Below are 49,833 nucleotides of genomic sequence, written 5' to 3' on the forward strand. Positions count from 1 at the left end.
CATCTCGCAAAAATGGGCTTTTTAAGGGACGACTAAATTAGCCCCAATTATTAGGCAAAACACCATAAAAGTAGGCAAATTGACATATAAAAGACCACCTTTCAGGCTCTAAAAGACGGCAAAACGCAACGTGAAAGGTATGCTTCTGCAAAATCGTCAATATGCAAAGACATCCTGATTAAGCTTTTTCAAGCTGAAACAGGAATAACACAGCCTCAGGTAAACCGAAATCAGGATTAAATCAAAGAATATAAAGAAAAAGTTTTCTGAATAAACTCATCACTCATCACAAGCAGACATAACTTGCTGATTTTCAACGACATTGAATGTGATGAGTTGAAAAACAGACTCATCACGCCTAGCATAAAGCCTATGCCGTGATGAGTCTGCCTTCAAAGTCGTCACATCATAAGTGATTAAATTACAGCACTTTACATATCATTGTGACGAGTGACGAGTTTATTCAGAAAACTTTTTTATAAAAATCTCGTAAAAAGCAGAAATATCAGCAGTCTTCCAACGTGCCGATAATCTCCTTAACCGACTTGCAGCCGTGGTTGTCGAGCCATTCATTAATGCCGTCGCGTACTTTTATCGTAACCTGAGGATCGATAAAGTTGGCTGTACCAATCTCTATTGCCGTAGCACCGGCCATAAGGAATTCGATGGCATCATGGGCATTACAGATACCTCCAAGACCGACAACAGGGATTTTCACAGCCTTGGCCACCTGCCATACCATACGCAGGGCAACAGGCTTCACGGCAGGACCGCTAAGTCCGCCCGTATTGATGCTAAGCAATGGCTTGCGCTTCTCTATATCAATAGCCATGCCCATAAGAGTGTTGATAAGCGATACGCTGTCGGCGCCCTCAGCCTCAACGGCACGCGCTATCTCGGCTATGTCGGTAACATTGGGAGAGAGCTTTACTATCATGGTCTTGTCGTATCTGGCACGCACAGCCTTTACTACGCTTGCCGCACCGGCACACGTAACGCCGAAGGCCATGCCTCCCTGCCTTACGTTTGGACATGAAATATTCAGCTCTATGGCCGGAATATTGTCCAGCTCGTTGATACGGGCGGCACATTCAGCATAATCTTCAGGAGACGAGCCGCTGACGTTTACAATCATATTTGTATCAATGTCCTTTATCTCAGGATATATATGCTCACAGAAATAGTCTACGCCCTTATTCTGCAGTCCCACGCAGTTGAGCATACCCGAAGCCGTCTCTACCATACGGGGATAATCATTGCCCTCACGCGGTTTTAGAGTGGTTCCTTTCACAATAATACCGCCAAGACCTTCCAACGGTATGAAATCAGCAAATTCGGGGCCATAGCCAAATGTTCCCGAAGCCGTCATTACAGGGTTCTTCAACTGCAATTTGTTGATATTTACGCTTAAATCTGCCATAACAATTTCTTTATGTTTACAACCGGTCCTTCCTTACATACACACACGTTGCCTTCTGTGGTCTTTTCAACGCAGCAGAGACATGCTCCCAGTCCGCAGGCCATCTTATTTTCCAAAGACACCTCACATTCTATGCCTTTTGCCTTGGCATATCTTGCCACGGCAGCCATCATTGGCTTCGGACCGCAAGTGGCGATACGGCCGAAAGCCACCTCATTGAGCACAGAATGGTTTGTAACAAAGCCTTTCTCGCCCATTGAGCCGTCTTCTGTCGTTACGCATACGCGCCCGTACTTTTTAAACTCATCCAGCAGAAGCAAATCTTTTCCGGAACGTGCCCCGAGAAGAAATACAGGGGTTATACCGGCATCGCAGAGTTTCTTGCCGAAATACAGCAGCGGAGCCACACCTACGCCGCCGCCAACAAGCAAAATCTTCTCTGAGGCGCCTTCAGGCATTGTAAAGCAGTTACCCAAAGGGAACATGCAGTTAAGCACGTCTCCGGCCTTTAATTGAGCCATACGGCGTGTTCCGTCGCCTATAGCAGCAACGAGAAGCCACAGCTGATTTGTGTCATAATCAACGAAATTAATTGAAATGGGACGCCTAAGGAATGTAGAAGGCGATCCGTCTACTCTTATCTCAACAAACTGTCCCGGGAGCATTTCCGGAAGTCGTTCGTCCTGAGTAAGCTTTATCAGAACATATTTGTCGTTTATATGTTCTACAGAAACGACCTTGAGGTCTGAAACATATTTTTTCATAAGAAACGAATTTATCTTATTAAACCAGGCGCAAGAAAGACTTTATCGCCTTACTTACAGAATACAAAGGTACAAAATAAGCCTGCGCTTTCCAAAAAAACGAAAGTCACAGGCTGTTAAATATATGTTAAACGGCATATATGATGCCATAAAAGGCTATTTAACGTCAAGAAAAACGCTCAACAATGAAAAACTGACACATGACAGAGCCAATAAATGCCTCAAAAAACGTATGTACATGCCATAAGCCTACAAAAAAGGGCATACCAGCAAAGCTAAATCAACATATTGTCGGTTTTTACACGGCAATTCTATTTCTTTGGGACGAAAGTCTCATAGGTAAGGTCGTCAAAATAAACTCTTATCTCAGTAATCTGTCTTTGCGGACGCTCAACATATTTCACTTCAGGCCGAATAACGCTCTCAACATGTCTGTGCACAGGCTGTTGAACAGATGCTCCGGTCTGGTTGCCTCCGAAAAGATCCGGCACGCCGCCTCCAAAGTCAGCAACATGCTCACTGCCCATATCTGTATCCTCAGCAGGAGATGGGTCGGTAGTCGGAGTGTCGTCGATAAACATCGAGCCTCTTCCGAACATGAGCCAGTCGGTACTCAGGCGAGGCATTTTGCTCTTAATCGCTTCAACGGTGTTGAGCGTCGGTTTTGTACGGTTGTTAAAAATGCTGCTTAATGATGCAGCAGACATTCCGATGAAGTTAGCGAAGGTCTGTTGACTCATATGTTGAGACTCCATTATCTGCCTGATTCGGTCTTTCATTTCTTCCATTTTCTTACCTTGATGTTGTTTTTTGCTATTTTTCTTAGACTTTACAAAGGTAAATCATTTTTTTGACATACGCAACAAACCTAAATATTATTTTAAAATTTAAATATTGAATTTATAAATTTATATTTGTAAATGTAAATATCTAAATCTTATAATTTGGTATTTAAAAATACAAATGTAAATTTAGACTATTAAAACGCCCGATAAGCCTTTATTTAAAGGATTTTGCTAACTAATTCATTAGGCGAGCGTTATTTGCGCTGATAAAAAGCGTAAATCTGGCTTTATGCAGTATTTTAAGGCGAAAATAAGTAAAATTGCATAAATTTACTTCATAAAATATCGTATTTAGGCTGATAATCAGGCATTTAAACAATAAATCCGAAAATGCATAAATATAACTTGTAATTTGCAAATTTAAAGATTTAAATATTAAAATATAAATTCGGCTGTCAATATATTTATATTTAAATATAAATTTATGCTTTACATTTGCATTTTATATAAACAAATATAAACATTCAGATAGCTAAATTTCGGTGTTGTAAATCATAATAAATGCAAACGCTAAATTTTAACGCCTGTTTTTCGGTCGAAAAACAGAAAAATTAAGTATTTCGAAACGAGGTAAAGAAAGCTCAAAAATACACGATTCTGAGAGCGTCAAAAATCATAAAAGGCTCTGATTTTTACGACTTTAACCCTATTTTTTTTGTTCAGGAAAAAATGCGAAAGAGAAAAAAATAGCCCCAAAATGGGGCTATTTTTAGTGTAAAATGAAGAAAATTAGCTCTCTTAACAGCTCCCCGACAGGGGTATTTGGGTTGTCTAAACCCTTACTTTTGGCATCTGTCTCTCTAATTTTAGAAATTATCTGCATAACTTTCACACCAGTATAATTTCTCATACCCGTGATGTAGTCCTTTGCAGCCCACCCTGCCCTGAGGTCCAACCAGCGTGCAACACTCTCGTCAGTTTTAGGTTGAGGAGCATAAAATGCTATAAGTAAATTTTGAAAATAAGAGAACAACATCGGTATAAGCATGTATGCATTTCCGGTCTTCGGGTTGTCATTAAAATAATACAAAATCCGTGTCGCCTTCAACACATCACGGTTAACTATCGCGCTGCGTAATTCGTAAGCATTAAAATCCTTGCTCACTCCTATCCTCTCCTCTACAACCTCAGGAGTAACACGTCGGTCATTCTCTGGCAAAGAAAGAATCAGCTTATCGAGTTCACTCGTCAACCTGCTAAGATCTGCACCGATATGGTCGGCTATCATCTGGGATGACTTATGGTCTATTGCAGCGCGTCCATAATTTTTAAGATAACTCTCTATGAAAGCCGGCAATTCATAATCACGCTTCTTCTTGCTCTCAAACACCACACCCGTGGCGGCAGCCTTGGCCAATATTTTCTTTCGGCCGTCAATACTGCCGTTTTTGTGACACAAAACCAAAACTGTTGATTTCACAGGTTTTTCAACATACTTTTCCAGTTGTTCCCAGTTTTTTATGTTCTGAGCCTCTTTCACTATCACAACCTGCCGCTCGGCCATCATCGGGAAACGCCTTGCCATGTCAACAATCTGACTTGAAGAAACGTCAGAGCCAAAGACAACAGACTGATTGAAGTCGCGTTCTTCAGGAGTAAGAGCATTCGTCGAGATAAAATCTGTTATCTTATCAATATAATAAGACTCCTCGCCCATAAGAATATATACGGGCGCATAATTACCTGCACGCAAGTCGCGCATTATGCTCTCAAAAGTAACGATCTTTTTCTCTGCCATATCTTTATGCTTTATCTGAAAGCCATTGCTGCCAAAAAAGGACGCTGACGTTCACCGTTTAAAATAATAATGGCTAACTTTGCAAAAATTACTGAGTCAGCGGCCTGAAGACATAAACTATCTGTCTGCGGCAATAAACTCATACGCCCTAATACATGGCAACTTAAAGCCATTCAGAATGCAAATTTAATAAAATGTATCGATTAAACCTACCTCAATACGAAATAAAAATAAAACAGCAGAACGGCAAGACACAGATTCTTGACACGCTGAGACGCAAGTTTGTAAGTCTTACACCGGAAGAATGGGTGCGCCAGCATTTTGTTCATTTCCTGACAGAGCACAAAGGTTATCCGGCATCACTCATTGCCAACGAGACAGAACTGACATGCGGTCAGAAAAAACTGCGCTGCGACAGCGTTCTATACGACTCACAGGCGCGTCCGCGCATGATTATGGAGTATAAAGCTCCAACAATAGCCATCACACAGAAGGTGTTCAACCAGATTTCGGTTTATAACATGCTGCTGAAAGTGGATTATCTCGTAGTAAGCAACGGCCTGCAACACTATTGCTGCCGAATGGACTACGCAAATAACAGCTATTGTTTTCTGAAAGAAATACCTGATTTCAGCGAACTTTAACGCCAAACTGCATTAGTTTTTTGGGCAAAGATTTATAAAGAATAAAACATTACCCCCAAAAAGTCTGATTTTTAATCATAAAAAGAGAGCGGACAAACACCTAATTCATTTTTTAATGGTATTTGTCCGCTCTTTATTATATATCTAAACTGCACAAATAAAAGTTGTGCATATTAGCCGTTCTGTGTAAACATGAGAATATTTAACGGGCTAAAACTTCTACATACCCCTTGCCTTAAATATCTTTTCTTTTGCCTCATTGATTTCCTGGAATTTCTTCTCAGCCGCACGCCTGATATCCTCGCCAAGCGCAGCCACACGGTCAGGGTGATGCTTCAAGGCAAGATTACGATATGCCTTGCGCACTTCATCGTCTGTCGCATCAGGCGATACGCCCAACACAGCGTAAGCATCTTCCAGTGTGTCTTTTTGCAGATTCAACATTGAGTCAAGATCTTCCATATCCATGCGCATATAGCGAACGCACTCTCTCAAAGCCGAAATTTCCTCATTTGGCATAGAACCATCTGCCCTTGCTATCATTACGAGGAAGTTTAGCAGCTGCAGACGCTGACCATAGTCGAGATTCATAGCTATCTGCTCACAGCTCTGACGTATAACATCCCTGAAAGCATAAGGATTTGTGGCATTCAGCCTCTTCTGCTCGTCAAATAGGCGCAAAAGTATGCTGTTGCCCTGCTCCACAGCCACTTCACCGAAGTTTGCACGCAAGAACTTCCGCACAAACTCCATCTCGCTGTGCATCACCTTGCCGTCTGCCTTAATAATATACGACGCCAGAACAAGCAGAGAGAACAAAAAACTGTTGCGCTGCCCCTCATAATATTGCTGTTCGCGCGTCGCGCTGCCGAAGCCTTGACGGCCAGAAGAAGTACTTCCGTATCCGTTTTTGGGCTCTCCGTCTTTGTTTACCGCATTAATTCCATAATCAAACAAGGCTCCCAGTGCCACTCCGGCCAAAGCTCCGAGCGCACCGCCGGACATAAAGCCCAATATGCCGCCTATCCATTTTCCTGCTGCCATAAATTTCTGTTTTTTACGTTTAAAGCGCCATTCGAGTCTAATATACAAGACAAGATGTCTGACATATAGTCACAAAAGCGCCATTATAATTTCATTTTTAGTATATTTTCCCTTATGCAAATATAATGCAAACGGAGGGCTGAACAAAATAAATTTATTTAATTAAACCCAAATCAGGCCGTATATCACAGATGTATCGCCATAAACGCTCATGTTTACAAACTTTTTGGATGCTACATGCCTGAACCTTAGAAAATTCTGACGAGTATTACCAACACCCAGCTATCGCCTAAATATGGATTTTTTTGCCTCTTTATCAACTTATTATGCACCAATGGCGGGCTGCATCAATCACTACGTCAAAAAAAGCCGACAATTCCGTGACGCAAAATCCTATCGTCTGACGCCTGTGTCCCATTGTCAGCAGCTCTTTTTCCTGAGTCATCATACACATTTTCATGCCTTCTGACATGACCATATTCAGACTTATGTCGCCGCTTGCCGAGCTTACCACGATGTTTCTGTCTAATTTTTCATCACGCTCCACAGCCCTTGTCACATAGCCTATTGTATCATAAAACGCCCTGAATTCGGTGCGGTCCATGAATATTTTGTTGCGCTCATACTTTCCGTCTGCCGATTTTGTACTTTGAGTAAGTTTGATATAAACATCCTTTCCGGCCTCATTAAAATCGAAAAATATCGTGCTGTAACCCAAATCGAGCCTGCGGCTCCACTGTCCGACGCCATTATCAGCCTGTCCTGCCAAAGCCCTGCCACCTTGACTGAATCCATTGGAAGCATTCTGATTTGCAGAAAAACTACGTCCGTTATACGAACGTCCGCCCTGCAAATTGCTTTTTTCGCGCTGAAAATCATCGGGAAAACGGCGTCCGGCATACGAACGTCCACCCTGTTGCGGTAACGGTTCCTTAGTTTTCGCCCTATTGTCTTGATTGCCTACAAGGTATCTCACGTTGCTGTATCCGGCCAAACCACGCTCCAGATTGCCGCCTTTTGAGCAATATCCGACTACAATTTCATCAGCAAGAGCCATCATAAGTGCGTTGCGGTCGAATGCCGAGCGGGCGCATACCGTATGCACCTCAGGCCCGCAATGGGTTATTATCAGCAATAGGCCGCTGCCTAAAGCCTCGCTCACCGGCTCGCTCCATTGCTCATGCATGGCTTCTGCCAGCACCAATATTGCCGGAATTTTTCTTTCAAGCAATGATGAAAACACATGTTTTTCCATTGGCGACTGGTCGCCGCACATTACGCAAACCTTATCCGGTTGCAGGGTTGCTATCCATCTGTCCACAGCAGCCTGAAGTCCAGACGGCTCCTTTCTCGAGCAGAAAAATGCCATTTTTCGCAGCTGCATGATATTTTCGTTGCCCAGTTTACTTCTTATTTCCATGTTTTTCGTTTTGTTATCAAATTCAAGGTTATAATATAAATCCAAGCAGTAAGCCTAAAATTAGTCAAGGTTTTATGCCGAAATGCAGATTATCTTATACTAAGATTTATGCAAATATACAAAAAAACGGCATGCCGCGTATAAAAACTGATGCCTATTAATGCCTTCAGGCAATAAAAACATCATAATCTTCATACGCAGCATGCCGTAAAGTCAACACACACTTGCCGTCTACATACGGCTTTTCTGGCTCTGTCCTGCTCCCGTGCCCTTATATTTGCTCTTGTCAACATTAAACTTATAGCGCACCGTAAGGCTAACTCTGCGCTGAGCCGGAGCGCCCCAAAGCGTCTCGCGCATAGAGCCATAAAACATGGTCAAGCGCTGGCGTGAGGTCTTGAATAAGTCCTTTACTTGCAGCTGCACCGTAAACCGGTCTTGCATAAATGCCTTATATAAAGACATATCTGCCCTGAAAGACGGCTTCCTCATGTACACATTCTCATCGCCTCCACGTGTAGTATAGCGCATATTTAGCGAAATACGGCATATTTTAGTGTCTAATGTGTTGTCAAAACGGAATGTTCCAACGGGATTGTCGAGCGGATTATGCCCGTGAACCTGCATGGCGAACCATTGCTTCTGCACGCCGAGCATGAGCGACGGATGCCACATTCCAAAAGTCGGACTTATATTAAGCGAGGCGTACATCTTGTCGTACGACTCACCGTTTACCTGCCTGAAAAGCACCACCGACGGGTCGTCTCCGTAGGGTTCGCTGTGCTGTATTATCGGATCAATTACATGCGACCATCCTGCATTCAACATTATCCACTTATATGTAAGCGCCAAGTTGACGTTGTTTGACCTTGACGGCAGCAAAAACGGATTACCGCCCTCATAAGTGTAGCGATTATCGTAGGTTATGTTGCTGCGAAGCTGGTTATAAGACGGCCGGGATATGTCTGACGCATAGCCCAACTGAACGCCAAAATCGCCAAACATGCCCGAAAGCGACAACGAAGGAAAGACATTGTTAAACACACGGCTCTGCTCACCTACATACACTCCGTCGTCATAATAGTCGAAATCTACATTCTCATACCTCACTCCGGCCAGCATGTTCAACGGCCCAAAATGGCGGACATATTCAACAAAGGCCGAAGCCATACCCTCTTCTATACGGCTCTTGTCGTCTTCGAGGACATCTGCCGGAAGCACGCCATAAAGAGTCTTGCGCACCGAATAAGAATACTCTCCGCCAAAAGACAAGGTGCCGCCAAACAGCGGAGACGTCAGCACCAGCTTTGACGCCACAAGATTGTTACGGCCGTCTGACGAAGTACTGACCTGCTGGTTTACAGGTTCCTGTCCTGTTTCCTGATAGTCCTCAACTGTCGTCATGCCTCTTCCCGTCTTGCTCCAATACCAGTCAGCATTAAAGTCAACACCCAACTGACCTATCTTTCCGACATAATATAAATTTCCCTGCAGCGTTGTGCCTTGTCCTGACGCGACATAAGAGCTTAAAAGCTTTTCTGTGAGCAGATCGTCCTTAACGACACTCGATTTCATATATCCCGAAGCGTTGTCCCACGGCATGCGATACCAGCTAAGGCTTGCCCCCAGCGAATGATTCTCGTTGAACATATAGCTCAGCGCCAGTCGTCCATATATATTCCTTTTTTTATATACCTGGTCAAGCGAACTTGGCTGCCGCCATGTCTTGTCAAGATATGTTATCTGCTCCAGCTGCTTCGGGTCAAGTGTGTTAGTTCTTGATATGTTGAACGTTCCACCTATGTCGAGGCCTCCGCTGCGCCAGTTCATGTTTATGCGCTCCTGCCCCGAGGCATAGCCTCGCTCTTTAAGTTCACCCGACAGTCTGTTGTCAAAGCCAAAGCCCTCGCCAACGGCCTTCTTGGTGGTTATACGTATAACCGACTTGACACTTGCGCCATATCTTGCACCGGGATTTGTTACAACCTCAACCGACTTTATGTTGTCCGAACTAAGGCGTTCTAGCTCCACTTTGTCGAGCATCTTGCGCCCGTTTATATAAATTTCGGGCTCTCCGCGCCCAAAAACCTCTATTTTCTCGCTGTTTGCCGACACATTTGGTATGCGGTCGAGCAGATCTTCCATACTTCCTGCCGTCTCCAGCACCGTCCCCACCACGTTTGTTACCATGGCATCGCCCTTCAGCCTCGTCTTCGGTATGCGGCTCCTGACCACCACCTCGCCAAGCATCTGCGTGTCTTCTTGCAGACAGATGCGGCCCTCATCGTCAGTTCTGTCGGCATAAACAGTCTTATATCCCACGCCCGAAACGCGCAGAAGGCGTCCTTCTGGCGGAACATCGAAACCGAAACGACCAATGCTGTCGGTCATAACGCCCGTAACATAAGACGAATCAGGCAGCGACAAGGCCACCACATTTATATATGGTATGCCATTACCATGCGCATCCACCACCTGTCCGCTTACGTTCTGTCCTGCTGCCGTCAGTGTCATCAACGTTGCCGGAAACAGCATCATCCGCTTTATATCAACACGTATCTTTGTCATATGTTATGCTTTTTTTACTGAAAATCTTTAACCTCAAACAGCATTTCTGACTTTTTAAGGCTGCAATGCTTTTGATTTTTTCACTTTTAAGACGGATAAGCCATAACAAACGTTGCACGGGTAAGCTTATATTTACTTTTTTTAACAAATACAGTTAAAAACTATATAAAACAACTGAACGTCTGCCGATGAATTACGGCAGACGTTCAGAAAGACTATTATGTATAACAATGACGGTAACTTATTCAACTATCACCTTTCCGTAGTAGCTTTTGTTACCTCTTATGGCCTTAACAATATACAGGCCGCTGCCCATTGCATTAGTGGCAATTGTTGTTCCAATATAGCGTCCGGCCAATGCACCGTTAGAAGAATATACCTCAACGCTCTCAGGCTCAACACCTTTAATAACAATCTGCTTGTTGTCAGAGTCGTTATAAATCCTTACGGGAGATGTCTCTGCCTTAGAAACGCCCGTAGAGCTGCCTTCTTCCTTGATAATCTTGAACGAATCAAACAGTGTTGCGCTGCCTGCGTCGTTAACGGTGTATGTGCTTACAAATATCGTGTCGGCCGTTACTGTAACGTCGCTGAATGTAGGTTCGCCTGTCTGACCGAACTTTCCAGAGAAGAGTCCCCAGTAATTGTCAACTCCATGAGCCGAATATGCGTCAATCATGGCCTGCTCGTCGCGCGGCTCATACTTCTTCTTGCCGGCAGAATTGTTCAGGAAGTACAGAGTGCCTTCGTTTACGTTGAACACACCGCCCTGCTTTCCTGTCATATTCTCACGCACTCCGCCGGGAACAACGGTCTCAACCTCTTCTACGGCACCGTCTACAAGAGTCTTTGTCAGGTTGTTAACCGGGCCGATAACTTCGTAGATATGGTCGTGGCCCTGCAAGGCAACGTCTATATGAAGCTCGTTGAACACGGGGAGCATGTTTTCACGTACAAGACGTCCGTCGCTGTCGCTCTGGTGCGACTGGCTGCCTGTAAACATGTTCTTATGGAATGTGGCAATGCGCCATTTAACGTCTTTATGCTCCTCAACCTGCTTTCTCATCCAGTCAGCAAGAGCGTCAAAGTAGCCTTCTTTCTTGTAGTCCTCGTAGTTTATCACCATGAACAAGGCGTCGCCCTGAACAAACGAATAGACTGTTCCTTCCATTGTAGTGGGCACGGCCGAAGTTGTGTTGAACGTGTTGTCTGTGTTAAAGTGCCATGCAAAGTTGCTGTTTGAGCTTGTATCGTGGTTACCCTGCGCAACAACCAGCGGATAGTTCATCCAGATATCCTGCATTGTGCTGAACCACTGCTCATATTCCCATTCAGAGTTGTTGGCTCCTGAAGTTTCAACCAAGTCGCCGTTCACCAGCACAAACTTGGCATCGGGCACCATCTTCTGTGCTGCATGGGCTGTTTTCTGAGAAACATCAAACATGCCGTCATTCTGTGCCTGGGTGTCTGTTATATAGATGAACGAGAATCCTTCTTTCTTGTCGTATGACTCGGCGGCTGTGGTAAAGTGGCCAATCTCGCTCCAACCCTCCTCGTTACCAACACGGAACGAATAGGTTGTGCCCGGTTTCAGGTCTTTTGCCAGAGCCTTATGGCTTGTGTATGAGCGCTTTGTGTTGGCCTCAATACCTTCCACTCCGTTTTTGCTCGTCACGTAGTTAAGGTCTTTTACATCAGCAGAAACAGCATCTATTGTGATGTCGGGCTTGCTGAAATCTTCTACACTTGCGTCTGCCTTCAAGACAATCTGCACCTTGCCTGTCTTCACAGAACTGTTGGTAAACCAGGCAAAAGCCATACGCGTAGTAGGATCTCCGTTAAGTGTCATGTTGATGCTGTAAGGCTGACTTGCCGACTGCATTTCTGCCATGAGGCGTGTCAGACGTGTCCATGACGGAACGGTGTAGTTGTCCTGGTTCAAACTGATTTCCTGTGCTGATGCTGACAGCATACCGGCTGAAAGGAATGCCACAACTACGCCAGACTTGATTGTGTTAGAAATTTTCATAAATAATTTTGTTTTAATGAAACATAATTAAATTTTCGTATGCAAAATTATCAGTATGGTGTTTCATCTTTCTTACAGCATAACTACGAGTTTGCAGCAAAATAATTACGAAAATAATACACCTAAAAAGCCCATATTTTAATGTACACGTAAGAGATTTTTATTAAAATGAAATAAAATCAAGGTTAAGTTACGGTTAATATAACAGGACGGACAACAACACCAGCAAATAATCTTCGGAATATGTCTTTCCGCAGAATTTTTATGACTATATTTTTACTCAAAGCGAAAAGACGCTCAAAAATCGAAAGTTTTTACCATAGAAACACTTTCGATTAAATATCAACTCAATATAATTTACATGGTTTGTTAAGCAAACGACAGCTATTTACTTTCAAACTGTTAGTGATAGAGTTACGGGTCATAACTCTATCACTTTTGATGCAAAAGTGGCCGCTTTTCAGGTCGTAAGTCATAGGATTTTTTCTGATAAAACGGCTTGATTTAAACCTAAACCTGTGATTAGGGTACGAAAAGATGCAGACAAGCTAAAGAAAACAGCTATATATACAACAAAGAAAATGGCGCAAAAACTTTTGCCAACAGCAAAGAAACGACAAAAAAACAAAAGCCATAACTACACGCAACAGCCTGTAGCCATGGCTTTTATCGGCAAAACAACATCAATGCTGTCTAAAACATTCTCTTATGCTGTGTAAACGTGCGCAAAGTTGCGCTTCGCTCAGTCCGGCCATACTGTTGATACAGCCCAGCATTGCAGCGCCGCCGAAATTTAGAGACTTCAGATAGTGTATCTTATCCGGCGTAACACCGCCAAGAGCCACAACCTTATTGTCCAGAATGCCCTGTTCTGACGCCTGACGGAGCATTGCATCAGTGAAGGCAGAGGCATATCCCTGCTTTGACACGCTGTCGAATATCGGGCTGAGAAATACATAATTGCAGTTATCTTTGTGCTGTTTTACCTCTTCAAGAGAATGACACGAACGGCTGACATGACCGCTGTAACCTTCGGGCACAATGTTTCGGTGCGCGTTAAGGTGTATTCCGCGCAAACCATAAGGCTCCGCCAGTTCAAAGAAGTCGTGAACTACAATATGCGAACGGTCTTCTGCCGACAGCTCTTCAAGCAGGCGCGCACAGTCAGCAGCCGATGCTCCGGGCTTACGCAGATGTATTATGTCAACGCCGTTGGCCAACAGGCGATGAAGAAACGTGGCTTCATCTGATAAAAAAACGGGAGAAGTAACTACAATCCAAAGCATTGTTTAAGTAAAAATGAAAAGCAAAAAGTAAACAAAACGAATTTAGGCGTCTGTCTGCACTGGCAAAATGCCTTACGAATACACCTTATTATATATAAGGGGCTATAAAGTCCGGACAAAAAGCCGCTACTTCATAGCCCCACACCAAAACTATTTAAGTTTCTTGATAATCAGTTCGGCAACCTTCTTGCCCGACATGAGCATACCACCGAAGATTGGTCCCATACGGGGAGTTCCGCTTACGGCAGAAGCAGCCATACCGCAGACATAAAGTCCGGGATAAATCTCCTTTGTGCCGTTAACCACCTCATTCTCGCCTGAAACCACGTCGAGCGAGCGTTCGCCGATAACATCACCCGTATCAGTTGCAAGGCGGATGCCGTTCTTGCGCGCTACAGTCTTGCACATCTCGCTGTCATGGCCAGTTCCGTCGATAACACACTTTGCCATAATGTTAATCGGGTCTACATGCATACCTTCACGCAAAACCGGAGTCCAGTTGACAACAACACCGCTGACAACATTGTCCTTAAACACAACATCCTCAACAGAATAGCAGTTGAATATTGTTGCTCCGGCATGAACGGCCTTATATAGCAGTGCAGAGGTACTCTCAACAGAATCCATCACAAACAGGTCTTCGTCGTAGCTCTCAAAGTTGATGTCAAAGTCTTTCACGATTTCGATGGCTTCTTTCTGCACGACAATCTGATTGAACATCATTGCGCCGCCCCACATACCGCCGCCGGGAGACAACTTGCGGTCGAACTGGGCAACTTTAAGTCCGGCCTTTGCCAGATAATATGCGGCAACAATGCCTGACGGACCTCCGCCTACAATGGCAACATCGAGATCAAGATTACGTTCCAACTTGCTGAAATAGGTACTGATAATACCCTGTGATACTTTCTTTTCTATCATTTTGTTTTTATTTTTTATATAGTAAATTTCTTATTTTCAATGAGTTAAGCGTTTCCTTTCTTCATGCTTCATTGCGCTCATGCAAGCAAGGCACAACGGCATGACAGGCACATATACAGCCTGTCATACTGCTGCGCAGACAGCTTAACGCCGAGGTATTAAAGCCCACATGCATTAAACATCGCACTCGCCTTCTTTTATCGTCTGGCTTATACGCATGGCGCAGAAGTTAGGACCGCACATAGTGCAGTATTTTCCGCCCACATGGTTGGCCGTCTTGTAGTATTCAAGCGCACGTTCAGGGTCAAGACTCAGATTAAACTGGTCTTTCCAGCGGAACTCATAGCGTGCCTTGCTCAGCGCATTGTCGCGCACAATGGCACCGGGATGATGCTTTGCCAGATCGGCTGCATGTGCAGCAAGCTTGTATGTCACCACGCCCACGCGTACATCGTCACGGTCGGGCAAGGCTAGATGCTCTTTCGGCGTTACATAGCACAGCATGGCAGTGCCGAGCCACCCTATCTGAGCCGCACCGATGGCACTTGTTATATGGTCGTAGCCGGGTGCAATGTCGGTTACCAACGGGCCGAGCGTATAGAACGGCGCGTTGTGGCACTTCTCTATCTGACGCTGCATATTCTCAGGAATCTTATCCATAGGCACATGGCCAGGACCTTCGATAAATGCCTGAACATTCTTTGCCCAAGCACGCTCCACAAGCTCTCCCATAGTGTCGAGCTCAGCAAACTGGGCGCGGTCGTTGGCATCATAGACACTGCCCGGACGCAATCCGTCGCCAAGCGAAACGGCTACGTCATATTTAGCCAGAATGTCGCATATATCATCAAAATGCTCATAGAGGAAACTCTCTTTCTGATGCATCTGGCACCACTTTGATATAATGCTTCCTCCACGGCTAACCATGCCTGTCATGCGGTTGTCGGCAAGATGTATGTTCTGCAGACGTATGCCGCAATGGATGGTGAAATAGTCAACTCCCTGCTCACACTGCTCGATAAGTGTGTCGCGGAACAGCTCCCAAGTAAGGTTTTCAGCATGGCCGTTAACCTTCTCCATGGCCTGATACATAGGCACGGTGCCTACGGGCACAGGACAGTTGCGCACAATCCACTCTCTAGTCTCGTGAATATTTGCTCCTGTAGACAAGTCCATCAGCGTGTCGCCACCCCACTTGCAGCTCCACACAGCCTTCTCAACCTCCTCGTCTATGCTCGAAGTTGTGGCAGAATTGCCTATGTTTGTGTTGATTTTCACAAGAAAATTGCGGCCTATAATCATAGGTTCTGCCTCGGGATGGTTGATGTTTGCAGGAATTACAGCGCGTCCGGCGGCAATCTCGCTGCGCACAAACTCAGGAGTGATGTGCGTTTCGATGCCAAGTTCCTTGCAATTCATGTTCTCACGTATGGCGACATACTCCATTTCAGGGGTTATTATGCCCTGCTTTGCATAGTAAAGCTGGCTCACCTGGCAGCCTTCCTTAGCCCTGAGAGGCAGGGCTATATGCTCAAAGCGGAGAGAATCGAGCGAGTGGTCATCACGCCTCATGCGTCCGTATTCAGACGAAATCTCCTTAAGGCGCTCCACTCCTCCACGCTTCAGTATCCACGGTTCGCGCAATCGCGGCAGACCTTTGCGTACATCAGTAGCAACATCAGGGTCGCTGTAAGGACCGGAAGTATCATAAATATACACAGGAGGATTAGGACGCTCCGTGCGTTTGTCACCATCAACGGTAACTGTGGGAGTCTGCTTTACGACACGCATGCCCACACGAATGTCGGGAAAGAGTTCACCCTTGAGGTAAACTTTCTCTGAACCCGGATAAGTTATTCTTACATTATTTTCCATAAATATATTATAAGGTTTGTTCTTTTTGATTTATCAAATCTGCTATACGGCGCATCTCGCTGACCGGATCAGCGGCACGCAGGATGCTTCCGCTAAGGGCAATGCCCGTAACACCTGCACTGAAAAGGTCAGAAATGTCGTCGTAACCAATGCCGCCAATGGCTATAAGCGGCAGGTTTATTCCTCTGTCGTGCATCTGCTTAAGCAGACGTTTGTATCCGTCGAGCCCGAGAATGGCAGCAAGATTCTTCTTTGTAGTAGTGAAACGGAACGGGCCGCAGCCGATATAGTCGGCACCTTGGGCGGCAAGACGGCAAATATCGTCGAATGTGTTGGCCGTTCCACCTATTATATAATCAGGACCTAGAATCTTTCGCGCCTCGTCCACCGGCATGTCATTTTTGCCAAGATGAACGCCATCGGCACCAACACGCTGCGCCATCATCACATTATCGTCAATGACGAACGTGGCACCATAGCCGGCGCAAAGACTCTTCACCTGCAATGCTGCCGCTTCGAGCTCTGCCTCTGTGGCATCCTTCATGCGCAGCTGAATCCAGCGGCATCCGCCTTCAAGAGCCATTCTGGCAGAGTCGACGTAGGTATATTTGTCAGTAAAATGTGTAATAAACTGAAGTCTGTTCATATCTTTTTGTCTTTATTCTTTATCAATTACGATTGCCGGCACAGGACTGAAAAAATGGTTCAAGGGGCCTGTCCCATCACCTATTGTTATATCTGCTCCTGCCGCAAGCGCAGAAGTAAGATAGCGTTTAGCCTCGCCTACTGCCTCAACAAGACTATCACCGCGGGCAACAAAAGCGGCAATGGCAGACGAAAGTGTACAGCCCGTGCCGTGAGTGTTGCGGCTCGCTACAGAAGGAGCCGAATATTCATTTAAGGAGATGTTGCCGTCAAGGATGCTGAAAAGCACATCTGTCTTTACACAGCCCGATGCATGACCGCCCTTTATCAATACGGAACGAGTGCCATAATCAAGGATGGCGCGTGCTGCAGCCTCTAAATCATTAGCAGATACAGACGGCATGCCGGTCAGCACTAAAGTTTCAGGAATATTAGGAGTGAGCAGGTCTGTAATGGGCAACAGCTTTTTTTCAAGCAAAGTGAGTGCATCTGAACTCATGAGCATCTTTCCGCTGCTCGAAACCATGACAGGATCGACAACAAGAAAATGCGGACGGCAGTCTGTCAAGGCATTTATTATGGCATCCAATGTTGCTGCATCGTTAACCATACCTATTTTAACTGCATCGGGATGCAGGTCTTCCATGACTGCCACAATCTGGTCGTAGACTACCTGTGCGGGCACTGAATGAACATACTTAACGCCCTTGGTGTTCTGCACGGTTATGGCTGTAACGGCAGCCGCGCCGTAAACTCCAAGCGCAGAAAAGGTCTTCAAGTCAGCCTGAATGCCTGCACCGCCGGATGGATCTGAGCCAGCCACAGAAAAAGCAACGGGATAACGCTTCATAAAGCAGCCCTCCGCAGCATACAGCAGTCAGCACCCGACTTTACGGGCATAACGCACAAAAAAGAAATAAAAGTCATACTTAAATCTCCTCTTTTAAGATCAGTCAACACTCTCAAAAGCAGGTGACGCGGAATAACCGCCATAAAAGAATTGCATCAAAATCCCAGCGTCGGCATTATCCGTACTGGTTCAATGTGTATAATCTCAGACACGGCAGCCATAAGGCATGCCGGACACCACCTTTTGAGTACATTGCAAAGATAAGACAAAATAACGGCACAGCCAAACTTTTGCTGTCTTTTTTGTGTGCATTGATATCGTTCACGACACAGAAAACAAAATTATCACTACTGAATCCCGGGACAAGCCGCAAAACAAAAGCCGCAAGACTGATAACAATCTTGCGGCCTACAGACTTAAAAAGTCTCAATTTATTACTATGAAAAACGATTTTCACATTTAATCTACAGGGATGTCCTTGTTGACATTCTTACATCCGAGCAGAGCATAATAAAGAAGGTATGCCAAAGCAACAAGCGGCACGATATAAGAAATCATGTAGCCGGCCTTGTCGGCAATGAAGTTCTGCAACAGCGGCAGTACACCTCCACCGACAACCATCATCATGAATATGCCTGAAGCGGCAGCAGTGTATTTGCCAAGTCCTTCAGTAGCAAGATTGAAAATACTTGCCCACATGACAGACGTACACAATCCGCAGAGCACAAGCAGCAGAGCGCTGACAGGCACTGTTACCATTGTGAACGAAGAACCCGTAAACACAGGCATAGACGTTGTTGAAGTCTTAGACGAGAACATTGCCACCAACATGAGCACGATAGCCACGAGCGATACAGTGATCATCATGGCGCGGCTTGAAACCTTGTCGGCAATGAAACCGGCAACGAAACGTCCTACAAGCATCAGCAGCCAGTAAGTTCCGGCAACAAAACCGCCTATGGCAGCAGCATCGCCTACAACTCCTGCACCCTTCGACGTCGTGTCAGAGATATAGAAGTTGAGAGTGCCGGGGATACCAATCTCTATTCCAACATAAACAAAGATACCGATTACGCCCAATACGCAATGACGGAAAGCCCACGGACTATGTTCAAATACGGTGTCTTGTGTAGCCTTACCCATCTCCGGATCAGCTATCGGTATGAACGAAAGCACGATAAACGCACCGGCAAACACAGTCATGGCAATGTAGAGCACGAGGTTTACATCGCTTATGGCAGTGTCTTTAGTAACTGTACCTACCAAGGCGCCCACCAGCATAGGTGTCAGCGTTCCGGCAAGCGAGTTGAGCGTTCCTCCGATAAGGTTGAGCTGGTTGCCACGGTTGCCGCCTCCGCCAAGGAGGTTGAGCATGGGGTTAACCACTGTGTTGAGCATACATACAGAGAAACCGCATACGAATGCACCCAAAAGATACACCCAGAATCCGGTAAGACCTGTAGGGAAGCCCGACAGATACTGCACGAGCACACCCACAAAACCAACTGCAATGGCCACCATTGCAGTCTTTTTATAACCTATCTTGATAAGCAGCTTGCCGGCAGGTATACCCATAAACAGGTATGCAAGGAAGTTCATCATGTTTCCCATCATGCCTAATGTGTTGCTGCCCATCAGTTCGGGCTGATTCTTCCATATTACGCCAATCGGTGCCGCCAGGTTAGTGACGAACGAAATCATGGCGTAGATAAACATCATAGCTATGATGGCTATGATACGTCCACTTTGTTTATTTGTCTGTTCCATGGTTCTTATTTAATAAGGTATTGCTTTTTATGACAATCTTTCCTCTGGAACAAAATCGTCATCATCCTCTTTCTTCGTAGTACGCTTACGAATTACGCGCTTACGCTTCGGCTTCTCCTCTACAGGCTTTTCGCTCTTAACACCTGCCAGTTCAGGATCAATCATGATGCGTCCGCAATACTCACACACAATAATCTTCTTGTGCATTCTGATGTCGAGCTGACGCTGAGGCGGTATCTTGTTGAAGCATCCGCCACATGCATCACGCTGCACGTAAACGATACCCAGACCATTGCGCGCATTCTTGCGTATACGCTTGAAACTTGTAAGCAGACGCGGCTCAATCTTCAGTTCGAGTTCCTTTGCCTTCTCCTTAAGCTTCTCTTCCTCAGCTCTTGTCTCGTCCATAATCTCGTCGAGCTCGTTTTTCTTTTCTTCAAGAGCTACACGGCGGTCCTTAATAAGCTCCTCGTTGTTCTGGAGATCTTTGTTTTTCTCCTCAATCTTAACGTTAGCCTCTCTTATCTTCTTGTTGCAAAGCTCTATTTCGAGCGACTGGAACTCAATTTCCTTGCTCAGTGTGTCATACTCGCGGTTGTTCTTAACGTCGTTGAGCTGCTCTTTATAGCGCTCCACGCTGGCCTGAGCCTCGTTAATTTCAGCCTTCTTCTGTACAACGGCATTCTGAAACTCCTTGATGTCGTTCTTTATTTTCTCAATACGTATTGTAAGACCGGCAATCTCGTCTTCGAGGTCCTGAACTTCAAGAGGCAACTCACCTCTCAGGGCTCTCTTTTCATCGATAGCCGACAATGTGGTTTGCAACTGGTAGAGAGTTTTCAGTTTCTCTTCTACAGACAAATCTGTTGGATCTTTTTTAGCCATATTTTATAAGTAGATTATAGGATTAGTGTTGGTCTTTGTGAGATAAGTCACAACTCCCGGACACGCTTCCTCGATTATTGATTTAAATATTTCGTTAGTATACTGTTCGCTCTGATAGTGGCCAATGACGGCAATCTGTATTTCCTGCTCATGGCCGAAATACTCATGATAGTGCATCTCACCTGTGATAAAGGCGTCTGCTCCCTGTGCAATTGCCTCAGGCAGGAGGAACGAGCCTGCGCCTCCGCAGATGGCAACGGTCTTGATGGGACGGCGCAAAAGCTGATTGCACTGCACACACTCAACATCGAACGTGCGCTTCAGCATCAGCACAAAGTCGTCGGCGGCAAGCGCCTCGGGCAACTCTCCTATAACTCCGCTGCCGCACTCGATGCCCATAACCGTCTTTTCTGCAAAGAAACGGCAGTCATGAAGCTCCATTTTTTCAGCTATCTTGAAGTTAACACCGCCACGGGCATTGTCCATGTTAGTGTGCATGGAAACCACCGTGATATCATTCTTTAAAGCCTTGGCAACGGCACGCTGCACGTCGTCGGCATAGGTGATGCGCTTCAGTGCATGAAAAATCAACGGATGATGACTCACGATGAGATTACAGCCTAAAGCCACAGCCTCGTCGACCACTTTTTCGGTAACGTCAAGGCACAATAAAGCCCCTGATACTTCCGCCTCTGTCAGTCCTGCCTGCAGGCCGGCATTATCAAAGCTCTCCTGCAGGGGCAGAGGCGCGAAACGTTCAAGGGCGTCAACCACTTCTCTTATTTTCACGCTTTTCAGCCTTTTAAATAATAATAATGTGCAAAGATAGCTATTTTCAGCGGCTTGTCAAAGAGCGGCGCAATTTATTTACATTCTTTAACCACTATTATTCATGATGCGCTTCTGCCCAAATCGTCAACAATGCAGCCTGACCATCTGTTGCTTGTCGTACAACAGTAAAAATTCATGACACACGACATGCGTAACATGCCGATTTTTCACACATTTATGTAATTATTTTGCATGTTTATTCTTAAATGAGACAAAATGCATCTTTTTGTTGAAAAACAGAAGTTTTTTGCAGACTTATAGCAGCAGAATTATTACTTTTGCAGCCAAAATTTTCAATAGGTTAGTTATGAACAAAAAGACAAGGATACCAAATCCAATCGTAGCCCTGACTCCTTTAGCCGTTCTCGTGGCCCTGCTGGCCATGGTCATCCCTACCTTCGGGGGCGACGCCCTGCTTGGCGGCAGTCAGGTGTCGCTGCTCATAGCCTCGGCTGTTTGTGTGGGCATAGCAATGATAAAATACAACTACAAGTGGAGCGTGCTTGAGGAAGGAATGGCCAAAAACATAAAGAAGGTTACTCCGGCCATAGTGATACTTCTGCTCATCGGAGCCATCTCGGGCACATGGATGCTCAGCGGAGTGGTTCCCACGCTGATATACTATGGTCTGCAGATTCTCACGCCGCAGTTTTTCCTTGCGTCGTGCTGCATAATATGCGCCATAGTGTCTATCATAACCGGCAGCTCATGGACCACCATAGCCACAATAGGCATGGCACTGCTCGGCATAGGCAAGGCGCAGGGATTCGACGAGGGATGGATTGCAGGAGCAATAATATCGGGAGCCTATTTCGGCGACAAGATTTCGCCGCTGTCAGACACGACAGTGCTGGCATCGTCAACAACGGGCACAAAGCTGTTTACCCACATACGCTATATGCTCATAACCACCGTGCCGTCGATAATAATCACTCTCGGCATATTTACCGTTGCAGGACTTGTCATGAGCCACAGCGGCAACGAGCAGAGCGAGCTTTTTGCAGGCACGCTGGCACAGACATTCAACCTGTCGCCGTGGCTTCTGCTGGTGCCGGTCATCACGGCTTGTCTCATTCTGGCCAAACTGCCAACCATCATTACGCTCTTTATATCGTCTGTTATAGCCGGAATATGCATTCTGCTGTTCCAGCCTCACATCCTTCTGCAGATAGTAAACGGCAGCGTTCTCGACTTCGCAACAGGATTCAAGGCCCTGATGACGTCAATATTCGGAAGCACATCCATATCAACGGGCCACGCCGAAATAGACGCTCTTGTTGCCACAAGGGGCATGCGCGGCATGATGGACACCATCTGGCTGATAATCTGTGCCATGTGCTTCGGCGGCGTGATGTCGGCAAGCAACATGATAAGCAGCATAACCAATCTTTTCGTGCGTTTTGTACGCAAACCCGTTAGTGCCGTGTGCTCTACTGTGGGCGCAGGACTCTTTTTCAATACCTGCACTGCCGACCAATATCTGTCTATCATACTTACAGGCAACCTGTTTAAAGACCTTTACCAAAGCCGCAGACTGGAGAGCAGACTGCTTAGCCGTACTGTAGAAGACTCGGTTACAGTAACATCCGTGCTCATACCATGGAACTCATGCGGAATGACTCAGGCAACAGTGCTTGGAGTAGGCACTCTGACCTACCTGCCCTATTGCTTCTTTAACATACTCAGTCCGCTGATGTCCATCCTTGTTGCCTTCACAGGCTTTAAGATAAAACAAATTATCACGCAGCCAAAAGAAGAGAACATAACAAAAGTGGCATAACATACCTGAATATTCATTTATACAGACATAAAACAAATGCGACAAAAACTTACCGCTATAGGTCTTTTCGCTTTGAGTATGACCAATGAGCGATAAGTTTTTGCCGCATCAGTAACTTAATTATCTGGATAATTCTAATCACATAAATTATTTTACATATCTTTATATTCTGTCTGTCTTGAATATATCGTTATGCTTTCTGTCATGTCAGAATATATATCCAAGAGTAAAGCAAAGGCTGTTATTGTTGATTTTATATCGGTGAAGTTGTGTATATGGCTACCTTGCTGTTGATATATCCGTCATATGGCTTTCAACTTTCTGCGGTAGTTCCGGCCTTAGATGTGCCGGCTATATCTGACTCAACATATTAGAATGTCAGGCCTATTCCAAAAGAAATAGAGTGCCGTGTGCTATTACTCTTGAAAAATTCAGTTTTATCCATTGCCTCATTATAATAAGCTGTTGTAATATCACAAAAGTTTTTTAAGTCATACGCAATCTGAAAATTCAGTCCGAAATGTCGCATTATCATCCAAGTATAACCAATACCTAATCTTCCCGAAAAGCCGGAGTTGCTATCATCACCCAACTTCAGACCATAACCTAAATCTGTAAACAGATATGCCTGTGGCTGTTTCCTTACTGGTTTATAGCGCAATGTCGCAAACACTGGGTATGTATTAAAGTCAGGTTCGGTGTAACGAGCCAATCCCATGCCTATCCCGACCGACCATTGTGTTGCCACATCGTAGCGCGCAGCGACTTGCAACAAGTTGCCACCCATCTTATACGAGCCTCTATTATACGTATATTCTGCGAAATTTTCAGACAAGCCAAGGCTGTATTGGTAGTCTAAGTCAAAATGTAATTTTGATTGCGCTAAAGCAGTTACAGAAATGAAGCTCGCCACTATTATTGATACAAATATTCTTCTTGTCCGTACCATAGATATAAAATTTAATTAGTTTAATCTTTCTTGATATATATTCCGTTCAAATGATTTCCCGGTTTCCCTGTCAAAATGGTTTCACCGCCAATATTTTTTTCACTTTTTCCCTATATTTATCGGGGTAGCCGTATTTTCACACCATCAACAATGACAACTTTAAGTTGCATTGAACAACTATCATTGATTAACACATACCGCCACAACAACTCACGACAAGAACTATCCGACACATACCCGGCCGTTACCATACAGCCCCATGCCGATAAGTTCCTGTCGTTTCAGAAAATTGCCATAAGGCATTGCCTATCACTGCAATTGTCTTAAATATCCATAATCATGTCAGATATGAATGTGTTTTTGCACTTTTTGTTGTGTCAGAACACATATCCAAGAGTTAGACGCAGACTATTGTTGTTGATTTTATAATAGTCGTCCTGATTAATCAACCCACGCATATATCCGGCTGAAATCACATAATGGTCTTTCACGGTCAGCTTAAGTTCTGCACTGCAGCCAAAATCCCATCTCTTTATCGGTGATATCGTATATGTGTCAATCCGGCTGCTGGTATATCCGTTGTATGGCTTCCAGCTCTCTGTTATGGTATTAGCCCCTGACGTTCCGCCAATGCATGATACGACATCGCCTTTAAACGAGTCGACACCATAATGTCCATAAACCCCAACCATAGGAGTAAGCGATATGCCACTGCCCAACCTGAAGGTATAGCCAACTTTCAGAGGTATCTCGAGCGACATTGTCTTCACATTAACCTCGCTGAACTTCATCTCTACCGGATAATATTCCGTCAATGCACTGAACTGTCCGTTAGATACAAGCAGGCTTATCCCCGATGCCAAAGCAACGTTATTGTTGAATGTATAGGCAACATCACCGCCCACAACAAACCCGGCCTTAATCTTTGACTCATCAAACGGAGGATTGTTCTTAGCCGAATACCACAGCAAATCTGTGCCGGCATGTACGCCGAACTTTAATCCCTGAGCGTTGACATGCAGAACTGCAACACACAAAATAAACAATAAAATCTTTTTCATTTTTATTTATTATATTAATATTAGAAACTGTCGCAAAGGTATACAAACGCATACAAACCTGCAAACAGCGCGGACAAAACCAATTTTCGGTAATCACTGAAAATCAATAAGTTACATAAACAAAAGCGGACAAAATCACTTGATTTTGTCCGCTATATCAATAGTTTCTTTATCATTTCGCAGCTTGTTAAGTGCCCTGCTCCGCGTTTTACGATATGCTTCGTCCGAAAGACCAAGCATATACTTTATTATGTTTTCATCCTTACCCATATTGCGCAACACGCAAAACAGTTTCTCCTGAATGGTAAGTTTGCTGCCTTCAAGTTTCTCTATACGATGAACAAAAGTCATGTCTATAACCCTATAGCACTCTATAAGCGATTCGCGTTCGCTCTTGTTAAGTTGAGAAATATTCTCATTGCGCATCACGCTGTAAAGATAATGCAGTCCATGCTCTATTTCTTCGAAACGCGACAAATAGTCTTTCAGTTCATCCTTGCTTACCGAAAGTTTGCCGCTTAGCTCTGTTATAGCAGCCTGCTTTTCACCAATAATGGTCTTTAAAACCTCTGTCTTTTCTTTTATAGTCTTATCACCGTCTTCCTTTATCTTATTTATTCTTATCTGCATCTGCAGCAAATCGTTTTTCAATGCGCTTATCTGTGCGGCACGCTTACGCAGCCTTCGCCCGGAAACAACAAATGCTGAAAGCACCGACGTAATTACGACAAAACAAACAAAAACTATCATTGTCATTTTGCGCCTTGCAAAACGCCTGACAACCTCTTGGTCATATTTTTGCCATAAATCTGTTGCAAAGCTAGCATTAACAAGTCTGTTAACTACCGTAAATGCCGAATCGCGACGGCATTTCATAATATAAGCTTCCTTAAACTGTCCCTTTGCAGCATAATATTCGCTCAATGAATTGTAAAGCCATACATTAGATTTTGCGTTATCTGAAGACATCAGTACATTTACCAGCGAGAAGGCATCCTTCTCACGACCAGTCTTCAAATATAAATCAGCCAGCAGATTAAGTGAACGCCAGTCGCTACCGCCATAAAGCGACACATTTAGCATTTTCTTTGCAAACCTCATGTCGCCATGCCCAATATGCATCTGCATGAAAGCAATCTTGTTGTAAACATTATTCATACCAGGCACAAAACTGTCAGGTATACATTGTTCTGCCTTTGCCACATACGTCAGCATGCTGTCGCGCCGTCCGGCAAGTCTCATGGCAAGCGCCATGGCGTTATTTCCACGCATTCGCCACTCATTGCTGACAATGCCGGCCGATATTGTGTTAAGCATACGTGCATAGCGCAAAGCGTTTATTGTGTCATGTTGCTTCATGTTGAGCATGGCCAAATGCTCATATATGCGCATTGCCATGACAGAGTCTCTCACATCGTCAATCAGGCGTGCCGCCCTTATCAAATCACATTCCACATCATCAGGCGAAGCACCTTGCCTAAGCCTGATCATGCCCATATAAAGCCAACAGCGCTGCAACATGGACTTGTTGTCGGTATCTGCATAATAAGTGATGCTGCGTTTCAATGCAACCGAATCTGTGTTAACCACAAACCGACTAAGGACATACGACATAAGCATGTCGTAATAAGCAACATCTTCTTCAGAAGACAGGTCGAAAGTCGTCATCGAATACAATATATTATAGGCTGAATCCGGATTGTCTTCAGCCAGACTGTCAACAAGTCTGAGTGTTGACGACGAACGACCGCTATCGCAAGATGCGGCTATCGAAATTGCGGCTATTACAAAAAACGAACATTTTATCAAGCCTGATATTGTTTTCATGTCTTATATTTATTCTGTGTTGATTATAGCTGCGGAGTTACCAATTTGCAATGTCTGCCGTAGCTTCCACATTTTTCTCGACATCATCAGGAAGCGAAGGGAAGAAGTCAATGCCCGTGATGCGCTCCACCTCGTCTACGGTGTTAACGTATGAATCTTTTGGCCGGTTGCCTGAAGTATTCTTGTAGATAAAGCCTATTGCCTGCGGATCATCGCCCGTGCGCAGCACTACTTTGAAAAATGCCTCGGGCACAACCACCTTGTTCTTGCCTATTGTCTTGTGCTTACCTTTATATAATATAGGGCCGCAGACTATATACAGGTCGCCGTATTTCTTAGCCCATTTGCGGCATGCCATCTCCATCTCGTTCCAGTCGCCGCGGTTAAGATTGCCGTTCTGCGGACACATATTGGTAAAGAGGAACGACTCCTCCATGGCTTTCTTGCTCCATTTGTTGTCGGCAGCCGGACACATGTGGCCACGGTCGTAGCCCGAATTATAGTAGTCCCAGTCTGTTGCGCGCGGCTCCGGCACTTCCGTATCCTCTGCAAAGTCTACGCCCGAGCGCTTTGCGCTTCCCTCGGTGCGTTCAGCCGTAAGATGCCATGCCACCCAGTTCGGCAGCAGAGTGGTCTTGTTATACGATGCCACATACCCTGTGCGCTTCAGTATCTGCTCAGGTGTCCCCTTCGGTGATGTCTGCATAACCAGCTTGTCATCGGCTTCTGCAGCTCCGGCAGACGCATCGCATACCCCGGCCTCGCCGTCTTTCTGGTCAAGTTCCTCTACCAGCGCCTTGCCAGCCTCGCTGATAAGCGCCTTGTTATTCTTTGCCAAGTCGCACGAACACAGCGCGACGACCGCAATAAACAATAAAAAATAAGCTCTAAAGTTCTTCATATCATCTGCGAAGATAGCTATTTATACGGTTATAAACAAGAAAATCGGGCTGATTTTACAGCTTATGCTATAAGACCAGCCCGACTCTTTTTATTCTACGTCAGCTTAAACAGGCATGTTTACGCGTCCGTAGTTGTACATTTTCAAAACGTTCACACAATACTTGTTGAACTTCTTGTTGTCTAAAATCCTGTTAACAATCTTTTTCATAATCTTTTTACCTTTCCTATTTTTAATTTCTACCTGTAGGATGCATCTTCACATCCTTGTTATCCTTTTTCCTTTATTTCTAACGCAAAGGTAATACCATTTTCAGCATGTCAGAACGTTTTTGTCTATGAATTTGGCTTATAGTGCCTCTATTTTGACATGCGTCAAACAGGTTGATTTACATCAACGAAAATCTGACATAATGACACCTTATATAATAAAATGCAGCTTTTATTTGCTCATTATCCGCACTTATATTATTTTTGTAAAGCAATCAGAAAAGACATACACACATTTTGCATAACATAAACAAAACCGAAGCAAAAAGTATGAACAACAATGCCATATTGCTGCCCGAATGGGCAAATCAAAGCGCCATACAGCTGACATGGCCGCACGAAGGCACCGACTGGCGTGAGTATCTTGACGATATATGCGCAACATACGCCGAAATGGCTGACGCCATAACACGATATGAGAAACTGCTCGTGGTTGCCCCTGAACCGGAATTGGTGAAAAAGGAACTCAGCAAGAGACTGACAAGCTGTCAGTTGGACAATATAATATTCCATAAATGCCCCACAAACGACACATGGGCACGCGACCACGGATTCATAACACTTGGCGGCGACGGCACCTACACGCTGCTCGACTTCCGCTTTAACGGATGGGGCGACAAGTTTGAGGCCGCTCTTGACAACGCCATAAACCGCAGTCTGTACGACAATGGTGTCGTAGAAGGCACTTACACCGACCTTAACAGCTTTGTGCTGGAGGGCGGATCTATTGAGAGCGACGGACGCGGCACCGTGCTGACCACAAGTCAGTGTCTTCTGGCACCTCACCGCAACCAGCCGTTAACACGCAGCGAGATAGAGCTGAAACTGAAAAGTATGCTGCATGCCGAACGCATCTTATGGATAGACTACGGACATCTTGAAGGCGACGACACCGACGGCCACATAGACACACTGGTAAGAATAGCTCCCGACGACACCTTATTATATATAGGATGTGACGACAAGAGCGACAGCCACTATGACGACCTGAAACGCATGGAAGAACAGCTGAAAACGTTCCGTACAGCCGACGGCAAGCCATACAGACTGATGCGCCTGCCCATGCCTGCGGCAATATATGACGACGGCGACAGGCTTCCGGCCACTTACGCCAACTATGTGATAGTGAACGGCGCCGTGATTTATCCTACATACAATCAGCCTGACAACGATGCTGAGGCCGAAAGAGTAATTAAAGCGGCCTTCCCCGGCAGAGATGTCATAGGCATAGACAGCCGTACCGTTATACGTCAGCATGGCTCGCTGCACTGCTGTACGATGCAGCTCTACAGCAAAATAACGGAACAGAAACAATAAATCATCAAAGCATATACGGCTCATAAAATCCTGAATGTCAACACATAAGGCAGCAGCCGTAAATTAACTCAAACAAAACAACAGCAAAACAGAATGAAAACAGGAATAATTCAGCAGCATAACACAGCTGACAAGAGATACAACATGCAACGCCTTGCAGAAAGCATAAAGGCACTTGCATCTGAAGGAGCAGAACTGATAATATTGCAGGAGTTGCACAACTCGCTGTACTTCTGCCAAGTTGAGAACGTCAACAACTTCGACCTGGCAGAACCGATACCTGGTCCGTCGACCGAGTTTTTCGGCAGTCTGGCCAAAGAACTTGGAGTGGTAATCGTCACTTCGCTTTTTGAAAAACGTGCAGCAGGACTTTACCACAACACTGCCGTGGTGATAGAACGCGACGGAACTATAGCAGGCAAATACCGCAAGATGCACATTCCTGACGATCCTGCATATTACGAGAAATTTTATTTCACACCAGGCGACCTTGGTTTCCACCCCATCGACACATCTGTAGGACGTCTCGGCGTGCTCGTATGCTGGGATCAGTGGTATCCGGAAGCAGCCCGTCTGATGGCTCTTCAGGGCGCCGAAATGCTAATCTACCCCACAGCCATAGGCTTTGAAAGCTCTGACGAACCTGCAGAACAGCAGCGCCAACGCGAGGCATGGACAACAGTGCAGCGCGGACATGCCGTAGCCAACGGACTGCCTGTGGTTGCCGTAAACCGCGTGGGACACGAGACCGACCCGTCGGGAATGACCGGAGGTATCGAGTTCTGGGGCAGCTCATTCGTTGCCGGACCGCAGGGCGAACTGCTATACAGGGCATCAGACCATGAGGAAGAGCGCAAAGTAATAGACATCGACCTGGCACACAGCGAGCAGGTGCGCCGTTGGTGGCCGTTCCTTCGCGACCGCCGCATAGATAAATACACTGATATTGTGAAGCGCTTTATCGACTGAGACATCACATCATGGCATTAAAGCCCCAATCGGTTACTAGAATCCGGTCGGATTTTACTTCATATTGAGCGTATTTTTGTTTGATTTTTTGCAGACATGGCGGATTGTGTCAAGAAAAAGATAGCAAAAAGGCGCCGATATAAACAATAAGACGGGCAGAAAGCATGAATGCATAAAATAGATAAAACAGTATTCTGTCTAATTACCGGTTGAGGTTAAATTCATAATGTCCCATATGTCTCATTTGTCTCATAAATAATTAAAACAGCAATGGAAGGAATAATCTTAGGACTCCTCATCCCCCTGATGGGCACAATGTTAGGCTCAGGTTTCGTGTTTTTCATGAAGAAAGACATGCCCCCGCTGCTGCAGAAAGCCCTGCTTGGCTTTGCCTCAGGCGTTATGGTGGCAGCCTCGGTGTGGTCGCTTCTAATACCCAGCATGAATATGTGCAGCCATATGGACAAATGGTCTGTCATGCCTGCAGCTGTCGGTTTTCTGGCCGGCATAGGCTTCCTGCTGGCCATCGACTATATCACGCCACACCTTCATCTTGGCAAGTCTAAGCCCGAAGGACCGCGCAGTCATCTGTCACGCACGGCAATGCTGTCGCTAGCCGTCACCATACACAATCTTCCTGAAGGCATGGCTGTAGGCGTAGTACTTGCAGGAGCCATGCAGAGCGGAGCCGGTATAACGGCAGCCGCAGCCCTTGCAATGTCACTCGGTATCGCAATACAAAACATTCCCGAAGGCGCAATCATATCTATGCCCATGCGCGCAGAGGGCAACAGCCGCATGAAGTCGTTTCTTTTAGGCAGTCTCAGCGGAATAGTTGAGCCGTTAGGCGGACTTATTGTCATTCTGCTTGCCTCGATGATGACGCCCGTGTTGCCTTATCTTCTGGCCTTTGCGGCAGGAGCTATGATCTACGTTGTTGTCGAGGAGCTTATCCCCGAAGCCTCTGAAGGCGAACACTCCAACATAGGCGTAATTGGCTTTTCCGCCGGTTTTGTCCTCATGATGATTCTTGATGTCGTGCTGGGATAAGAGATGATAATTTAGAATTGAGAATGGAGGATGGAGAATTATGATTACTCTTGATGGATAGGAGTAATAAAACAAATCATAATTCTCCATCCTCCATTCTCCATTCTCAATTTTCTAAATAAGATTTAGAACATCAGCTACAATTTGTTCCTCGGTCAGATGGTTGTCGCGCAGCAGCTGCTCAACATCATATCTGTCGTAAAGAGCCTTACGCACGCCGAAACATATTGTCTTCATTTCCGATGGTCCGTAATAGCGGCTTATACGCTCTCCGAAGCCTCCGTCTATGCATCCGTCTTCTATCGTAACAACCAATTTGTGGTCTTTCTTCAGACCTTCAAGCATTTCTTCGTCAATGCCTGACACAAAACGGGGGTTGATAAGCGTGGCATTTATACCTTTACCGGCAAGCATCTCTACCACCTTCTGACCTTTCTGATAGAAGTCGCCAAGAGCAATCACGGCCACAGTGTCGCCCTTTTTATCCATCTTATACTTATTCAGCTGGCTGTAGTCCGTGTCATACTTCTCATCGCTATGTGCCACGAGAGCCTCCGGTATGCGTATTGCCACAGGATATTCAGTCTGCCTTATAGCCCAGTCTTCCATGGCAACAAACTCTTCGTATGTCGTCGGGGCAAGATAAACAAGATTAGGAATATGACTGAGCATAGGAATATCAAAGAAACAAATATGCGTTATGTCATTCATTCCGTAGACAGATGCGCCTACAACATTTATCACAGCAGCGTTTCCATTCACACAAAGATCCTGTGCAATCTGGTCATAGGTGCGCTGAATAAATGTGGCATAGGTCGTGTAAACAGGTCTTACGCCGCCTTTAGCCATACCGGAACTCAAAGCCACGGCTTCTTCCTCGGCAATGCCAACGTCGATATACTGGCGTCCCATCTGTTTTCTTATCTCCGGAGTAAAGCCAGCTCCGCCTGGAACGGCAGACACTACGGCAACCAACTTCGGATCGTTCTTTGCCTTCTCTGCAAGATATTGGCCTATAAGTGCCGGAAAATACTCCTCGCCATCACCTGCAGAAGCCTTCAGATTACCTGTCTCAAGGTCGAAAGGCATACTCCAGTGGAATCTTTCCTTGTTCTCTACTGCAGGCGCATAGCCATGTCCTTTCTCCGTATGAATGTGTACAACGACAGGGCGTTCGGCGTCCTTCACTTGCTTAAATGCGGCTATAAGCGAGGCTATGTCGTTGCCGTCCTCAACATAAACATAGTCGAGCCCCATAGCCTTAAAGAAGTTTAGTTCTGCTTTTCCGGCTGTATCACGCAGCAGCTTCAGGTTTCCATACAGTCCTCCGTGGTTCTCGGCAATAGACATCTCGTTGTCGTTAACCACTATTACCATGTTTGTACCTATCTCAGCGGCCATGTCAAAGCCCTCAAAGGCCTCGCCTCCACTCAGAGATCCGTCACCGATAACAGCCACTATATTCTCCTTTCCGCCCCGTATGTCGCGCGCTTTCTGCAATCCTGTAGCCAAAGCCACAGACGTAGAAGTGTGCCCTATCTCAAAACAGTCATATTCAGGCGACTCTTCCGGCGAACTGTATCCTGACACATCATCAAAGCGCTTGTTGTCTAAATATCCGTAAGCGCGGCCTGTAAGCATCTTATAAGGATAAACCTGATGAGACACATCGAACACGATTTTGTCCTCAGGAATGTCAAAAACATACACAAGTGCTATCGTCGCCTCTGTTATACCGAGGTTAGGGCCCACGTGACCTCCGTGATTGCTGACACGGTTAAGCACACCTTCACGAATTTCTCCGGCAAGGACATCGAGCTGCTCAATACCAAGTTTGCGGACATCCTGCGGACTATTAATTTTCTCTAAATACATAAATATATTTCCATTTATCTTATTTCAAAGGCAAAATTACAACAAACCCTACAAAAACAGGATAAACAAATTACATTAAAAAGTAAACATTCTACTCTTTCACACCATTCAGGCAGTAAACATTAAGCCATTCAAGACACCCAAGTTGGTGTGATGAATGGCCATTACCCCACTGCTGAACAGCCATAAAAGCAAGCCTGACAGCAGCATATTTCACATCTTACGCCTCAAATTTCACATTCAACTTTCAGTTCATACGAGGCGTTGCAGATTATTTCTCTCCGTCATTTTCAGGAGCCACATATTTGCCGTCAACCTTCAACGGCTCAACATGAAGCCCCACATGAGTATCTTCACCAAAATGCTCACGCAGTTTCTCTTCTATATCGCTTGCCCTTCTGTGGGCCTCATAAAGAGATATGTCTCCCGGCATACGCAGGTGCATCTCTATCGCAATGTTGTTTCCTATACGCCTTGTGCGCAGGTTATGTATTCCGCTCACGCCGATCTCACTTTCGGCAATGCTCTTTATCTCTTTCTCCACATCATCAGAAAGACTCTTTTCCAGCAGTTCATCAGATGCCTGACGAATCAGTGTCAGGGCTGTCTTGATGATGAACAGACTCACAACAACAGCTGCTATCGGGTCAAGCACGGCCCAACGGGAGCCCAGGAATATGGCTCCGCCAATACCCAAAGCCGTACCTATTGACGAGAAAGCATCGCTTCTATGATGCCATGCATTAGCTATGACAGCCTGAGAGTCGACAGCCTTGCCAACCTTAACAGTAAAACGATAAACCCACTCTTTTAGAACCACGCTGAGCACAGCGGCAATGAATGCCACATATCCGGGCTGCTGAAGCGGCTCACCATTAAGGGCCATTATGATTTTCTCCACTCCGCCATAGCAAATCATCACTCCCACAAAGAGCAAAGCCAGTCCGATGAGCGATGTTGCAAGAGTATCATACTTGCCGTGTCCATAATCGTGGTCGCTGTCCTGCGGTTTGTTGCTCAGCTTGACAAACAGCAGAACGACAATATCCGTTATCAAGTCTGACAATGAATGGACAGCATCGGCAATCATGGCGGCCGAATGTCCAAGTATTCCGAACACAAACTTCAGCACGACAAGAACAATGTTGACCACGCTTCCTAGCACAGTCACCTTGTAGATTTTCTTTTCACGCGTTTTCTTATCCATCATTTTTACCTGTAAACCAATATTTATAAAAACCGATAATTATTTTATCCTCAATATAAAGTTGACGCTTCCGCCGCCAGACTTTTGCCTGGCAGCAGAAACGTCACATAATATCATATATGCTGCGATCTCTTCATACACACCATAACATGCAGCCCGGCTTATTGCCGTTCCTCATGTTCTTTCTTGCCAAACTCCGGATCGATGTCGACAAATGCCGCGACAAGGAATGTGATGATACAAAGAATGACAACTATGATGAAGAACCACAGATAGCCCACAAGCTCCTGAAGATATCCTGCCACAAGTCCGGGCAGCATCATCGACAGCGCCATCAGCGCCGTACACAGTGCATAGTGAGACGTCTTATATTCCCCCTGACTATAATAAATAAGGTAGAGCATGTAAGCCGTAAAGCCGAAGCCATAGCCAAACTGCTCAATAAACACGCACACGTTGATAATAATGAAACTGTCGGGCATGGCGTAGCTCAGATAAACATAGACAAGGTCAGGCAGCGTTATGGCGCACACCATGGGCCACAGCCACTTCTTCAGTCCGTCGCGTCCGGCAGCCATTCCTCCTAAAATTCCTCCGAGCGTAAGTCCTATTATGCCAACCGTTCCCTGCACAAAGCCATATTCCTGAGGTGAAAGTCCCAGTCCGCCATTGCTTCCGCTGTCGATAAGAAACAGCGAAGAAACCTTCGCCAAAAGTCCTTCGGGCATACGGTAAAAGAGCATGAACAGGAAAGCTATGAGCACCTGTTTTGCCGGCATCTTGGTGAAAAACGTCTTTACAGACAACACCAGCTTTGTCCACACCTCACGTGCACCGGCATTGCGCAGTCCGCGGTCTGACACAGGGCACGGCAACACCAGACTATGCCACAGCCACAAGGCTATAAACAAGCCCGTAACGCCATAGAACATAAGGCTCCACGAATACTTTATGCTGTTGCGGAAAAGCACCTGCAAGTTGCCTGCAATCATCACAAGAACGCCCTGTCCGAATATTGTCGCAAACCTGTAGAACGTACTTCTGATACCTACAAACCACGCCTGTTTATGCTGGTCCATGCCGAGCATATAGAAGCCGTCGGCCGCTATGTCGTGCGTAGCACTGCTGAACGCCATCACCCAAAAGAAGAACAACGTGCCCTGAAGCCAGAAACTGGTGGGAATGGTGAACGCCACGCCGCCAAAAGCCGCACCGATGAGCAGCTGCATGGTGATTATCCACCAGCGCTTGGTCTTGACAATATCTACAAACGGACTCCAAAGCGGCTTTATTACCCAGGGCAGATACAGCCACGAGGTGTAGAACGTAATCTCTGCGTTTGTCAGTCCGAGCTGCTTATACAGGATAAGCGAAATCGTCATCACGGCCACATAAGGCAGTCCCTCGGCAAAATATAGTGTAGGAACCCAGCTCCAGGGGTTCCTGCTCAACTTCTTACCAGAATTCATTTTCTTGTTCAAAGTTTTATGTTAACCATATATTTTTCTTATTTCTGCACCGCGGTAGTAGTGCAGAAGTATCTCATCATACTTATATCCGCGCTCGCCCATCACGGCAGCACCGATCTGACAGAGGCCTACTCCGTGGCCCCAGCCTGCACCTGTAAGCACAAAACGCTGCGGCACGCCGTTGCTGATGTCTGCCTTGTCAACGACAAACGCACTGCTGTAAAGATGGCTCTCGCTCAGCACGCGCCTTATTTCAAGCTCCTTGCCGATGGTGAACGAGCCCTTCGTGCCCACAATCTTCAGTTTCCATATACGTCCGCTCTTTCCGCGGGCAACAGGCTGCAGGTCTACAATATCACCGAGATCCAGTTTCAACTTGGCAGCAATAAGTCCTGCCAGCTGCTCCTGTGTGTACTCCACCTTCCAGCGGTAGAAGTCGGCAGTCTCCTGGTCATAGTCGTTGAGCACCTGCGACAGAATCTTCTTGTCGTGCGTGTTGCAGAAAGCTTCGCCGTTGCCTCTTATCCATGCCTCAGCCTCATCTTCATTCGTCAGGTCGGGCAGCACGGCTCCGCCTGAAGCATTGTCGCGCAGAGCCACCAGATATGGCTGCGGCGTGTCCTCCCAGCAATACTGATACTCCTCGGTTATGCCGCCGCAGCATTTGCTGAAACGGGCATCGCAGATGTCCTCACCCGACATCAGTATCTGTCCACGAGTCTCACTCACGGCCTGCTCCACATGCCTGTTCTTGGCTTTGGTTATGCCCTGATAGCGCTGACAATGGTCGTCGGCACACACGTCGAATATGGTATGGTCGTCGCGGTCGTACCAGCGTATCAGCTCGTCGTCTTTCTTTATGAACGAGAAGAATCCGTTGCCTCCGCTGCTCTGACGCTTGCGGCGCTCCATCTGTGCCAGCAGCCAGCTGCGCGATATTACGGCATGAGCCTTGAGGAACTCAAGCGACGAAGTGGCCTTCATCTCACTCGAGATGACGCTTATCAGATAGTTTTCCACTGGCAGACGGTTGATGGCACATATCTTGTCGGCCTCAACTACTATTTTCAGCGTGCCCTGGAATGTCTGTGTCTCCTTGCGCTCCCAATGGAAGTTTACTCCAATGGTTACGTCGCTCAGCGAGAACGACGCGTCCTTGTCACAAGGCGTAAACGTAAGTTCACGGTAAAGATTGCCGTTCCACAGGATGCCTCCCTCTGAGAACGACACCTGCTGCGGTCCCGTGATAACCTCGCCCTTTGCCATATACTCGCCGTTGAGCGAGAAACAGATGCTCTCGGCACTTACAATGCCTACATGCACCTCTGGCTCAACATGCTTGTAAAACCTTGCGCCCGGAGCCTCGCCACAATGTGCCGATGCCTTTATCTTAGCCACAACCTCACACATTTCGTCATCCGTGATGGCCACCTCGCGCAATATGCCTTCGGCCTGTTCTGCCGTCAGCCGCTCAAAGTCTTCTCTTCGCGGCGTTATTATCAGTCCTGCCATGTCGAGCGCGCCTGGACTGACAAGCATCTTGGCGTCGCCGTCTGCCGAATAGCAGTCGGGTCTGTGCTTGCGGCGCGGAAATACCACCGTCAGCCACTGGCCTGCAGACATCCAGCTCACTACATTCATCATCGGCTCTATGTCGCCGTCGTGCATAGGCAAAGCATTGTACACACAGCGGAAGAGTCTCTCGTCGGCCTCGGCATTGCGGCTCCTTATCAGCAAGGCCGGACATGCCCAGCTGTTGATGACTGATATGTCGTTGTCGGCGTCGAGCGCATGCACCACCGTTATGTCGCGCACCAGTCTCGACCATGATGCCTGCAGGGGCACCTTGCCGCTCGTTCCGGCCTGGAAGTGCATGTGGTCAGGAGCAGAGGCTCCGCACTTCGGACCGTTATAGAACACCATAATGTCGGGATTCTGCGTCAGTATGGCGTGCATCTCTCCGTAATATTCGAGTATGTGCTGCGGCTGATGCTTCACTGCCGGCAGCGTGAAGTGTACGGGAAGTATGGGATATGGATTAACCAATATGTCGAAGTTGTCGTCAAAGCGCTTTATCTGCTGCTCCTGCGGACGGTTCTCCTTGCACAGGAAGCATGGGCGCTTGCTTATCGAGGCCTTGTCTATCGAAGCTCCGGTTGACACCATGCGGGCAGGGTTAAACTGTGCCACGAGGGGCATTCCGCCGTCGCTAAGGTCGCGCGTGAGCACCTCCTGCAGGTCTCTGAAGTTGTGGCGTGCCAGGCTCCACGTCTCTATCTGTCTGTTGAAGAAGCGATAGAGCGAACTGTCTGCCATCATGTCTGCCTTGCCGGCTGTCATCTGCTGACGTGCCAACAGCTCCATGGTGCGCAGGCGGTCTTTATACAGGTTGTTGGCGTTGACCTTGTCTACGGTCAGCGCAGCGTCGCTGTTGCCGCCCCAACGGCGGCACAGATACAGTTCGGTGAATATTCTGCCTATCTTATAGCGCCTGCTGAAGGCCAGTCCGGCAGCATAGTCTTCGCCGTAGCTTGTGTTCGGGAAGCGTATCTGCCTGAGCAGCGGCGTGAAGAACGCGCGCGGCGCTCCCAGTCCGTTGATGCGCAGGGCGTTGTTGCATCCGTTGTCGTCGGTCCATTCTGCATGACTTATAAGTCCCGGCGGCAGCGTGTTAAGGTCGAAGTCGCACATACGGTAGCTGCCTACAATCATGGCGGCACGCTGCCTGTAGAACTCGTCGACAATAGTCTGCAGCGTGTTTTCCGACGAATAGAGGTCGTCGCTGTCGAGCTGCACGGCAAAGCGTCCGCACCGCTCGTCGTCTATGGCAAGGTTCCAGCATCCGCCAATGCCAAGGTCTGTGCGCTGCGGCACGATGTGTATCAGAGGAGCACGCCCGTCGCTCTTTGCGGCATACTGCTCCAGCAGCTTCGTAGTGTTGTCGGTCGAATGGTTGTCAACGACGATGACGTTGAACGGAAAACTTGTTTTCTGCGACAGCGCGCTGTCAACGGCATCGCATATTGTCTTTTCACGGTTGCGCACGGGTATCACCACAGACGCCTCGTATTCGAAGTCCTGCTCGTTGAAGTCGGGCTCACGATAGAGCGATGTGTCGATTAGGGCGCCAACGGCCTTCAGGTGTGCCGTAACGGCCTGCTCCATCTCTATCTGCACCTCACGGTTGGCAGGGTTGACATAGTCAAACTGCTTGACACCGCTGGCCCTGAGGTCTCTCTCCTCTTCTGTGTACAGCAGCTCGTTGATATGGAACAGGCGTCCGCAACGGCTGAGATAGAGCCACAGTTCATACCATCCTGCAAATCTGTATGCCGACTCTTCAACGTCGCGCGCAAACCTGTTGAGCAGCGTGCCTTTGATCATCACCACGCTGCCGAAGTCGAAGTCGTCGCGCAGACTGCCTTCCTGCCAGTCTATCACGGGGTGTGGCTTTGGTTCGCCGTTCTCTACCGATATGCGGTCGCTGTACACCATCGACGCGTCGGTCTCGGCTGCCACACGCATCATGCGCTGTATTGAATACTGCCCAAGACTTACGGGCACGGTCTTCAGGAATACCAGTGCATAGTCGGCCATGCAGCTCTCGGCTATTGCGTGCATTGCCGATGCCGACAGCAGGCCGTCGACGGCAATAAACGAGCAGTTTTCGGGCACGGGTGTGCTCATAGCCATATCTTGTGTAACCATCAGGTTTATATGCCGTATCATGCGGCTGCCTTTAAGCTGACGCAGGGTGTTGGCCACCGCACTGATGTCAGCGCAAGGCAAGAAGCAGTCTATTGTTCCTCTCATTTCTGTTTTTTCATAAATTGTTACGCCGCGCCTGCCGCTCCATGCCGCCACACGCGGAGGCACGCAACAAAGCCACGGCGACTCGTAATTATATTGACATGCAAAAGTACACAAAAATCCTGACAACTCGGTTGCATTTACCCGAAAATAGACATGGCACAAAATCAAAATCAGCAAAAAAGATGACGGCAATATCCACCAACACATTTTCACCTTACGCAACAATGCCTCATGACTTGCCCCTGCGTCCGTTTCAACGGATAACGGCAAGGATATTGCATCTCACGAAATGACGCGCCAATCCTTTTACCTTTATTAACAAAATATGCATTTTAGTACCTACAATTTTAACTTTTCATTTTTCATATTTTAGCAAAATACATCTGCCCCAAACTGCCCTTACACCACAACTTCAGGCATATCAGCATGCAGCCTGTGGTTTTTCGTATTGCAAAAGGTATGCTCTTGTAGCACGAAAGACCGCCTTTTGCATAGCCGTTTGATACCTATTGGTGTCCAAAACCGCCTTAATCAGAGGCTAAAAGGACACAAAATGGATACAAAAGAAGCCGTAAAAACACTGCCGCACAAGCTATCCCAAGCATCAATTTTGCATACCTATCTGACTGTCAGCATCTTGCAAATAACGGCATAAAACGGGCATTTCTCGCCGGAAACTTTACTCCGTTTAGGAATAATGCTACTTTCAAACTTTTTAAGTTAAATAAAACCATACCGATTTAACCTACATTAACCATAAAACATTACACCATCAAACCCTATATATACATTGCCAACCGCCGGCATTACAGCCAAAACTCAGCCGTACCCTTCGCGTTTCCGCATACCGAAGGCCTGCATAACGCCGGCATGCAACGATATGGCAACACATTTATAATAAAGAAAAAACATTAAACATCCCGATTATCTCACTTTTTTTAGCTAACTTTGTCGGCCGTAAACAAAGAATTTTTGAGATGGAACAAAGCACTACACCGTTATTGGGATTAACACTTAACGAACTTAAAGATGTTGCCAAAGCCATGGGCATGCCGGCTTTTGCAGGGGCTCAGATGGCCAAATGGCTATATACTCAGCACGTAAGCTCAATCGACGACATGCTGAACATCTCGAAAGCTAACCGCGAAAAGCTGAAACAGCACTACCGCATAGGATGCCTGCCGCCGGCCGACTGCCAGAAGTCTGTTGACGGAACGATAAAATATCTGTTCCCGACAGAGAGCGGTAAGTTTGTCGAGACGGTTTACATACCCGACAAAGACCGCGCCACGCTTTGCGTGTCGTCGCAGGTGGGATGCAAGATGAACTGCCTGTTCTGCCAGACCGGCAAGCAGGGCTTTGAGGGCAGCCTCACAGCCACCGACATACTTAATCAGATATACTCGCTGCCTGAGCGCGACAAGCTGACAAACATCGTGTTTATGGGCCAGGGCGAGCCTATGGACAACCTCGACAACGTGCTCAGGGCTACAGAGATTCTCACAGCCGACTACGGCTACGCATGGAGCCCCAAGCGTATCACGGTGAGCAGCGTAGGCGTAAAGAACAAGCTGAAAAGGTTTATCGAAGAGAGCGAATGTCATGTGGCAATAAGCCTCCACTCCCCTGTCCACGAGCAGCGCGCCATGCTCATGCCTGCCGAAAAGGGCATGCCTATCGCAGATGTCGTTGAACTGCTGCGCAACTACGACTTCAGTCATCAGCGCCGCCTGTCGTTCGAATATATCGTCTTCGGCGGACTCAACGACTCCATGGTGTTCGCCAAGGAGATTATCCACCTGCTCAGGGGGCTCGACTGCCGCATCAACCTCATAAGATTCCATCAGATACCGGGCGTTGACCTCCACGGAGCCGACGACGCCACAATGGAGAAGCTGCGCGACTATCTTACGTCTCACGGCGTGTTCACAACAATAAGGGCAAGTCGCGGACAGGACATCTATGCTGCCTGCGGACTGCTCAGCACGGCAAGGAAGGAGAGTCAGGATAAGTGACAAAGTGTCTGCGGCTATTGCTCCTGACGGCCATCGTGGCCTTATGCTCATGCAGCGGCGGCCCGCAGTCGCTGTTGCCAAAGAGCGGCGGACGGCCTTACGAGGTTCTGCTCGTGGCTTCCGACAGGCGTTGCGCAGCCGTAGTAGACAGCGTCCTGACGCAGGACATGCCTTCGCTGCCACAGCGCGAGCCGATGTTCGACGTGTCGCTGATAGACACCACACGCTTTAACCAGACCACACGGCTGGCGCGCTGCATAGTAATAGTAACCGTCAATCCGGCGGTGTTCACGTCGACACGCATAAGATACGAGAAAAACGTATGGGCAAGACCGCAGCTCGTGGTATATGTCAACACACCGTCGGCATCACAGCTCAGCCAATATATGGCAAAGGCTGGCCACCGGCTCACAAGTCTGCTGACAAGGGCAGAAATAAACACGGCAATATCAACGCTGCGCGCCGGAAGCAACCGCAAGGCCGAGAGCAGCATTAGGCGTATGTTCGGATGGAACATGCGCATACCTGCCGAAATGAAGGCGGGCAAGACGGGACGCAACTTTATATGGCTTTCGGACAACAGGCCCGACCGCATGCGAAACATCTGCGTCTACTCATACAGCGGCACCACTCTCGACGCACACCGTGCCCTGGCTGCGCGCGACAGCGTCATGAGACTTAACATACCGGGCGAACTCGACGGCATGTATATGCAGACAACTCCCGGAAGCGTGACGGCAGGACGGGCAACAGAAGACGGATGCACCGTGATGATAAGCCGCGGACTGTGGGAGATGCGCAACGACGCCATGGGCGGACCGTTTGTGTCGCTCTCTACAGTCGACTCAGTCAACAGCCGCATCATAGTGGCAGAGGCTTTTGTCTATGCGCCGGGCACCAACAAGCGCAACCTGATAAGGAGTGCCGAGGCTGCACTATACACTCTAGGCAGGCACGCCGCCAACGGCAGTAACAGTAAAGGCAGCCGGCAGCCCGACTGACATAAGGTTAAGAAAGAAACAGATATAACAAACATATACGAATATGGAAAACAGAAAACTACGCGTTGCCATAACGCACGGAGATACTAACGGCATAGGGTATGAAATAATATTCAAGACATTCTCTGAGCCGGCCATGCTTGAATTATGCACACCTATCATCTACGGCTCGCCCAAGGTGGCAGCCTATCACCGCAATGCTCTCGGCATTCAGGGCAACTTCACCATAATCAACTCGGCTGCCGAAGCCCACAACAACAAGGTGAATCTGCTCACCACTTTCGACCAGGAGATAAAGGTTGACCTTGGCAATCCGTCTAAAGAGGCAGGCATGGCATCGCTCGCAGCTCTCGAAAAGGCAATGGCCGACTACAAGGAGGGACTGTTCGACGTGCTCGTAACGGCACCTATCAACAAGAACAACATACAGAGCGACGACTTCCATTTCTGCGGCCACACCGAATATATCGAGGAGCGTGCAGGCAATGGCGACAAGGCTCTCATGATATTGCTCAACGACATGCTGCGCGTGGCTCTTGTAACCACACACCTCCCCATCAGAGACGTTGCTGCGGCTATAACCAAAGAGAGCATCATAGAGAAGGCAACGATATTCCACAATTCGCTGAAACGCGACTTCCGAATCTCTAACCCGCGCATCGCCGTGCTGGCGCTCAATCCTCATGCAGGCGACGACGGACTGCTGGGACGCGAGGAGCAGGAGGTTATCATACCGGCCATCAAGGAGCTGTCTGACAACGGCATACGTGCCTTCGGACCATACGCAGCCGACGGCTTCTTCGGACATGAGAGCTACACTGCATTCGACGGCGTACTGGCAATGTATCACGACCAGGGCCTGGCTCCGTTCAAGTGTCTCGACCTCGGCAACGGCGTCAACTTCACAGCCGGACTGCCTATCGTGCGCACATCGCCCGACCACGGCACGGCTTACGACATTGCAGGCAAGAACATGGCAGACGAAAGCTCTTTCAGAAATGCCATATACCTCGCACTCGACGTCTTCCGCAACCGCATCGAATATGACGAGCCTTTCAGCAATCCGCTGAAGAAGCTCTATCACGAGAAGCGTGACGACAGCGAGAAGGCACGATTCTCTATAAACAAGTTTAAGGAACAGGACAATAGCGGCGACGACAAAAACGCCAAAGAGGAATAACTTCAGGTGAGACATCTTGATTCGGCATGGCTGGCAGCTTGACTTTAGCGCAGAGCATGGACACTGACAAACAGATGACCAGCCCCGAAAATCTGCAAAAATAAGTCATAAAGGCGACGGCATCGCCTTTATGACGACAGAAAGACAGGCTGCAGACGCAAGGACAGGCATCCGGCTGCGCTCCGGCATGGCCGTGCTTAACATAAACTCACTTATAATAAACCGCATCGTCTGATTACACAGTGCGATGAAATGCCTGGCGGGCAATATAAAAGATTAAATATGAAAAAGAAATATCAGAACGCATTTTTTGTGTTCGGAATAGTTGTGCTCATCATCATGATAACACAACTCGACTTCAAACAGGTGTGGGACGGCCTTCAGCATGCCGGCTACTGGTTTTTCGCCGTTGTGGCCTTATGGGCCTTTCTGTATATATTCAATACCGCCACATGGTATATTATAATAAGGAGCGGCTCTGACGAGAAGCCCAAGATCAACTTCTGGTGGCTCTACAAGATTACCGTTTCGGGCTTTGCCCTCAACTACGCCACGCCCGGCGGACTCATGGGCGGCGAGCCTTACCGCGTGATGTCCTTGTCGCCTAAGATAGGCACAGAGCGTGCCTCGTCGTCGGTCATACTTTATGCCATGACCCACATATTCAGCCATTTTCTGTTCTGGCTGCTCTCCATCCTGCTCTTTCTGCTCACCGAGAAGGCAAACTTCGTAACGGGCATTGTCCTTGCGCTCTCAGGCGCATTCTGCATCCTCGGCGTATGGTTCTTCATCAAAGGCTATCAGAAGGGCATGGCCGTAAGGATAATGAACCTGATAAAGCACATCCCGGGCATAAAGAAACGCTCGCGCAACTTTATCGACAAGCATAAGGAACAGCTCGACACCATCGACCGCCAGATTGCGGCACTTCACCGTCAGAACAAGAAGTCGTTTGTCTCTGCCGTAATGCTAGAGCTTGTCTGCCGCTTCCTTTCTGCATTCGAGATTCTTTTTGTACTGCGCGTCCTCACACCAGATGTCAGCTTTGCCCCATGCGTGCTTATCCTGGCCTTCACCAGTCTTTTCGCCAACCTTCTGTTCTTCATTCCCCTTCAGCTCGGCGGCCGTGAGGGCGGCTTCATCATGTCCACCGCCAGTCTCGCCATGTCTGCCAGTGCCGGCATCTTCGTAGCCCTTATAGTGCGCATCCGCGAACTCATCTGGACCGCAATAGGACTGCTTTTAATAAAGCTCGAGAAGAAGAACACAGGAGAAGCCGTAAGCGAGAAATCAAGCAACAATAGCCCGGCTTTTTAAGTGAAAAACGAAAAGTGAAGAGCGAAAAATCCAATTGCTTTGTTGGGTATTATCATTTGGAGTTAGAGTAGTTAAAGTAGTTATAGTAGTTAAAGTCATATGCCTTGTGGATTTTTTCAATGTGTTACGATCGATAATAATCAACAAGACTAATGTGCCGGCGGATCTGCAATTGTCGTGCAAGTGAGAGCAGAAGCAAATTATATTTGGTTATGCCGAGTGCAGCCGACAATCAATAGAATTAATCTGCCGGAATTAAATATAAGAACCGAAGGTCAGCGCAGCTAATTTCCTGATCCGCTAAAAACACCGCTGATTTACGAAGTGAATAATGAAAAATCCAATGATAATTTTGCATTAAAAATATAAGGCGATGTCAAATAGGAAGTAATCAGATTGCAAATCTTTATAATCAATTCCGGAGTTATGATGTAATGCCACATAGGAAGTAATCGGATTGAAAAATCCTTATATTAAATTCCGGCGGAGCGCAGATCCGCCGGCACATTAGCCCTGTTGATTATCATTTTCGTAAAATAAGTGAGTTAAGCTAATCCGAAAGCAAGCACAATAGCGAACGTAGTGCGTGTACTTCACCGATTATTGTCAATTGTATTACATTGAAAAGAATCAACAAGGCATATGACTCTAACTCCTAGCTCACCTTAGTGAGCGATAACTACTATAACTCCTTTAACTACTCTAACTACCGACAATCCCCCTCAAAACACGTGATATAACTAAAATTACATTAAAAATGCAATGCATCGGTGTTATATAAAATAAATTATGTAACTTTGCAGAATAAATGAACACTTCTGAATTACAGAAAGTAAAACAGCGTTATAATATCGTCGGCAACTGCGACGGATTAAACCGCGCCATCGATGTGGCCATGCAGGTCGCACCGACAGATCTCTCTGTACTCATAATCGGCGAAAGCGGTGTGGGTAAAGAGATTATTCCACGTATAATACACGACAACTCTCCGCGACGCCGCGAGAAATATTTTGCCATCAACTGCGGATCTATCCCCGAAGGCACGATAGACAGCGAACTGTTCGGCCATGAGAAAGGCTCATTCACCGGCGCCATCGGCGAAAGCGAAGGCTACTTCGGCGTTGCCAACAAGGGCACAATATTCCTCGACGAGGTTGGCGAGCTGCCAATGGCCACACAGGCACGACTGCTCCGCGTTCTCGAAACAGGCGAATACATACGCGTGGGAGGACAGAAGATAATGAAGACAGACGTCAGAATTGTCGCTGCCACCAACGTCAACATGCGCAAGGCCATCAGCGAAGGCCGTTTCCGCGAAGATCTGTATTACAGGCTCAACACCATTCCAATACAGATACCGCCGCTGCGCGACCGCGGCGAAGACATTCTGCTGCTGTTCCGCCTCTTTGCCATGCAGATGGCCGAGAAATATCATCTGCCCAAAATAACCCTTTCTGACGAGGCCAAATATATAATGCTTAAATATAAGTGGCCCGGCAACGTAAGACAACTGAAGAACATCACAGAACAGATGTCCGTGTTAAGTCAGGAACGCGAAATAAGCGGCGAGGCAATACACAAGTTCATCCCTGAGGACGCCGAGAGCACACAGCTGGCAACGATAAGCTCGCCCGGAAGCCACTCTTACGAGAGCGAACGCGAGATTTTATATAAGATTCTTTATGAGCTACGCGGCAACGTAAGCGACCTGCGCCGCGACATGAACAGTCTGCGCAAACAGCTCGACGCTGCACGCAGCGCCACGGTAGACACGTCAGCCTCTAACCTGCCGTCTATCATTACAGACCAGCCGTCGGCAACCATCAGCTCACCCGCACGCACAGCGGCACCGACCGTACAAGACGCCGTGGCTGAAGAGATATCTGAGCCCGAAAGTCTTAATCTTGAAGACATAGGACGTCAGATGGTTGAAAAGGCTCTTGAACGCAATGGCGGCAACCGCAAGAAGGCGGCTCAGGAACTTGGCATTTCCGACAGAACATTATACAGAAGAATAAAGCAGTACGGACTGGAGAAATAATGTCCTACGGCCAACGATATGACAAGAAGCTCATATTAAGCAACAAACATTTACAAAGCGGCAACAAACAACTTATGCGAATCAATCATATAAAGACAGCACTATTAACCGTCATGATGCTACTGCTGGTGTCATGCAGCGTGTCATATAAGTTCAACGGAGCAAGTATCGACTACACCAAGACCAAGACAATACAGATAGCCGACTTCCCCATCCGCTCAAGCTACGTATGGGCTCCTATGGCCAGCATCTTCAACAACCAGCTTAAGGACGTGTTCGCCAACCACACACGCCTCATTCAGGTAAAGCGCAACGGCGACATGAAGATTGAAGGCGAAATAACGCAATATTCGCAGCGCAACAAGGCCGTAACGGCTGAAGGTACATCGGCACAGGCAGAGCTGTCGATGACGGTGAACGTAAGGTTTACCAACAATGCCAACCACAGCGAGGACTTCGAAAAGCAGTTCACTGCCACGTCTACATTCGAGACTACACAGTCGCTCAACTCTGTTCAGGAAGAACTCGTAACACAGATGGTTGAAGACATCACAGATCAGATATTCAACGCTACAGTAGCAAACTGGTAACAAGCAGACCATATGAACATAGACCTCGAGCAGCTAATAAGGCATCCGGAACAGATGGACAAGGAAACGCTCTACGACTTGCGTTCCCTCCTTGCTCTGTATCCCTATTACCAGCCGGCCCGTTTGCTGTTACTGCAAAACCTGTATCTTCTTCACGACCCTTCGTTCGACGAGGAGCTGCGCCGCTCTGCCGTCTACATCACCGACCGCAAGGTGGTGTTCAATCTCGTGGAGGCTGCACACTACAAGCTGCGCACCACACAGCAGGAGAAGAAGACTGAGAAAGACAATAAAAAAGAGGCCGAAGGCGGCAACAGAACCATATCGCTCATAGAGCAGTTTCTCGACACCATACCCGAAGACAAGAAGGAAGAGGAAAACAAGGAGCGCAAAAAGAAGCGCAAGCCCACACCTGCCGACGCTGCCATCGACTATGTGGCCTATCTGCTTGATACTGAAGGCGACACAGACGACACACAGCAGCCCGTCATGAAGGGACAAGACCTCATAGACAACTTCATCAACAACGAGAACGGAAAAATAGAACTGAAGGACGAGCCCGAGTATGTGCCTGAAATAGAGGACAACGACAAAAAAGAGGGCGACGAGAACTATTTTACCGAGACTTTGGCGCAAATTTACATAAAACAAGGCCGATATTCAAAGGCATTGGAAATTATTAAGCGTTTAAATTTGAATTATCCAAAAAAAAATGCTTACTTTGCAGACCAAATCCGATTTTTGGAAAAACTGATAATAAATAATAAATATAAATAAAAGAAAATGTATACATTATTCGTAATCTTAATCGTGCTGGCAGCACTGCTCATGATAGGCATCGTGCTGATCCAGGAGTCTAAAGGAGGAGGACTTGCGTCAAACTTCTCATCATCAAACCAGATCATGGGTGTGCGCAAGACCACTGATTTCATTGAGAAAACAACATGGGGACTTGCAATAGCCATGGTTGTTCTCAGCGTTGTATGCGCTTATGTTGCTCCTAAGGCAACAACATCTGAGAGTGTTATCGAGAAGGCTGCAACAGAACAGCAGCAGACTAACCCGACAAACCTTCCCGGATTTGGCGCTAGCCAGACACAGAAGGCAGCTCCGGCTAAGGCTGGTAACAATGCTCAGAAAGCTGACCAAAAAGCAGCTCCTGCAGCGCCTCAGGCTCCTAAAACACCGGCAAATTAAACAAAAAGCAAAAAAAATACGGGATTTATTTGGTAGTTTAAAATAAATCCCGTACCTTTGCACTCGCTTTAAGACATTAAGCAACTAACACGGTGGATGTAGTTCAGTTGGTTAGAGCGTCAGATTGTGGTTCTGAATGTCGTGGGTTCGAGCCCCACCCTCCACCCAAAACGGAATTCCTAAACGGAGTTCCGTTTTTTGTTATTAGAGGTTGAAGTAATTCATAATTGGATTAAACCGAACGACATTTCATAATTAGCTGCGCTGAACCACGTTCCACAATTAGCAAACACAGAACTGGATTTCATAATTGGATTAAGCAAAACCACGTTGCATAAGCACTACGTTTGCTAATGTGCCGGCGGATCTGTGCTCCGCCGGAATTGAGTATAAAGATTTGCAATCTGATTACTTCCTGTTTGACTTCACCTTATATCTTTAATGCAAACTTAGCATTAGATTTTTCATTACTC

37 protein-coding genes and 1 tRNA gene are annotated in these 49,833 nt (G+C 47.0%); 14 read left to right on the top strand and 24 right to left on the bottom strand.

The annotated features are described in order from the left end of the window. Positions 1 to 505 precede the first annotated feature (505 nt). The 4 genes from QVO66_RS00710 to holA form a co-directional block, all read right to left on the bottom strand. The gene (locus QVO66_RS00710; RefSeq protein ID WP_021853446.1) at positions 506 to 1,420 is read right to left on the bottom strand and encodes a dihydroorotate dehydrogenase; all 915 of its coding nucleotides are present in this window, start codon (positions 1,418 to 1,420) and stop codon (positions 506 to 508) included. Further along, positions 1,408 to 2,184, bottom strand: a complete 777-nt coding sequence (locus QVO66_RS00715; RefSeq protein ID WP_021853447.1) for a dihydroorotate dehydrogenase electron transfer subunit — start codon at positions 2,182 to 2,184, stop codon at positions 1,408 to 1,410. Before QVO66_RS00715 ends, QVO66_RS00710 begins: the two co-directional genes overlap by 13 nt. Before the next feature lie 311 nt (positions 2,185 to 2,495). After that, positions 2,496 to 2,963 carry a helix-turn-helix domain-containing protein gene (locus tag QVO66_RS00720; protein WP_288172402.1) on the bottom strand — a complete coding sequence of 156 codons (468 nt, stop codon included), beginning with the start codon at positions 2,961 to 2,963 and terminating at the stop codon, positions 2,496 to 2,498. Positions 2,964 to 3,738: 775 nt separating this feature from the next. Beyond that, positions 3,739 to 4,767, bottom strand: coding sequence for a DNA polymerase III subunit delta (gene holA, locus QVO66_RS00725; protein ID WP_021853450.1), 1,029 nt, complete (start codon positions 4,765 to 4,767; stop codon positions 3,739 to 3,741). Positions 4,768 to 4,961: 194 nt separating this feature from the next. Between holA and QVO66_RS00730 the strand changes: the two genes are divergently transcribed. Further along, a complete protein-coding gene (locus tag QVO66_RS00730; RefSeq protein ID WP_021853451.1) occupies positions 4,962 to 5,411 on the top strand; it encodes a type I restriction enzyme HsdR N-terminal domain-containing protein in 450 nt (149 codons plus the stop codon). Positions 5,412 to 5,630: 219 nt separating this feature from the next. On the opposite strand, the gene QVO66_RS00735 is transcribed toward QVO66_RS00730, so the two are convergent. The 12 genes from QVO66_RS00735 to QVO66_RS00790 all read right to left on the bottom strand — a co-directional run bounded on the left by QVO66_RS00735 (position 5,631) and on the right by QVO66_RS00790 (position 21,490). Next, a complete protein-coding gene (locus QVO66_RS00735; RefSeq protein WP_021853452.1) occupies positions 5,631 to 6,455 on the bottom strand; it encodes a DnaJ domain-containing protein in 825 nt (274 codons plus the stop codon). A 316-nt stretch (positions 6,456 to 6,771) separates the two neighbouring features. After that, on the bottom strand, positions 6,772 to 7,875 hold the full coding sequence (locus QVO66_RS00740; RefSeq protein ID WP_021853453.1) for a hypothetical protein: 1,104 nt from the start codon (positions 7,873 to 7,875) through the stop codon (positions 6,772 to 6,774). A 231-nt stretch (positions 7,876 to 8,106) separates the two neighbouring features. After that, positions 8,107 to 10,443 (bottom strand): outer membrane beta-barrel family protein, encoded by a 2,337-nt coding sequence (locus tag QVO66_RS00745; protein WP_021853454.1) that lies wholly within the window; start codon positions 10,441 to 10,443, stop codon positions 8,107 to 8,109. A gap of 241 nt (positions 10,444 to 10,684) precedes the next feature. Further along, complete coding sequence (locus QVO66_RS00750; RefSeq protein WP_021853455.1) at positions 10,685 to 12,472, bottom strand: fibronectin type III domain-containing protein; 1,788 nt, start codon at positions 12,470 to 12,472, stop codon at positions 10,685 to 10,687. Between the two features lie 683 nt (positions 12,473 to 13,155). Next, positions 13,156 to 13,758 carry a thiamine phosphate synthase gene (locus QVO66_RS00755; RefSeq protein WP_021853456.1) on the bottom strand — a complete coding sequence of 201 codons (603 nt, stop codon included), beginning with the start codon at positions 13,756 to 13,758 and terminating at the stop codon, positions 13,156 to 13,158. Between the two features lie 150 nt (positions 13,759 to 13,908). Next, positions 13,909 to 14,679 carry a sulfide-dependent adenosine diphosphate thiazole synthase gene (locus tag QVO66_RS00760; RefSeq protein ID WP_021853457.1) on the bottom strand — a complete coding sequence of 257 codons (771 nt, stop codon included), beginning with the start codon at positions 14,677 to 14,679 and terminating at the stop codon, positions 13,909 to 13,911. A 174-nt stretch (positions 14,680 to 14,853) separates the two neighbouring features. Beyond that, the gene (thiC, locus tag QVO66_RS00765; protein WP_021853458.1) at positions 14,854 to 16,554 is read right to left on the bottom strand and encodes a phosphomethylpyrimidine synthase ThiC; all 1,701 of its coding nucleotides are present in this window, start codon (positions 16,552 to 16,554) and stop codon (positions 14,854 to 14,856) included. Positions 16,555 to 16,561: 7 nt separating this feature from the next. Further along, positions 16,562 to 17,200, bottom strand: a complete 639-nt coding sequence (locus QVO66_RS00770; RefSeq protein WP_021853459.1) for a thiamine phosphate synthase — start codon at positions 17,198 to 17,200, stop codon at positions 16,562 to 16,564. A 12-nt stretch (positions 17,201 to 17,212) separates the two neighbouring features. Further along, positions 17,213 to 18,049, bottom strand: a complete 837-nt coding sequence (gene thiD, locus QVO66_RS00775) for a bifunctional hydroxymethylpyrimidine kinase/phosphomethylpyrimidine kinase (RefSeq protein WP_021853460.1) — start codon at positions 18,047 to 18,049, stop codon at positions 17,213 to 17,215. A 459-nt stretch (positions 18,050 to 18,508) separates the two neighbouring features. Then, the gene (locus tag QVO66_RS00780) at positions 18,509 to 19,816 is read right to left on the bottom strand and encodes an MFS transporter (RefSeq protein ID WP_021853461.1); all 1,308 of its coding nucleotides are present in this window, start codon (positions 19,814 to 19,816) and stop codon (positions 18,509 to 18,511) included. Between the two features lie 27 nt (positions 19,817 to 19,843). Continuing rightward, complete coding sequence (locus QVO66_RS00785; protein ID WP_021853462.1) at positions 19,844 to 20,701, bottom strand: zinc ribbon domain-containing protein; 858 nt, start codon at positions 20,699 to 20,701, stop codon at positions 19,844 to 19,846. Positions 20,702 to 20,704: 3 nt separating this feature from the next. Further along, positions 20,705 to 21,490 (bottom strand): Nif3-like dinuclear metal center hexameric protein, encoded by a 786-nt coding sequence (locus tag QVO66_RS00790; RefSeq protein ID WP_021853463.1) that lies wholly within the window; start codon positions 21,488 to 21,490, stop codon positions 20,705 to 20,707. 349 nt (positions 21,491 to 21,839) lie between these two features. On the opposite strand from QVO66_RS00790, the gene QVO66_RS00795 reads away from it, so the two are divergent. Beyond that, entirely contained in the window at positions 21,840 to 23,312 is a 1,473-nt protein-coding gene (locus QVO66_RS00795; protein ID WP_288172403.1) for a Na+/H+ antiporter NhaC family protein, read from the top strand. Positions 23,313 to 23,682: 370 nt separating this feature from the next. Here the strand turns inward: QVO66_RS00795 and QVO66_RS00800 are convergent, their stop codons facing one another. The 4 genes from QVO66_RS00800 to QVO66_RS00815 form a co-directional block, all read right to left on the bottom strand. Then, a complete protein-coding gene (locus QVO66_RS00800; protein WP_021853465.1) occupies positions 23,683 to 24,261 on the bottom strand; it encodes an outer membrane beta-barrel protein in 579 nt (192 codons plus the stop codon). Positions 24,262 to 24,638: 377 nt separating this feature from the next. Next, complete coding sequence (locus QVO66_RS00805) at positions 24,639 to 25,322, bottom strand: outer membrane beta-barrel protein (protein ID WP_021853466.1); 684 nt, start codon at positions 25,320 to 25,322, stop codon at positions 24,639 to 24,641. A gap of 135 nt (positions 25,323 to 25,457) precedes the next feature. Next, a complete protein-coding gene (locus tag QVO66_RS00810; protein ID WP_021853467.1) occupies positions 25,458 to 27,149 on the bottom strand; it encodes a hypothetical protein in 1,692 nt (563 codons plus the stop codon). A 37-nt stretch (positions 27,150 to 27,186) separates the two neighbouring features. Next, a complete protein-coding gene (locus tag QVO66_RS00815; protein ID WP_021853468.1) occupies positions 27,187 to 28,050 on the bottom strand; it encodes a DNA/RNA non-specific endonuclease in 864 nt (287 codons plus the stop codon). Positions 28,051 to 28,589: 539 nt separating this feature from the next. On the opposite strand from QVO66_RS00815, the gene QVO66_RS00820 reads away from it, so the two are divergent. From QVO66_RS00820 to QVO66_RS00830, 3 genes are all read left to right on the top strand, one after another. Then, positions 28,590 to 29,636: an agmatine deiminase family protein gene (locus tag QVO66_RS00820; protein WP_021853470.1), complete on the top strand. Its 1,047-nt coding sequence runs from the start codon at positions 28,590 to 28,592 to the stop codon at positions 29,634 to 29,636. A 93-nt stretch (positions 29,637 to 29,729) separates the two neighbouring features. Then, positions 29,730 to 30,605 (top strand): carbon-nitrogen hydrolase, encoded by an 876-nt coding sequence (locus QVO66_RS00825; RefSeq protein WP_021853471.1) that lies wholly within the window; start codon positions 29,730 to 29,732, stop codon positions 30,603 to 30,605. Between the two features lie 270 nt (positions 30,606 to 30,875). After that, positions 30,876 to 31,655, top strand: a complete 780-nt coding sequence (locus tag QVO66_RS00830; RefSeq protein ID WP_021853472.1) for a ZIP family metal transporter — start codon at positions 30,876 to 30,878, stop codon at positions 31,653 to 31,655. 114 nt (positions 31,656 to 31,769) lie between these two features. Here QVO66_RS00830 and QVO66_RS00835 read toward each other — a convergent pair whose 3' ends face one another. From QVO66_RS00835 to QVO66_RS00850, 4 genes are all read right to left on the bottom strand, one after another. Further along, a complete protein-coding gene (locus QVO66_RS00835) occupies positions 31,770 to 33,530 on the bottom strand; it encodes a 1-deoxy-D-xylulose-5-phosphate synthase (protein ID WP_021853473.1) in 1,761 nt (586 codons plus the stop codon). A 271-nt stretch (positions 33,531 to 33,801) separates the two neighbouring features. After that, positions 33,802 to 34,737 carry a cation diffusion facilitator family transporter gene (locus QVO66_RS00840; RefSeq protein ID WP_021853474.1) on the bottom strand — a complete coding sequence of 312 codons (936 nt, stop codon included), beginning with the start codon at positions 34,735 to 34,737 and terminating at the stop codon, positions 33,802 to 33,804. Positions 34,738 to 34,898: 161 nt separating this feature from the next. After that, positions 34,899 to 36,206 carry an MFS transporter gene (locus QVO66_RS00845; RefSeq protein WP_021853475.1) on the bottom strand — a complete coding sequence of 436 codons (1,308 nt, stop codon included), beginning with the start codon at positions 36,204 to 36,206 and terminating at the stop codon, positions 34,899 to 34,901. Positions 36,207 to 36,227: 21 nt separating this feature from the next. After that, a complete protein-coding gene (locus QVO66_RS00850; RefSeq protein ID WP_288172404.1) occupies positions 36,228 to 40,019 on the bottom strand; it encodes a DUF4922 domain-containing protein in 3,792 nt (1,263 codons plus the stop codon). A 977-nt stretch (positions 40,020 to 40,996) separates the two neighbouring features. Between QVO66_RS00850 and rlmN the strand changes: the two genes are divergently transcribed. From rlmN to QVO66_RS00895, 9 genes are all read left to right on the top strand, one after another. Next, positions 40,997 to 42,034 carry a 23S rRNA (adenine(2503)-C(2))-methyltransferase RlmN gene (gene rlmN, locus QVO66_RS00855; RefSeq protein ID WP_021853477.1) on the top strand — a complete coding sequence of 346 codons (1,038 nt, stop codon included), beginning with the start codon at positions 40,997 to 40,999 and terminating at the stop codon, positions 42,032 to 42,034. Beyond that, positions 42,031 to 43,035 carry a DUF4837 family protein gene (locus tag QVO66_RS00860; RefSeq protein ID WP_021853478.1) on the top strand — a complete coding sequence of 335 codons (1,005 nt, stop codon included), beginning with the start codon at positions 42,031 to 42,033 and terminating at the stop codon, positions 43,033 to 43,035. Before rlmN ends, QVO66_RS00860 begins: the two co-directional genes overlap by 4 nt. 43 nt (positions 43,036 to 43,078) lie before the next feature. Further along, positions 43,079 to 44,215: a 4-hydroxythreonine-4-phosphate dehydrogenase PdxA gene (gene pdxA, locus QVO66_RS00865; protein ID WP_021853479.1), complete on the top strand. Its 1,137-nt coding sequence runs from the start codon at positions 43,079 to 43,081 to the stop codon at positions 44,213 to 44,215. 282 nt (positions 44,216 to 44,497) lie between these two features. After that, a complete protein-coding gene (locus QVO66_RS00870; protein WP_021853480.1) occupies positions 44,498 to 45,532 on the top strand; it encodes a lysylphosphatidylglycerol synthase transmembrane domain-containing protein in 1,035 nt (344 codons plus the stop codon). Positions 45,533 to 46,340: 808 nt separating this feature from the next. Beyond that, positions 46,341 to 47,573 carry a sigma-54 interaction domain-containing protein gene (locus QVO66_RS00875; RefSeq protein WP_021853481.1) on the top strand — a complete coding sequence of 411 codons (1,233 nt, stop codon included), beginning with the start codon at positions 46,341 to 46,343 and terminating at the stop codon, positions 47,571 to 47,573. A 74-nt stretch (positions 47,574 to 47,647) separates the two neighbouring features. Then, a complete protein-coding gene (locus QVO66_RS00880; RefSeq protein WP_053399317.1) occupies positions 47,648 to 48,163 on the top strand; it encodes an LptE family protein in 516 nt (171 codons plus the stop codon). Between the two features lie 18 nt (positions 48,164 to 48,181). Beyond that, on the top strand, positions 48,182 to 48,940 hold the full coding sequence (locus QVO66_RS00885; protein ID WP_125105318.1) for a tetratricopeptide repeat protein: 759 nt from the start codon (positions 48,182 to 48,184) through the stop codon (positions 48,938 to 48,940). A 6-nt stretch (positions 48,941 to 48,946) separates the two neighbouring features. Continuing rightward, positions 48,947 to 49,360 (top strand): preprotein translocase subunit SecG, encoded by a 414-nt coding sequence (gene secG / locus QVO66_RS00890; RefSeq protein WP_021853484.1) that lies wholly within the window; start codon positions 48,947 to 48,949, stop codon positions 49,358 to 49,360. Positions 49,361 to 49,451: 91 nt separating this feature from the next. After that, a tRNA-His gene (locus tag QVO66_RS00895) sits at positions 49,452 to 49,527 on the top strand. The last annotated feature ends 306 nt before the right edge of the window (positions 49,528 to 49,833 follow it).

Origin of the sequence: Prevotella sp. CAG:255 (genome assembly GCF_000431195.1) — a bacterium.
Taxonomy (GTDB): Bacteria; Bacteroidota; Bacteroidia; order Bacteroidales; family Bacteroidaceae; genus Prevotella; species Prevotella rara.

What these genes read in the sequence shown, in the direction of transcription:
- QVO66_RS00715 (WP_021853447.1), bottom strand. Translation starts at nt 2,184, where the DNA reads ATGAAAAAATATGTTTCAGACCTCAAGGTCGTTTCTGTAGAACATATA.
- QVO66_RS00755 (WP_021853456.1), bottom strand. Translation starts at nt 13,758, where the DNA reads ATGCTTTGGATTGTAGTTACTTCTCCCGTTTTTTTATCAGATGAAGCC.
- QVO66_RS00735 (WP_021853452.1), bottom strand. Translation starts at nt 6,455, where the DNA reads ATGGCAGCAGGAAAATGGATAGGCGGCATATTGGGCTTTATGTCCGGC.
- QVO66_RS00840 (WP_021853474.1), bottom strand. Translation starts at nt 34,737, where the DNA reads ATGGATAAGAAAACGCGTGAAAAGAAAATCTACAAGGTGACTGTGCTA.
- QVO66_RS00730 (WP_021853451.1), top strand. Translation starts at nt 4,962, where the DNA reads ATGTATCGATTAAACCTACCTCAATACGAAATAAAAATAAAACAGCAG.
- QVO66_RS00880 (WP_053399317.1), top strand. Translation starts at nt 47,648, where the DNA reads ATGCGAATCAATCATATAAAGACAGCACTATTAACCGTCATGATGCTA.
- QVO66_RS00745 (WP_021853454.1), bottom strand. Translation starts at nt 10,443, where the DNA reads ATGACAAAGATACGTGTTGATATAAAGCGGATGATGCTGTTTCCGGCA.
- QVO66_RS00830 (WP_021853472.1), top strand. Translation starts at nt 30,876, where the DNA reads ATGGAAGGAATAATCTTAGGACTCCTCATCCCCCTGATGGGCACAATG.
- QVO66_RS00820 (WP_021853470.1), top strand. Translation starts at nt 28,590, where the DNA reads ATGAACAACAATGCCATATTGCTGCCCGAATGGGCAAATCAAAGCGCC.
- QVO66_RS00845 (WP_021853475.1), bottom strand. Translation starts at nt 36,206, where the DNA reads ATGAATTCTGGTAAGAAGTTGAGCAGGAACCCCTGGAGCTGGGTTCCT.
- QVO66_RS00740 (WP_021853453.1), bottom strand. Translation starts at nt 7,875, where the DNA reads ATGGAAATAAGAAGTAAACTGGGCAACGAAAATATCATGCAGCTGCGA.
- QVO66_RS00770 (WP_021853459.1), bottom strand. Translation starts at nt 17,200, where the DNA reads ATGAACAGACTTCAGTTTATTACACATTTTACTGACAAATATACCTAC.
- QVO66_RS00875 (WP_021853481.1), top strand. Translation starts at nt 46,341, where the DNA reads ATGAACACTTCTGAATTACAGAAAGTAAAACAGCGTTATAATATCGTC.
- QVO66_RS00785 (WP_021853462.1), bottom strand. Translation starts at nt 20,701, where the DNA reads ATGGCTAAAAAAGATCCAACAGATTTGTCTGTAGAAGAGAAACTGAAA.
- QVO66_RS00810 (WP_021853467.1), bottom strand. Translation starts at nt 27,149, where the DNA reads ATGAAAACAATATCAGGCTTGATAAAATGTTCGTTTTTTGTAATAGCC.
- QVO66_RS00780 (WP_021853461.1), bottom strand. Translation starts at nt 19,816, where the DNA reads ATGGAACAGACAAATAAACAAAGTGGACGTATCATAGCCATCATAGCT.
- rlmN (WP_021853477.1), top strand. Translation starts at nt 40,997, where the DNA reads ATGGAACAAAGCACTACACCGTTATTGGGATTAACACTTAACGAACTT.
- thiD (WP_021853460.1), bottom strand. Translation starts at nt 18,049, where the DNA reads ATGAAGCGTTATCCCGTTGCTTTTTCTGTGGCTGGCTCAGATCCATCC.
- thiC (WP_021853458.1), bottom strand. Translation starts at nt 16,554, where the DNA reads ATGGAAAATAATGTAAGAATAACTTATCCGGGTTCAGAGAAAGTTTAC.
- QVO66_RS00870 (WP_021853480.1), top strand. Translation starts at nt 44,498, where the DNA reads ATGAAAAAGAAATATCAGAACGCATTTTTTGTGTTCGGAATAGTTGTG.
- holA (WP_021853450.1), bottom strand. Translation starts at nt 4,767, where the DNA reads ATGGCAGAGAAAAAGATCGTTACTTTTGAGAGCATAATGCGCGACTTG.
- QVO66_RS00815 (WP_021853468.1), bottom strand. Translation starts at nt 28,050, where the DNA reads ATGAAGAACTTTAGAGCTTATTTTTTATTGTTTATTGCGGTCGTCGCG.
- QVO66_RS00805 (WP_021853466.1), bottom strand. Translation starts at nt 25,322, where the DNA reads ATGAAAAAGATTTTATTGTTTATTTTGTGTGTTGCAGTTCTGCATGTC.
- QVO66_RS00825 (WP_021853471.1), top strand. Translation starts at nt 29,730, where the DNA reads ATGAAAACAGGAATAATTCAGCAGCATAACACAGCTGACAAGAGATAC.
- QVO66_RS00710 (WP_021853446.1), bottom strand. Translation starts at nt 1,420, where the DNA reads ATGGCAGATTTAAGCGTAAATATCAACAAATTGCAGTTGAAGAACCCT.
- QVO66_RS00720 (WP_288172402.1), bottom strand. Translation starts at nt 2,963, where the DNA reads ATGAAAGACCGAATCAGGCAGATAATGGAGTCTCAACATATGAGTCAA.
- QVO66_RS00800 (WP_021853465.1), bottom strand. Translation starts at nt 24,261, where the DNA reads ATGGTACGGACAAGAAGAATATTTGTATCAATAATAGTGGCGAGCTTC.
- QVO66_RS00750 (WP_021853455.1), bottom strand. Translation starts at nt 12,472, where the DNA reads ATGAAAATTTCTAACACAATCAAGTCTGGCGTAGTTGTGGCATTCCTT.
- pdxA (WP_021853479.1), top strand. Translation starts at nt 43,079, where the DNA reads ATGGAAAACAGAAAACTACGCGTTGCCATAACGCACGGAGATACTAAC.
- QVO66_RS00795 (WP_288172403.1), top strand. Translation starts at nt 21,840, where the DNA reads ATGAACAAAAAGACAAGGATACCAAATCCAATCGTAGCCCTGACTCCT.
- QVO66_RS00850 (WP_288172404.1), bottom strand. Translation starts at nt 40,019, where the DNA reads ATGAGAGGAACAATAGACTGCTTCTTGCCTTGCGCTGACATCAGTGCG.
- secG (WP_021853484.1), top strand. Translation starts at nt 48,947, where the DNA reads ATGTATACATTATTCGTAATCTTAATCGTGCTGGCAGCACTGCTCATG.
- QVO66_RS00835 (WP_021853473.1), bottom strand. Translation starts at nt 33,530, where the DNA reads ATGTATTTAGAGAAAATTAATAGTCCGCAGGATGTCCGCAAACTTGGT.
- QVO66_RS00760 (WP_021853457.1), bottom strand. Translation starts at nt 14,679, where the DNA reads ATGATAGAAAAGAAAGTATCACAGGGTATTATCAGTACCTATTTCAGC.